Raw genomic sequence first — 57,671 nt, forward strand, 5'->3', positions numbered from 1 at the left:
CAGAAGCATAAAAATAAGAGGGACTTTCCCCTCTTATTACTTACATTGTTCTAAAATATTTTGTAATGTATAATGAATCGCTTGATGCGTTTCAAAAAAACGTTTTCCATTCATTTTCCTCGCAAAGCACTGTAAAGAATTATTTTGTAAATTTGTACATACTTGTTCTATTTGCTGTACATGTATGTATTTAGGCTTTGTACGCTGCAACCACTCCAAAACGAATTGTTTCCATTCTTCTAAGTTTTGATCCACTAAAGATACGAATGGCTTTATATCATGATAAAAATCAAATTCACATTCTTCACTTTCTCTTTTTTTTATAATTGTTTCATCATTATACTCAATTAGTTTTTTTGTTAACTCAATCAATGTTGTATATTCCACTATTCTCACCTATATACTAACGGCTACTATTTGAAATGTTTGTACCCAGTTACCTTTCTCTTCATGATTTAATAATTTCGTTTCCATATGCTTCATATGCATTTCCATAATCTCTACTTTATTAACTACAAATTCTTTTTTATCCTTTAGCGCATGATCAACCCTAAGCGACACGTTCATTTCAAGCAAATCAAGAGTATTTAACATCTGATCCATCTTTTTCATTACATCTTCTTTCTGAACCATTTTCATCTTCAACACGCCTCCCTCTTTGCTTTTTCTTTGTCATGTTAATTCGCCAGCTCTATTTTTACTCCTGCATGCTTGACAAAACTAGTTGTAATTCGGCAAAGAAAGTGATTTTTTGTATGAAGTTTATGAAAGTGGCAACAATACGAAAGGGAGGTGTCGACATTGGCTAAAAATAAAAATGAAAACAAGAAAAAACAACCTCAAAGCAAACAAAATAAACCTGAAACAGGAAATCCAAAATTAGACGGTCCAAATTTTCCTGCGACATAAGACATAAAACTTCCATCAGTGAACATTCTTCTCACTGATGGTTAGTTAAACCAATCGGGCTCTTACGGATGGTTTCATTCCCGCTTTCCACAAAGCGGGATTTTTTTATTATATCATGAATAATACAAACTTTACTTGATTAAGATACCGACATTCTATCCCCTCTCTTCTATCTCCTGTTAAAAAAGGCTATGTAATGAAGCAAAGAAATGTAATTGTTTCTGTTTTTGACAAAACCATGCTGTCATTTCAACCTCTTCTTTCGGTTCTTCAAATAAAAACAGCTTTTCTACATCCACCCCTGTCTGAAACCAATCTTCCTCGGTCTTACGGTGATGAGAAACAACCGAAAATACATCACGAAGCTGCGGCGTATTTTGTTCATTAGTTGTAATGAAATATTGTTCATAATCGAATCTTGATCCTGTGTGAACTGTTTGAGAAGAAAATGTATAAAATAACTCCTTATAAGTTGGATGAAACAATAGCCATGCTAATCGCTTTCCGAGTTCAATTCTCTTTGTTAATGTTTCAAATTGATGTACAGAAAAACCGTATAATTCCCCCGCTATTGTCGGAAATATTACTGCACTAAAATGAAATAATTCTTGAAATTTAAACATGAATGTTTGAAAAATATGTTTTTGATAAAATGGATGCTCAATGATCGGTTCTTGAATGATAGATTGTTCATTAATAATAAGAGCTGTCATAAGTCGTTCCTCGTTTCTTTGCTGCCAAAAATGAGACCATTCCCCTTCCATAAATACCGAAACGGAAAACTTTTGTAATAAATGAAACAATGGCTTTTTCATTCGTTTGCTATATTCGTACAACAGCAACTGTGGATACGCATCTAAAAAAATAAGCCAATTCGCACGTTCATATGTAAGAAATAATTGTTTCCGTATCTCCTTAGATAAAACTTTCGGATAATATTTTCCTTCTAAATCTGTCATATTCCAGCCTGCATTGCGAGACACCATGCTAGCTAAAAACGACCAACGAATTTCTTTATTACGCTCATAATATTCCTTATAAGCATGCGTTCGTGAAATGTTATCCACATTTGCAAGAATCGTTTGTTGCTGAATATCATTTACAAGATATTTTTCTTCATTCGTATAAGAAGATATTTTTCTTTCTTGTCTTATTTTTTCATAGTTGTTTTGTGCAAACATAATGCTCTCACCTCATATCTATCTAAAAAAATAGCCCATTTTTTATTTTTTTTGATATAATCACCTTTGTAAGTAATTCTATGCAATTTGGAGTGGACAAATTATGACCATTCGTTACCCAAACGGAAGAAAGTATACTCAGACTCAACCAACTCATAGCCTGTCACCTATAAGAAAAGATACTTATAGTAACAGAGGAATGTCTCTTGAAGAGGAGCTGAACGAAACAAATCAATACTATTTAACTCACAATATTGCTTGTGTGCATAAAAAGCCGACCCCTCTTCAAATCGTAAAGGTCGATTACCCAAAACGAAGCGCTGCCGTAATTAAAGAAGCGTACTTTAAGCAACCTTCTACAACTGATTACAACGGTGTGTACAAAGGCAAGTACATTGATTTTGAAGCGAAAGAAACGAGAAATAAAACGAGTTTTCCTTTACAAAACTTCCATCTTCATCAAATCAATCATATGAAAGAAGTATTAGCTCATAGCGGAATTGCATTCGTTATTATTAAATTTACTCTTTACGATGAATTTTATTTATTGGATGCAAAACATATCGTGACATTTTGGAATCGCCAAGAAGCTGGTGGACGTAAATCCATTACGAAAGAAGAAGTGGAAGAATGTGGATACTTATTACAATGTGGTTATCATCCCCGCATTGATTATATCCACACACTAGACACACTTTATTTTTCATGATAGAGTCAACAATAAGGCTCATTTTTCGACTTTTGGGGAGAAAATGAAAGGTAGGAGAAAGTATAATGTCAGAAAATTATCGTTCTCGTGAAGAACGAAAACAAGTTCAAAAACAGAAGCAAGAACATCCTAAACAAGAGAAACCAAAGAAAAAAGGTTCTTTTCTACGTAAATTTCTAATCGCTTGCTTATTGATCGGCATTGTGACACTAGTAGCTGGAGTTTCTGCTTTCTTTGTTATGGTAAAAGATGCTCCAAAACTAGATAAAGCAAAACTTGTAAATCCATTATCAACAAAGTTTTATGATAAAGACGGAAAGTTCATATATGAATACGGCGCTGAGAAGCGAACGAATGTCACATATGACCAAGTTCCAAAAGTAGTTGAAAGTGCCTTCCTAGCTACAGAGGATTCACGCTTTTACGAGCACAATGGGATTGATTTTAAGCGAACTACAAAAGCAATCTTCGAAAACGTGACAGGTGATTTTGGTTCTCAAGGCGGTAGTACTATTACACAACAAGTTATTAAAAACTATTTCTTGACGAGGAAAAAAACAGCAGAACGTAAAGTACAAGAATGGTATTTATCTTACAAGCTAGAGCAGCAATATTCAAAACATGAAATTCTAGAAATGTACTTAAACAAAATTAACTTAGGTAACCGTTCTTACGGAATTGCAACTGCTGCGCAAAATTATTACGGAAAAGATTTAAAAGATTTAAAATTACACGAAGCAGCGATGCTTGCAGGATTACCACAAGGTCCTAATAATTATGATCCTACGAAGCCGCAAAATGTGAAGGCTGCGACAGAGCGACGCGACACAGTATTATATTTAATGAACAGACATGGCTATATTACAAAGCAAGAGATGGACGATGCTAAGAAAATCCCGGTAACAGAAGGTCTTCAACCATCTCAAGAAGCAACACAAATGCCGTATCAAGCATATTTTGATGCTGCTGTAAAAGAAATCGAGTCAGAAATTAAAGATGTGAACATTGGTTCTGATGGTCTTAATATCTATTTAGCATTAGATACAAAAGCTCAAGATTTTGCGGATAAAATGTTGAACACTGAAGAGATCATTAACTATCCTGATGAAAAATTCCAAGGTGCATTCGCATTTATGGATACTGAAACAGGCGCAGTACGTGCACTCGGTAGCGGACGCGGTGAAAATAAAGCAACATTTAAAGGACATAATATAGCTGTTGATACGACAACGCGCCAAGTTGGTTCAACAATGAAGCCGATTTTTGACTACGGCCCTGCTGTTGAATACAAACAATGGTCTACGTATCACCAAGTTGATGACTCAACATACTATTATGAAACAGACCGAAAACGAGAAGTACGAAATTTTGACAACGGTCATAAAGGTACAATGTCTATGCGTGAAGCATTAGCGCAATCACGAAACGTTCCAGCTGTAAAAATCGCGAATGAAGTCGGACGAGATAAAGCACAAGCTTTCGCTGAAGGACTTGGTTTTACTTTTGGAAAAGATGGCGCTGTAGAATCATCAGCAATTGGTAGTAATGGAGCTTCTCCACTCACAGTTGCAGGAGCATATGCAGCTTACGGAAGTGGCGGTATATATCATAAACCACATTTCGTCACAAAAGTTGTCTATCCAGATGGGAAAGAAGTAAACTTTACTCCAAAAGGAAAACGAGTGATGAAGGATTCTACAGCATACATGGTTACTGATATGATGCGTAGTGTTGTAAAATCTAGTACTGGTACTGGTAAAGCGGCAAATATTCCTTCATTAGACGTTGCTGGTAAAACAGGAACAACAAACTATTCTACAGAAGACCTTAGGAAATACGATTTCCCTGATTCCGCAAGTCCTGATAGTTGGTTTGCAGGTTTTACACCACAATATACGATGGCTGTATGGACAGGGTATGACAAACCAAGTGAAGGCTATATTGACAAAAATACATCACCTATCGCACAGCGTATATTTAAAGCGATGATGAGTGAATTTGGAAGTGATACATCTCGCTTTGAAATGCCAAGTAGTGTAGAACGCATCGGTAACGAACTTTATGTTAAAGGTGCAAAAAAAGATGATATTCCAAAAATCAATGTAGATGCACCATCTTTAAATGCCTCATATGATGCTGCATCGCAATCCATTGCTTTAAGTTGGTCAGCTTCAGACGATTCAGACGTATCTTATTCTGTAAGCTATAAAGGTAGTGACGGGTCTGGCGGCAGTCCACAAATAAGTGGTACAAGTGCAACAATTAGCGGTGTCAAACCTGGCGCTACTTATACGATCTCACTTGTTGCGAAAAAGACTGGTGGTACTAGTACCCCAGCAACTAAAACCGTAGTCGTACCTGGCGGTGATGATACTAAGAAAAAAGCTGATGATGACGCAGCTAAGAAAAAGGCTGATGATGACGCTAAGCAAAAAGCCGATGATGATGCAAGAAAGAAAGCTGAAGAAGAGGCTAAGAAAAAAGCTGATGATGACGCTAAGAAAAAAGCAGAAGAAGAAGCTAAGAGAAAAGCTGAAGAAGAGGCTAAAAAGAAAGCTGAAGAAGAAAAAAAACCACCAGTTGATAAGCCTCTAGTTCCACCAGCAAATACTCAGTAATTATGATAGTAAAAAAAGAAGCCATCTCCCTAACGGGAAGATGGCTTCTTTTGCATAATAAGTGCTTTTACATATAACTTTTCCATTTCTTCATATAACTGTGTGAGCTGAATGAAGGAATGGTAATGATTTGGCTTATTCATAATGAATGAAAATCGTTCTAAAAAGTTAACTGGCTTTTTCTCAAGTCTGGCGATTTGTTCACTCATATTTTGTAAACTTGTAACAGATGTTCCATTCATCCAGTGTAAAATGGATAAAAGATGTCCTGCAAATTGTACCATCGGATCTTTCGCTTCTTTTTTGTTTCGATTTCGAAATAACATAGAAATCTCTTCTTTTTGTTCTTTCCATAAACCTAATACAGTAGGAATGCTCATTTCTATCTCATTCCATGGCTTATATCCCTGCTCAATATCAAAGAAAAAGCACGTCTCCTCTAAAAGCTCTCCAAATGATTTCTCTGCATTGTATTCGATGACATTCATGTCTTCAAAGAAAGGGTTGCACCGAAAGTCATTCGGTATTTCAAGTACTTGCTTCATTTCTTTTCCTTCTCCTTCATGCGCTTCTTTCCTTCGCGACATAACTCTAATAGCTGGCATTCTTCACACTGCGGACGCTGTGCCTTACAGTGATAACGCCCAAAGAATATCATGCGGTGATGTGTTACGCCCCACTCTTCTATCGGTACTTTCTTCATTAACGTCTTTTCTACTTCTAACACAGAATCTTTCCATTTACATAAGGCAAGTCGCTTACTTACGCGCTCTACGTGCGTATCAACTGCAATTGCTGGAACACCAAATGCAACAGAGACAACAACGTTTGCTGTTTTTCGTCCTACACCTGGTAACTTCGTTAATTCATCTCGGTCTTGCGGCACCTCTCCGCCATATTCATCAATAAGCATATGACATAGCTTTTGAATATTTTTCGCCTTATTTCTGTATAAACCAATCGAGCGAATATCTTGCTGCAATTCTTCTAAAGACACCTTTAAATAATCTTCTGGTGTTTTATATTTCTGAAATAAACTTTTTGTTACTTTATTTACTAAAACATCTGTACACTGTGCAGATAGCGCAACCGCAATAACAAGTTCAAATGCGTTGTCATGATTCAGTTCACAATGTGCTTCCGGATACATCTCTCCCATTACATCGAGACAGTGTCTAATTTGTGTTTTATTTAGCATTATTTCCTCCTACCATTACTGCTCTAACCAATTATAAAATGGTACTTTTCCAGTATACTTCGTTTCTTGGCGTGATACTTGCTGATTCCGCTGTTGACTTTCTCTAAATTTCCGGCCTTGATTTTGTGCTTGATCGACTGTCTTAATACCGTTCTTCTTCCATTCAAACAGGATACGATCAATATAACGGAAGTTCAGTTTTCCACTCATAACGGCTTCGCGAAGGGCTGCTTGAATTAAAAGAGGATCGTGATGATCTTGATCTTGCCACATCGCTAACGTCTCACACTCAAATGGAGATAAAGGTCTGCCAAATTCATGCTCAAATACTGTATATAAATTTATTTGTAATTGTTTTTGTTCTCGCTCTTCCTCTTCAATGTTTTCACTCATTAAAAAATGTAATATTTTTTCCCAAAGAGGCTGGAGTGAATAACTTTCACAAATCATTGCCGCAGGTTTCCGGCCTCCTTCTAAAGCTAAAAAACCTTTCTGAATTAACGCCTGAATAATCTCCATACACTTTGTTTGTGTAATCGTCATTCGCTCTGCAATTTCTCCTGGTGTCGGAAAAGAGTTTCCTGATTCTAAAAATGTGTGTACATGCAAAAGTACCATAAACTCAATTTCGTTTAAACCAAGTTTTTTGTAATGCATCATTAATAATTTTGGAATCGCAATACTACCTTGTTCAAACCATTCTAACATGATTTTCTTCTTCATATTCAAACACCTCGCTTTCTAGTATAACACACCTTTTCGTATTTCTTTTTGGCACAATTCGTCAAAAAAACCTCCCTTTCATATAGGGAGGTATCATTTGAACTGTCGAATAAAAAAACAGTTTGTAGAAGTCAGAATGAAAGAACTGTGCTTAGCCTTCCATTTTGTTCTTCATAAATCTATGAATACGTTCTAACGCTTTCTCTAGCTGTTCTAGTGAAGTCGCATACGATAAACGAACATTGTTCGGTGCTCCGAATCCTGTTCCTGGAACAAGAGCAACTTTTTCTTCTTCTAACAACGCTTTTGCCCATTCATCAACCGTTTCATAACCAGCTAATGCGACTGCTTCTTTTACATTGGGGAACAAATAGAATGCTCCTTGTGGTTTAATACAAGTGAACCCAGGAATTTGAATTAGCTTATCATACACGATATTTAGTCGTTCTTCAAATGCTCTGCGCATGATTTCTACAGGCTGTTGATCACCAGCATAAGCAGCAATCGTTCCGTACTGTGCAATTGAAGTAGGGTTTGACGTGCTGTGACTCGCTAAGTTTGTCATTGCCTTAATGAGTTCTTTATTACCTGCTGCATAGCCAATACGCCATCCTGTCATCGAATGCGATTTTGATACACCGTTAATAATAAGCGTTTGTTCTTGTAATTCGTTAGAAAGCTGAGCAATTGATGTATACTCGGCATCGCCATAAATTAACTTCTCATAAATTTCATCAGAAACGATTAAAATGTCATGCTCTAAACATACTTGTCCAAGCTGTTGTAGCTCTTCTTTACTATAAATCATCCCTGTTGGGTTGCTAGGTGAGTTAATAATTACAGCTTTCGTTTTCTCTGTAATTACTTGACGTAATTGCTCCGGTGTTATTTTGTAATGATTTTCTTCCAAACCATCTACATATACTGGCTCTCCGCCTGCAAGCTTCACTTGTTCTGGATAGCTTACCCAATACGGAGTTGGAATAATAACTTCATCACCTTCATCAAGTAACACTTGAAACAACGTATATAAAGCGTGTTTTGCACCGTTACATACAATAATTTGAGATGGTTCATAAGATATGCCTTGGTCACGCTCAAATTTTTTGATAATTTCTTGTTTTAGCGCAGCTAATCCACCAGTTGGTGTATATTTTGTATAACCTTCTAACATCGCTTTATAAGCAGCCTCTATAATATGCTCTGGCGTATTAAAGTCAGGCTCTCCTGCTCCTAAGCCAATCACATCATGTCCTTCCGCTTTTAACGCTTGTGCCTTTGCTGTAATTTCTAACGTTGAAGATGGTGTTAGAGCAGCTACTCGCTTTGCTAATTTCATCCTGAGTTCCCCCTGCACTTATTTTTCAATACTATATCGTTTCAAAAACTTACCATCTTGAAAAGCAAGATAATAGTAAGTATAACGATTTTCATCATCAATATATGTAACTTCCCATAATGGAACATTGTTTTCGGCGCCTAATTTTGCTTTGACAAATTGCTTTGGTTTTCGTTCCTTTGCAACAATTTGCAATGCTTCTTTTTCAGAGATACCTTTGCTTGCTTTTTGCACCAAAATTTCTCCTTTTTTCTCAGGCACCCAAACGATATATTGTTCTCCTTTTTCATTCACACCTTGTACAACTTCATATGGAGTTTTGCCGTTATAATAATCGATTTTTGTTACGTTTGTGAGTTTTGCTTTTTCCTTTGCAATCTCAACTGTTTTCGATTCTTTCGGAACTTTTTTCTCCATAGACGTATTATAAATGTGACCCCCGTATAAAACAATTGCAACGATTACAATCAAAATTGTCAAAATCCACTTTTTCATTGTATCACTACGTTCTGTAAATCGTAAAAATTGCTGTCTCTTTTTCATTTTCGTCTAATGCTAATCCGAACATCAGATCTTTTTCTTTTAATGTTCGATTTAAACTATCAACAACCTTATATAAATCCGACGAGTACGTCAGACGCGTCGTTGATAATACTTCAATTTTCTTCTCCATGCAAACTCCTCCGTTACACAAAATTTCTAATTATAAAAGAACGCATTGCGGTTACAATAAGGGTACATTCTTTCCAACCCCTGCTTCATCACCCATCTATTATAGCAGGACATGTTCTTCAAAAAAAGGTTTGAAGTCGAAAACCGTTGTATTTCTATATTTAATGTATGAAAAAATAAAAATTCCTCCTACCCACATGTTACGCCTGAAGCAAATGTGCTTCAGGCGTTAACTTTTATAAAGTGAAATTTTCATTAGTTTTGAGTCTTATTCCCCCCAAAAAAGTGGGATAAATTTATCTCAAGTTCCTCTACTGATGAAATTTCTACTCTTACTCCATTTTTTTGATTAAATCGTCTAATGGTCCTTCATACAGTGGAATACTTGGAATCGATTGAAGAAATCGTTTTCCGTAAAAAGATGCAGTAAGACGACGATCTAACACAAACACTGTTCCTGTATCCGTTGTTGTACGAATAAGACGGCCGAACCCTTGTTTAAAACGAAGAATTGCTTGCGGCAGAGCTAGTTGTGTAAATGGATCTTCTCCCTTTTCTTTTAATCGTTCACCTTTCGCTTGCATCATCGGCTGATGTGGTGATGTGAATGGAAGACGCACGATAACAAGACAACTTAACGCTTCTCCTGGTATGTCAATTCCTTCCCAAAAACTGCTTGTCCCTAATAAAACGGCCTTTTCAAACTCTTGAAACTTTCGAATCATTCTAGTGCGACTACGGTTATGAACACTTTGTGTTAATAAAAGGAATTCTTCTAGCTCATCGATCTTCTTTAATACCTCATATACTTCTTTTAACATTTCGTATGATGTAAATAAAACGAGCATTCGACCATTTGTAGCTTTCGCAATTTTTGTAATATGGTTCGAAACCGCTTTTACATACTCATCTTCCCTTACATGTTTAATATGCGGAACATCTGTTGAAACCATTAACTTTACTTTCTCTTCATAATGAAACGGTGATGGGATCGTTACTGTATTTGGTGTAAAATCCTCTAAACCAAGCTCCGCTTCTATATAATCAAACGTATCATTTACCGTTAAAGTGGCTGAGGTAAATATAACACTTCGTTTTCGCGCCAAAAATTGATCAGCAAATAAATCACTAATATTAACGGGCTGCGCGTATAAAATCGTTGCATGGATAGTTCCTTTCGTTTCAGCTTCCATCCATGTCACATGGCTCGTTTCTTCTAAAATAAGTATCCGTAACGATTGGGTCATTTTAGAAAGAACTTCAGTAAGATGCACAAACTCTCCGGTAACCATATGTAGTTCCCATTCACTTTGCTTTTGCAATATTTCACATTGTTTTTCTAATAGCGTAAGTACTCGCCCTAATTGGTGAACAAAACGATCTGTTAATTCCACAATACTGCGCCAAAGCTTACCTCTTTCCTTCTTTACATCATAACGATAAATAAGCGGGATATTTCCAGATACATGTTCCTGCTTTGTTTTTTGAAATATAAACGTGCGCATCATTTGAAATAATTCATCTGCATCAAACTTTATTTCTTTCAACATATAGCTAATCGTTTGAAACGTAGAACGTGAAGCAGTTTGTGATTGCTTCATCATATCATACGCTTTAGCTAATACATTAGATGTTTCTAGCGTACCAAATCGTGATAACACGATTTGAAAATACATACAAGAAAATTGCTCTCCTAACGCTTTACTTGCCGTTTCCTCAAGATGATGAGCTTCATCAAAGATAATATGTTCACATGAAGCAAGCAATGGTTCTCTACTTGCAAAATCCTGAAATAACAACGTATGATTTGTGACAACAACATCTGCAAATAACGCTTTGTTTTTAGCACGTTGGTAAAAGCAGCGGCTAAACCAGGCGCTTTGCATCCGACTCGGACTATGAGCATCACTGCAAATTCGTTCCCACAATAGCTTCCCGCCAGCTGGAATATTCAGCTCATCTCGATCTCCTGATTCTGTATCAAGGAGCCAAACTAAAATTTTCGCTTTCGTTAATGCATTATCATAATTGTTTTCAATTTCTCCCAATGCATGCTCAAATTTATGCAAACACAAATAATGCTTTCTTCCTTTTAACATTGCTACTTCAAATGGAAACGGAAGTATCGTTTTCAGCAGCGGGATTTCTTTTGCTAAAATTTGTTGCTGCAGCTGCACCGTTTGTGTGCTTATGACTACTGGTTGTTCTGTTTCTTTCGCATAAAAAATACTAGGGAGTAAATATGCTAACGTTTTTCCTGTACCTGTTCCTGCTTCAATTAACGAAAAACGAGCGTCTCGAAGCGCTTCGTAAACCTCATTTATCATCATTTGCTGCCCTTCTCTTTTTTCAAAAGACGGCATTACTTCCCTTAATCGGTGCATCGTTTCTGTTAAAAAAGAAGAAAAGTCAGTAGGAGAATCATCTCCAATCTGCAATGTATAATTACGTTTACCTAAAGCAATATTCCGATAGATGTCATATTGCTTCTCATCATCTGTTCCATGCATCATTTTATTTAAAATACATGCAGACATAATATCTCCAATGTTACTTTGAAACATATCACTTAGCTCATATAGCGATTGCAACGTAACGAGTGGCAAACTTTCCATTTTAGAAAGTAATTGTAAAAATATCTCTGCTGTTGCCATTGCATCACTATCAGCACGATGAGGCTGGTCATGATCAAAACCATACCTTTTGGCTAAATCGCGTAATTTATAACTATCAGCTGTTGGCAATAAAATATGCGCCAGCTCAACTGTATCAATTTTCGAACATGTTATTTCTGAGAATCCAGCTAGCCGTAATTCTTCTTTCAAAAAATTCCAATCAAAATGAACGTTATGCGCAACGAAGTACGCACCTTGTAATAGTTCAATAATCATCGGCGCCACATCTCGGAATAACGGAGCTTGTTTCACAAGTGTTTCATCAATCCCCGTCAATTCTGTAATAAATGGTGGAATGTCCCGTTCGGGGTTTACAAAAGAAGAGAAAATTTCAAGAATTTCTCCATCCTCTACAACAACTGCTGCAATTTGAGTAATTCTATCTTTTCCATCTTTCCAGGCATTCCCTGTCGTTTCTAAATCGACTACGACATAACGCTTACTCATCAATGACACCTCAATTTCTTACCTTTGCCCAACAAAATTTCTATAGTGTTACTATACCACGTTTTCCATCATCTTAATGAAAAGATACGAAAAATGAAATGATTTTGCTTTCCCATAAGAAAAGCTATCTCTTTTTTTCAGAGATAGCTTTTCTTATCCATTATAAAACCGTGCCTGCTTTTTCCGCTCCAAGCATTTCCACAATTTGATTATTATCATCTAAAACAGCAATTTTCGGAATATGTGTTAATACTTTGTCTTCTGAAACGAGTCCGTAGCAAATTATAATCACTTTATCCCCTGGTTGAACAAGACGAGCAGCTGCACCATTTAAACAAATGACCCCCGTACCTCGTTCTCCTTTTATTACATATGTTTCTAGACGTGCACCATTATTATTGTTCACAATTTGTACTTTCTCATTTTCCACAATCCCGACTGCATCCATTAGATCTTCATCGATTGTAATACTTCCTACATAATTTAAGTTTGCTTCTGTTACTGTACCGCGATGTAACTTCGCTCTCATCATTGTGCGAAACATAGTTGCTCCCCCTTATTGAACCGTAAATGTAATATTATCTATTAGTCGTGCATTTTCAAACTTTACAGCAATTGCAATAATCATACGTCCGTTTATTTGCTGGGCCTCAGTTAAATTCGGATACGCATATATATCAGCATAATCGACCATACCATGTGTATTTATTTCAATATATTCTTTAATGAAGTTCGTAATCTGTTCTGGACTACGTTCTCCTTTAACGATTTTCTCTTTTGCCATACATAAGCTTTTATATAAATGCGGTGCCTCTTGGCGTTCCCTTTCTGATAAGTAAACGTTGCGAGAACTGCGTGCTAATCCATCTTCTTCCCTTACAATGTCAACTGGCACAATTGTAACAGGAAAATTATAGTCACCAACAAATCCTTCAATAACCGCTACTTGTTGTGCATCTTTCATCCCAAAATACGCACGATTTGGCATTGTAATATTGAAAAGCTTCATCAATACTGTTACAACGCCTTCAAAATGACCAGGTCGCTGCTTTCCGCATAAAACATTCGTGCGCTTTATCACTTCAATATTCGTTGTTCGCTCTTCTGGATACATTTCTTCAACACTTGGATAAAATAAATAATCCACTTCTACTTCACGTGCTAAGCGCTCATCGCGCTCAATATCACGCGGATAACGGTCTAAATCTTCATTCGGACCAAATTGCAACGGATTTACAAATATACTTAATATAACAATATCATTTTCTTTTTTCGCTTGTCTCAGTAACGTCAAATGCCCTTCATGTAAAAACCCCATCGTTGGAACGAATCCAACTTTCTTTCCACTTGCACGAAGTTCACTTGCGATTTGCTGCATCTCTTGCACTGTTGTAATAATATTCATTACTGCTTTCCTCCGTATAGCGCTAAACATTCTTCTTCTTTCATCGTAAACGAATGTACTTTCTCTGGAAATTGTCTTAGCTTTACTTCATGAACATATTGTCCAATTCCTCTTACAATTTCTTCTTGTACAGACGTATATTGCTTCACAAATTTCGGAACACGATTAACACCATACGTAATCAAATCATGATAAACAAGAACTTGACCATCTGTTTGATTCCCAGCGCCAATTCCAATAGTCGGAATCATTAATTGCTTTGTTACAAGTTCCGCTAATTGCATCGGTACACATTCTAATACAAGTGCAATTGCTCCTGCCTCTTCACACCTTTTCGCATCTTCAAGCAATTTTTTCGCACTTTCTGCATCTTTCCCTTGCACTTTGTAGCCACCTAGCACACCGACAGATTGCGGAGTTAATCCTAAATGAGCTACAACTGGAATACCTGCATTTGTAAGGAAACGAATGATTGATACAACTTCATCTGCTCCTTCAACTTTTACAGCATGCGCACCGCTTTCTTGAATAATGCGGCGTGCGTTATTCATCGTTTCTGGCAGTGAAACGTGATAAGACATAAATGGCATATCCGTTACAACAAATGTATTTTTCGCACCGCGGCGCACTGCTTTTGTATGATGAATCATATCATCAACTGTTACTGGAATTGTTGAATCATATCCGAGCACAACCATTCCAAGAGAGTCTCCAACTAAAATCATATCAACTTCTGCTTCTTCAGCAAACTTTGCCGATGGATAATCATACGCAGTTACCATCGCAATCGGCTCATTTTGTTCTTTCATTTTCAAAAAATCCGTCACAGTTTTCACGAATTTCTCCTCCTTTATCTGGAGAGAGGAGATGGCCGGATGAAAAAACATATAAAAAAACCCTTCTGACCGTAAAAAGGCAGAAGGGTAGTATCATTCGGCAATATTCATCCCTCTGTCCTAGTCCTATTTTGGATCAAGGCAGAACCACATGTTTATTTTGATTTTCCCACATAGCGGTGCAGTTCCTATTGATACTGCCCATATTCGCCCTTATTATAACAAATAGCAAAACATAATTGCTATACTTTTCTAAAAAAGAAAATCATTTTCACATATAATAGCCCTTTGCTTTTTTTAGCAAAGGGCTCTATATAAATACAAATCTAATGAACAATAAATATGAAAGAAATGAAAAATAGCTTCTAAACGTTTCACTTTACTTCAATATCTGCGGAATGAATATGATGTACAATCCCGTCATGATCTTCAAGTACAAGGACACCGTCAGCTGTAATTCCTTTTGCAATTCCCGTAATTGTATTTGTCATCGTCCGCGCTGTAATTTCTTTTCCGATACTCACAGCGTAACTTTCCCAAAGAAGCTTAATCACTGAAAAACCACGTTCTAAATATTCTTTATATAGCTTTTCCATCTGCAAAAAGATTTGCTGCATCAGTTCAGCTCGTACAATCATTTTTCCGGATTCAATTGCTAATGAGGTAGCTATGTGCTGGATATCTTCAGCAAAATGCTCTTGCTTTTGATTCACATTAATGCCAATTCCAATAATAACAGCATTAATTTTATCAGGATCTGCTTGCATTTCTGTTAAAATGCCAACTACTTTCTTCCCATTAATTAAAATATCGTTCGGCCATTTAATGCCAACAGAAAGATTTGTGCATTTTTCAATAGCCTGCGCTACGCTCACGGCGGCTAACAATGTTAATTGCGGTGCTTGATGAATCGGAATTGCCGGGCGCAAAATAATGCTCATCCAAATTCCTGTCCCTTTTGGTGAGTACCACTTTCTGCTCAATCGGCCACGACCTGCTGTTTGCTCCTCTGCAACAACAATGGTTCCTTCAGCCGCTCCTTCATAAGCAAGACGAGCTGCGATTTGCTGTGTAGATGTTACTGACTCTTCAAAGTATACCGTTCGGCCTAGAAACTCTGTTTGTAAGCCAAGCTGAATTTCATTTGCCGTTACTTTGTCTGGTTTACTTGCAATCCGGTACCCTAAGCGTCTTACAGCTTCTAGCTCATATCCTTCTTCTCTAAGGACCTCCATGTGCTTCCACACAGCTGTTCTTGAGCATCCAAGCTTCTCACTAATCGTTTGACCTGATAGAAACTCATCATTAGCTTCAGAGAGGATTTGCAATAACTGTTTTCTTATAGCAGATTGCATCTATGCAGCCACTCCTTTATATACTCTTTCTCATTTTTTAATCGTCCGGATACAACTTCTTCTTCAATTTTTTGCAATGCATCAGCAACCCACGGTCCGGCTTGTTCCGTTGACCATGCTAATAAATCATTGCCACTAACTTGCAACTCTTGACGATTTGAAATTGGTAAGTCTTCATATACCTTTTCGACACGCTCAACATTCGAATGTAAATATGTATTCATTACGCCTTCGTATACGCGCTCCGCCATAACAGCAACATCTTTCCCTGCTTTATATAATAAAAATGCATCCCACTCTTGTTTTTCTCGTGCTTTTACATATAATATAACGGATACAATCTCTTTAATTTTTTTATTTGAGAATTTCCATTGTCGTAAAAAAACAGATGGATGTTCTTCTCTAACACAATATAAAAAGAACGCCCACGCTTCAATATCATTTTTAAAAAAGCTCCAATTATGCTCGGCCGCTTTTGAAATGAAGTCTCCGCACATTTGTAAATAAGGTAAATGCTCATATAATTTCGTTTCTACTAATAGCTGAAGTCCTTTTGCACAATGTGTACCGACAAGTAACTTTTCAAATTCAACTGCAATTCTTTCGATTGCGATATGTTCTAGTAAATGTCCATATTCTATAATGGCTTGTTTTGTTCTTTCTTCTAATGTAAAACCTAGTGAACTAACAAAGCGAATACCGCGCATCATTCGAAGAGCATCTTCTTGAAAACGGTCAACTGAATTTCCAACAGTTGCGATTTCCTTCTTGGCAATCGCTTCTTGTCCGCCAAATAAATCAACGATTTCTCCCGTTTCTTTCATTGCAATTGCATTCATTGTAAAATCACGGCGCTGCAAATCTTCATCTAACGAACGAACAAACTGCACACTGCTAGGACGCCTGAAATCTTCATAATCGCCTTCTGTTCGAAATGTCGTCACTTCATATGGAATGTCTTCTTGTAAAACAATAACCGTCCCGTGTTCAATTCCAACAGGAACGTGACGCGGAAATAGACGCATTACATCTTCCGGCAGAGCCGATGTCGCAATATCGATATCACCAATTGATCTACCAATAATATAATCGCGGACACTCCCACCTACAAAATAAGCTTCAAAGCCGTTCTCTGTTAACGTCTTAATAATTGAAGCTGCTCGTTTAAATCGTTGCATGTTTGTCATCCCTTAGTATGTCATAGTATATTGCTTCATATTGTGAAACAATCATTTCTGAGCCAAATTGTTCATACGCCACTTGGATAGAACGCTCGGCCATTTTAGCATGTAATGTATCATCTTGAAGAAGCTGCACAGCTTGCTGCGAAACGCATTCTATATCTCCTACTTCACATATGTATCCCGTTTCTCCGTGTTGAATGACTTCTGGAATCCCGCCAGTACGTGTAGCAATACAAGGGACACCGCACGCCATTGCCTCAAGTAATACGAGTCCAAAACTTTCCTTTTCAGACAACAGAAGCATGAGATCACTCATCGCCAAAAGCTCTGCCACATTATCTTGTTTCCCTAAAAATAAAACCTGATTCTCGATATCTAAATGCTTTACAAGCTGTACAATGGTACAAAACTCAGGACCATCACCAACGAGTAATAGTTTTGCTTTTACTTGTTTTACAATGAGAGCAAATGATTTCACAACATCCTGAACACGCTTTACTTTACGAAAGTTCGAAATATGAATTAATACTTTTTCGTCTTCTTGTATACCATATTCTTTTATTAATTGTGACATATCACGCTGAAAATACACACGCTCATCAATAAAATTATAAACTGTTTGAATTTCTTTTTTTGTTTTTATTAATTCATACGTTTCTTCAATAAGTGAATGTGAGACAGCTGTCACAACATCAGATTGCTCAATTCCAAAACGAATTAAATTATTTAAAGAAGGATCAGACCCGAGTACTGTGATGTCTGTTCCGTGCAATGTCGTGACAATTTTAATATTCTCTCCAATCATTTGCTTTGCCAAATATGCGCAAACCGCATGCGGAATTGCATAATGTACATGCAATATATCTAACTTTTCTCTCTGTGCTACTTCTGCCATTTTACTTGCTAACGCTAAGTCATACGGAGGGTATTGGAAAACAGAATATTGATTCACTGTTACTTCATGAAAATAAATATTCGGATATACTTTATTTAAACGAAATGGCAATCCTGATGTAATAAAGTGAATTTCATGTCCACGCTCTGCTAACAACTTTCCTAATTCCGTTCCAACCACTCCAGAACCGCCAACAGAAGGATAACAAGTAATCCCTATTTTTAATTTCATTTTACTCCCCCTATTAAATCTTGATCTAATAGAATTGGTCTTTTGCTCATAAACCCTTCTGCATACATCACGCCAACTTCTTTTCCAAACATTTTTTCCCGTGCTACAACTGTCTCAACATATCCTTCCGTCAATGGCGTCATAACACCGCCTGGCCCTTTAGTAAATTGACTTTCATATGCCTCTAACGCAGCGATCTTGTCAGAAATAGAAGAACTAATATCAATGCAAAAATCTGGTTTATGAAAACCATTAATCATATAAAAATTGAGTGATTGCACACGATGCGGCGGAAATTCCGGCATATATTTACGAATTCCCGCTGAGAAAATGGCTTCTTCTACAAGTTTGGCGCAATTCGCATGATCTGGGTGACGATCTTCATAAAATGGTACGAATACAATTTGTGGTTTATATGTACGGATGATTTTCACGATTTCTTGAATATACTCTTCCTTCATATAGAGGCCTCGGTCTGGCATCGCTAAGTTCATACGTTTTTTGACACCAAGTGTGTGAGCAGCTTTCATTGCTTCCTGTTTTCGCAGCTCTACCGTTCCATTAGAAGAAAGATTTGCCTCAGTTAAATCACAAATCCCTACTTCATATCCTTGTTTTGTATATTTTGCTATCGTGCCTGCCATGCCAATTTCAACGTCATCGGCATGGGCACCAAAAGCTAATATATGTAATCCGTTCATGTTATTCCCCTCGTTTTCGTAACTTTCGATAATCTAAATCGCCACGCTCTAATGCATGCATTAAAAGCTCCGCACTTGCCATATTCGTTGCAAGCGGAATGGAATATACATCACATAAACGAAGAAGTGCATTCACGTCAGGTTCATGTGGCTGTGATGTCAACGGATCACGGAAGAAGATCACCATGTCTAAATCATTTTTTGCAATCATTGCACCAATTTCCTGATCTCCACCAAGCGGACCAGATTGGTATCTTGTCACAGACATACCTGTCGCCTCCATAATTCGAAGACCAGTCGTTCCTGTTGCAAACAACATATGCTTTTCTAAAATAGGTTGGTATGCATATGCAAACGAGACCATATCATTTTTCTTTTTATCATGGGCAATTAAGGCAATCTTCATCTTCATTTTTCCCCTTTAGTCAATAATATTTTCTAAACCATATACAAGATGATCTAAGTTCATCACTGTTTCAATAGAAAGTTTTACTCCTGACATAAATGATGCACGGTTAAAAGAATCATGACGAATTGTTAACATTTGTCCATCTCCGCCAAATAGTACTTCTTGATGTGCAATTAATCCTGGTAAACGTACGCTATGAATATGAATACCATCAACATTTGCACCGCGTGCACCTTCTAATTGTTCTGTTTCATTTGGATGTCCTTGTTGTTTTGACTCACGATTTTGACGAATTAAATCCGCTGTTTTCACAGCTGTACCAGACGGAGCATCTAATTTTTGGTCGTGATGTAATTCAATAATCTCAACATCTTGGAAATATTTCGCTGCCATTTGCGAAAACTTCATCATTAAAACAGCTCCAACTGCAAAGTTTGGTGCAATGATTGTACCAACTTGTTTTTCTTTTGCCGTTTCTGTTAATTGTTGTAATTCATCTTCTGTAAAGCCTGTTGTTCCGATGACAGAACGAATTCCTCGCTCTACTGCAAGTGTTACATGTTTTTTTCCGATTTCTGGTGTTGTTAAATCTAGCAAAACATCCGCTTCTACTTCATCTAAACAAGTATGTAAATCTGTATAAATTGGAGCATCTATGTTAGGCAATCCAGCAATGTCAGAAATTTTCTTGCCACCATGTTTATAATCAACAGCAGCAACTAAATTGAAATGCGGTGTTCTTTCCATAAGAAGTACCGCCTCATGCCCCATACGGCCTCTCGGTCCTGCAATAATTACTTTAATTTCTTTCATTATTCTTTCTCTCCCTCTTCTTTACGTGTCCAGCGATCCTTATCACGCGTATTAAACTTTTCCATAACTATATTATGAGCTGTTTCTAAATCGATGTTTAAGCTATTTGCCATACAAATCATCACAAATAATACATCTCCAAGCTCTTCTTCAATTGTACGCTCTTTTTCTGTGCTTTTCTTTGGTTTTTCACCATAATAATGATTAATTTCCCTCGCAAGCTCCCCCATCTCTTCTGTCAAACGAGCTAGCATTGCAAGCGGACTAAAGTATCCTTCTTTAAATTGACCAATATATGCATCTACTTCCTTTTGCAGATCTTTCATTGTTTTTTGTTCCATGATGTTCACCTCTAATCCTTCCATTATCATGTTAGCCAATTCATAACGATTTGACAAATGTTATCGCTTATTTATCACGTTTTTGAGGATACAAATCCCTTTCTAATCTTGAATGAACAGTTCCCTCTATCTCCATGATTAATATGTGTGAAGTTTTCTTGCCAATTTTTCTATATATTACGTATACTATCCATAAGAACAAGCTGTGATTATCACTACATACTAGGGGGATTCGCATGAAATTAAATTTAAAAATTCGAAACATTCTTTTCATCCTAATTGGTTCTGCTATTTTCTCATTTGGTATCGTTAATTTTAATATTGAAAACCATTTAGCAGAAGGCGGCTTTACTGGGATTACATTGCTGCTTTACTTTCAATTTTCACTGGATCCTTCCTATACAAACTTACTCTTAAATATACCAATCTTTTTTATCGGTTGGAAAATGCTCGGTCGTACAACATTTTTGTACACATTAATCGGGACATTTAGTGTTTCATTATTTCTTTGGGTGTTCCAGCGCTATGATGCGTTTAATTTACATTTAAACCTCCAAAATGATATGACACTCGCCGCTTTATTTGCTGGTTTATTTATCGGGGTTGGATTAGGAATCATTTTCAAGTATGGTGGTACAACAGGTGGTGTTGATATTATTGCACGACTTGCTCATAAATATATCGGCTGGAGTATGGGGAAAACGATGTTTATGTTTGATGCCGTAGTCATTATCATCTCAATCCTTACATATTTATCATACCGAGAAGGAATGTATACATTAGTTGCTGTCTTTATCGGAGCAAAAGTCATTGATTTTATGCAAGAAGGTGCGTACGCTGCAAAAGGAGCAACAATTATATCTGAGAAAAATGATGAAATAGCCGAAAAAATATTATCAGAGATGGACCGCGGAGCAACTTTCTTAAAAGGAATTGGTACATACACAAAAATAGAACGACATGTTTTATATTGCGTTGTTGCGAAAAATGAAATCGTAAAACTGAAAAGTATTATTACATCTGTTGATCCTCATGCTTTCGTTGCTGTAAGTGATGTGCATGATGTTGTTGGGGAAGGGTTTACATTAGATGAGAATAAAAACCCGTTACATAATTAATTATGTAGATTCTTCGCAATCACTCATTTTCTTTCTAAACAAAAGACAAGAAAAGATTTCGAACACGAGAACCTTTCTTGTCTTTTTGAATTTTAAAAGAAAAATTTTGTTTTTTATTGTCCTAAAAAGCCTTCATTGGGTCACTTTACCCGTCGTACTTTTTAGAATTTTCATGATTTAAAGAACTAATTATTACTAGATTAAACCAGTTTTTTTATTGTATTATATTTCCTAGAGATTATATATTACATTAGGGAGTGGAGCTATTTGACTACTGAAACTCTTATGTTATCAAGTAAAGAAGTATATGTATTAATCAGTCTGTTTCATCATGAAACAATGATTAAAATTGAAAGTTCACTCGATAATTGGTTGGATGTTAGGTAAAAATGCATACAAATAATAAAATAAAATCTTTTTATTTTTCATGAGGTGCATAATGGACAAATATAACGGCAACAACATAGAAGATTGTATACAAATATTAATACCATACGATATAAGAAATATTGTCGGGGCCTTCGTATGGTTTTTTATGAATTTTTTTCTACTCATCATTCTATTCATATTTCCACCGCACGCTATATATTCTTACGCGGCTCTTCCGTTTTATGTGATATGTAATCTATGGAGTATTTGGATTTTGATTTATAAGCCTCGGCAGCCTCAATTGCAGCATTTACTATATTCCGGATTTGTCGCATTCAGTATTTTATTTTGCAGCTTTATAGCTGTTCAAAAGTTAGCTTACGAATTCGTAGAACTAGAGTCACCTTTATTTTTTATCCTATCGCTGATTGCATATGGCTTAATTGTTTATAAATCCGAGTTATTCTGGATTGAATATTTTACAGCCCGCTTAAGAGGGATAACTGATCCAGATGTAAAAATTCCTAAAATCGTACTTTTTTCAGGCTTAGGCTATATGATTGGGCAAGTTAGTATTGGGATTTTGAGCCAAAAATCTATAGCGATTGTGTTGATCATTATCTTATCATTTGTTTCAATTGTTTTCCTGGCTCTAAGTACCCATTTGTATTTTTACTTTGATTTCAAAAAACAATTCATTATTTCAGGACATTCAAACATATTACATTCTCAAAAGAAGCCTAAACTTACAAGAAAGGAAAGAAGACAACACTATTAGATTATGAAACGAAAGCATAACGATAAAGAGACAGCTTAACATATAAATACCACTATACCCCCTCTTTTAGGCGGAGAGCGCAACTGGCCGTGCATAGAAGCGGTCATTCGGTATTTAAAACGAAGGGAGAAAATGAATGCAAGTCATGTTGTATTCTACATAACGGTGACTTATAAAGAAAAGTGGAGCCGACTGTTTAGGCAGAACTAGACAAAGATGTCGAAAAATGAAAATAGATTTATAAAGAGACAATATAATCAGTCATAGGCTCTGCACTAGAAAAACGAGTTGAATTTTATGGGGAGATTTATATGGAAAAATATCATGGAAAAAGCACAGAACAAATTATGCAAACATTGATGCCCTTTAGTGTTAGATCAAGTGTCATTATGGTATGGGTTGTTATTAACTTTATGGTCTTAACACCATTTTTATTTCCTCCGACCTTTACCATATATTTATATATAATTTTACCTTTTCTTTTGATATCTAATATATGGGGTATTTGGGTATTTTTTCATAAACCACATGAGTTAAGATTGGTACACATATTATATAATGGATTCATGGGAGCAACTTTTTCTTTCGGAAGCTTCATAGTGATTCAAAAATTTGCTTATACTTTTATTAAGATTGAAACACCGCTGTTTTTTATTGTTACTTTTTCTCTTTACATTTTTACAATTTACAAACTAATTTCCCTTGGAATAAAAAGTTTTTTAAGACGATTAAACAATGAGGAAAAAGACAACATAAAAATTTCTCCAATTGTGTATGTTTCAGGGCTGGGATATATTATTGGGCAGATATGTATAGGTTCATTATCGCAAAATGGTTTAGCAATCCTCTTAATTTTAATCTTTTCTTTACTGGCTGTTGTGTTTGGTATATATGGTATACATCTTTATTTTTATTTTGATCTAAAAAAGCAAAAAACAAGTTAGATTCCTTTAATTCTCAACATAAAACAAATACTAAACTTACAAGAAAAGAAAGAAGACAATAATATCGGATTATAAAACAATAGCATAACGATAAAGAAGGTAGCTTAACATATAAATGTTAATTAAAAAACCAACACAAACCCTCTCTTTTTAGAGGAAGAGAGCAACTGGCCGTACATAGAAGCGGCCAGATCCTTTTCCTGCCACAGCCATGTTTAAGGAAAAAATGAGTGCAAATTCTGTTGTATTCTACATAGCAGCGACTTATAAAGAAAAGCGGAGCCGACTGTTTAGGCCCGTTGGCTAAGGGTCTTTCACACAGAAGATGTTTTTTACCTTCTCGTGTGGAAGGTTCTTAGACATGAGGGCTTAGGAGGCAGAGCTAGACAAAGATGTCGAAGCATGAAACTAAATATGCTCCCTCAACTTTTCTAAATCCTCATGAATCAAATCCAATAAACTACGATTATAAAAGATTGAAGCGGGGTGGAATGTCGGGAAAATTGTATAGGTTTTCTCTGTCCAAGTATAGGTTGTGCTATTAGGATTTTCTAGTCGCCGAACAGGTTGCGTAAACAATTGACCGTGCATCTCTGACACCTTTTTATCTGAACCAACTAAACGTTTGAGGGCAATGTTTCCGAGTGTAACAATAATAGGTGCATGAATATGCTCAATTTCGTAATCTAAAATTGAAGCGTGAGCAAGTATTTCCTGCTGATTTGGCGTACGGTTGTACTTACGCTTCACAATTTCTCCATTCCTTTCTCGTTTCTCGCCCCATTTATACGGACGACTACGTACTGCACTCGTAATGTATACTTCTTCCCTTGTTATACCAATTCTCTCAAGAAAGTCCATAAGCTGTTTACCAGCTCTTCCGCTAAAAGGGATCCCGTTATGAAATTCTGTTTCACCCGGCGCTTCTCCTACAAGCATCAATTTTGGATTTTGTGGTCCTTGTCCATATACAAAGCCTTCAACAGGATAGGAAGACATTCGCTCTCTTGCTTGCTTCACTAATTGCTCTGGATATTTCATGTTTATCACCTCTTGCATGTTATACTTTTATTAAAGTACAATTTGAAACGTCCTTGAACATGGAACCTACCGCCTAAAACTCAAATTACACAAGCGATACCCTGTCTTTGAAAGTAACATGATAACTGCCCGTTTCCTTACATTTCTCCGCTAATTGTAGTCTTCCTTCAGTACTTAATAGGCTCGGCGTATATTTTCTAAGTAAATAAACTAAACAGTCGGCTCCGCTTTTCTTTATAATTCGCTGCTACGCAAAATATAATATACTCACTACTAGCTTGCTCCTTTTGTTTTAAACATTGCATGTGACAAACAAAGAACTAACTGTTTCTATGCACAGCCAGATGCTCTCATCCCCGCCTAAAAAGAAAGTTTTTATACCTTTTTATATAATCATAAAAACAAAAATCCAAAAGAAAAAGACTATCAAAATCGATAGCCTTTAATCATCATTACGTTGCATTCCTGTATAAATTAATACGAGACGAAGCAGTTCAAATACTGCTACGGCCGCTGCCGCAACATACGTAAGAGCTGCTGCATTTAATACTTTACGAGCTTGACCATATTCATCCGTTGTTACAATACCAAGCGCTTCAATTTGCTTCATTGCCCGTTTTGATGCATCAAATTCAACTGGTAATGTAACAAGCTGGAATAACACTCCGCCTGCTATCAAAATAATTCCTAATAACAACAAATTTGCCATATGTGCAAACAAACCAATCATAATAAAAACCCACGACATGTTTGAACCAAAATTTGCGATAGGAACAAGCGAATGACGGACTCTCATAAAACTATAATCTTTTGCGTCTTGAATCGCATGTCCAACTTCGTGTGCAGCTACTGCCGTACCAGCAACAGAATGACTATAATAGTTACCTGTCGATAAACGAACTGTTTTCGATCTTGGATCATAGTGATCAGATAAATGCCCTGGCGTTTCCTCTACCGCTACATTATACAAACCATTCTCATCTAAAATCTTACGAGCCACTTCTGCTCCTGTCATACCAGAAGTTGAATACACTTGTGAGTATTTACTATATGCGCTGCGTACTCTAGACTGTGCATACATCGGTATGATCATGATGATAGCAAAGTAAATTAAGTAGAAACCCATCATGAACCTCCCATTGAATTTTATTATATAGTAATAACCATTCTATTTTTTTCCCATAACATTGTCAACAAAGAAACCTTACAACATAGCTTTTATCTTTCACTTCGTTTGAAAAAAACTATCTATTTTTGGAATGAAGCGTACTTTTTTGTTTTTCTTTTTCTCCTTTATATTTTCTCCAGCCCACATAAGTTAATGTAAAAATAATAATTCCACCCGTTACAGTCATAAACCATATAAGTGAAGAATCTACCTCATCCTTTTTCGCTGTACGAAAAATTTTTGTCAAATCATCTTTTATTATTTTCACTTGCGTTTGTCCGTTCTTATTTTGGATCATCATATAACGAAATTCATCTAAGTATGACAAATGAGAATTCACACGTTGCAACTCTTCTTCAGACAAATCAACCATTAAACTTGGATAAATAATATCAAACTCATGCAAAAATACGTTTAATGCCTCTTGAAAATGATCATGCTCTTCCTTTTGCATTGCATTTTCAATTTTCCCAAATGTACTCATCACATTTTCTTCTCGTTCCACCCAAAGCGGCTGATATTTCGACACTTCTGCATCCATCACAAGACGAAGCGCGAGCACATCATCTATTTTTATTTGTTTATTAATCCCTTGTCGTTCTAATGATTGTAGTGCTTTATCATAAGCAAGAGAAATTACACGAATATGCTCCGGTGCTATTTTCTTTTTTTGATCAATCGTTAAAAATTGTTTTGAAAAATATGTTAACAGTTGCGTCGCTTTGTCATACTCTTCTTGTTTCACCAATTGCAACGAGTCATCTAATAACTCAGTTATCTCATTCCAACTAGCTGCATATATCCGAACAGGAAACAATATAAACATAAACGCTATGATTCCAGCTAATACTTTTTTCATTCTTGTCCCCCCTATAGCTTCTAGTTCAATATATGAACAAGTGGACAAGAATAGACCTTGAACCTATTACAATGAAAGTAAGAGGTTAATTTTCTGATGAGGCATTACAATTTTCTATATGTAATCCTCTCTTTTTTATAAAAAAACGATATAGAAAATAACAACAAGCACTTCCAAGCAAAATCAGTAACAAAATGATACAGGCTGCATGCATAAAGAATTGTTCTGGTAACATACGAATAATCGGATCAGTATCTGGATCAAACAACCAATAATCGTTTTGAAAAAGAAGTTCATGAAAAAATACAAAACTCTTTTCAAAATTGATTGCGATTGGGAGTATGAGTGCGATCGGAAAAATAATTGTAAAAATCGCTGCATGGAGCAAAACCTTTTCCTTTTGTTTTCGTATAAGATAAACTCCTCCGATAAAAGATATACAAATACCTATGTACATAGCATATTGAATGGCAACAAGAATATTTTTCACATCAACAAAATGAATCCTTCCCTTCTCAGACATTTCTAAAGTTGGGAAATGTAATGGTTTATGATAAAAAGGAGAAAGATAAGTAATAAGCGCATCATAATTTTGAATAATTGCTTCTTTTGTCATACTTGCCATTTGCGGTATATTTAACATATCAATCTCTACGTAATAAATTCCTTTCCCATATACAACACACATAACTGCAATTGAGAAAATACTAAAAGCAATACAAAAAGGAACAACACATAATAAGACTCCGTTCCAAATTTTCGAATATACGCTGTGTGAATTCATTCCTCTGCTCCATTCCCTATTTTTTATTTATCCCGCTATTAAGATAGTTTTGGGGATAACTGCCCGTAAAAGCCCGATTGGTGAGAACTTTCCATCAGTGGGGATAACCCGCCCCACTGATGGAAGTTTCACTTTACAAAGAAAGCGTTAATCTTTTTTCTCTTAGACAAAAATAATATGTAGTAGCCAATACAACGATACTAAGCCAAAATGTAAAATAGCCAATTTGGCGGTCATACATATACATAACACTATATTTCGGCATTTGTCCCCATACATAATCGATAACATCATTATGTAATGTCCAAATAACTGTAATGATAAAATGCCAATATTTTATTCGATAAAATGGTGCGTATAAAAGTCCTTGTACAGCCATTGCCATATGAAAAACAATGAGTATATATCCTCCTATCCCAATATATCCAGTTACAATAAGAGTTAATACATTTACTACAACAGCCCAAATTCCATATTTGATTAATGTTACCACCGCTAAAGCTTCCATTAGTCCCCAATTTTTCTTTTGTATAAACGCAATTAATACAAACACAAAAAACAAACTTGCTGTTGGACTATCTGGAACAAACGGCCAAAAAATAGCCGGCGTTTCTATTAGTTGATTTTTATACCAAATATACCCATAAATTGTTCCTAATATATTAATAATGAGCAAAATCCATAGAAAAGAACGTTGTCTTAATAACAAATAAATATATGCCAAAATAGAACTACCTCAACTTTCCAAAATGAACATCACTGTGATGCATAAACTGTAGCATGAATGCATTTGGTTACAACCCTACTGCTATTGACGAGGAATAACCCCCACTAATAAGAGTCTTACTTTATTATAGCAAATTCTCTTCCTAAAATAGAAAAACTGACTACAAAATTGTAGTCAGCTCTTATTTATCCCGCTATTCGCGGACATTAAGACCTCCACTGATGGAAGTTTCACTTTATTTTTTGTTATATTTTCCAATAAATTCCGACATTTTTTTCAACTCTTCATCTGTTCCTTTAAAAACCCCTTTTGGCATTGCGCCTTTTCCATCTTTTGCAATTTTTGCAATTTCTTCTGGCTTTAATGTCAAATTTTGCAATGCTGGAGCTGCTGCTCCCCCTTGTAAGTTTTCACCGTGACAAGTTAAACATGTATTTTTTTGCATAAGTTTATAACCGTCATCATTTTTATCAACTTGTACCGTTTTTACAATCGCACCTTGTTTTTTTGCAGCTGCCCAGTCATGCGTAGCAACAGATTCCCACGTTAGGAAAACGATAGATGCCAATGCTAAAAGCATAAATCCTGTTGCAACTGGACGCTTAAATGGTCTGCGTTCTGGCCCCCGATCAAGAAATGGAGCAAGTAATAATGCGCCAAATGCGATACCCGGCATAATAAATGCACCAATGACCGTATACGGACCAGATGCGTAAGAATATTTTAACAATTGGTATAGAAATAAGAAATACCAGTCTGGAAGTGGTATATAACCTGTATCTGTAGGATCTGCAATTCTTTCCAATGGCGATGGATGCGCCACCGTCAAACAAAGATAGCCAATTAAAAAGACTGCACCAACCATCCACTCTTTTAATAAAAAGTTTGGCCAAAATGCTTCCGTTTTCCCTGGATACTCCGAGTAATCTTTTGGAATATTCGGTTTTCTAACAGCAGGTACTCGCGAGTCTCCGACAAACTTCATTCCTTTGCCGCGATGCATAGTCTCCCTCCTTTAATTATATTCTCCCTTTAAATCTAATATCATCTTATAGCGGACCAGAAATACCTTGTTTGCGAATCATAAGGAAGTGAACTGCCATTAATCCGAGAAGTGCAGCTGGCAAGAAGAATACGTGAATAGCAAAGAAGCGAGTTAATGTTTGAGCACCGACAATTTCGGAGTGGCCGGCAAGCAACGTTTTTACATAAGGTCCAATAAGTGGTGTTTGTTCTGCAATTTGAATCCCTACTTTAGTTGCGAATAATGCCTTCATATCCCATGGTAATAAATATCCTGTAAAACCTAATCCTAACATAACAAAGAAAATAAGAACTCCAACAATCCAGTTTAATTCACGAGGCTTTTTATAAGCACCTTGAAAGAAAACTCGAAGTGTATGTAAAAACATCATCACGATAACGAGACTAGCTCCCCAGTGATGCATACCGCGAACAATTTGTCCATATGCCACTTCATTTTGTAAGTAATAGACAGATTCCCACGCATTTTTTATATCTGGTACATAATACATTGTCAAAAACATTCCTGATAAAATTTGAATAACAGTTACAAAAAATGTAAGACCACCAAAGCAGTAAACAAAGGCAGAAAAGTGATGCGCTGGGTTCACATGTTCCGGCACTTCATGGTCTGCAATATCGCGCCACAAAGGCGTAATATCAAGCCGTTCATCTACCCAATCATAAATTTTATTTAACATCTACTTTGCCCCCCCTTGTGGCTTCGCTTTCCCTAAATAAAGCGTTCCATCTTTCACCTTTGACTCATACACATCAAGCGGCGCAAGCGGAGGTGTTCCCTTTATGTTCTTTCCATCTTTCGAATAACGCCCCCCGTGACACGGGCAATAAAATTGATTTGGATGTGACTTGTCCGAATTCCAGTTTACTGTACATCCTAAATGCTTACAAATTGGAGAAAATGCCACAATGTCTCCGCTTTCATCTTTGTGTACCCAAGCTGACTTTGGTTCTTCTGATTTATACCAACCGTCAACTTGTTTCACCTTAAAATCGAAGCGTTTCGGTTCAGTCGTAATATCTTTCACCTGCGCGACTGGAACCATCTCTCCCCCTGCTTCTTTCCTTAGAACTGGGTCAAGCGCAAAACGCGTCATTGGCATTAAAATCCCTGCCGCCATAAATCCTCCTACACCTGTAAGAGTGTAGTTCAAAAACTGCCTTCTTGACACCCTGTGTTCTCTCTCACTCACGAAAATTTCCCCCCTCTATCAGAAATTGTCCCCCGTGAAAAATTGAAATAAAAGATAAAAACTAGGACACTATCATGATATAATACCCTACTACATTGGTCAATATTATACTAATTCAAATAATCAAAACCTTCTATTAATTATTTATTTTCCCATTTTTCAGTCAATATTTCCATAATATTTTTTATTTGTGCATGAACTATTTCTCTTTTTGCTTGATCACTAAGCTGGTTTAATGGTAGTGCTGGTAAACAAAATAATTGTTCTGATAAATCGTGCTCCATTTCTTTCCAAGAAAAATCACTTGTAATTAGCGCAATATGCTTCAAGTCTTTCTCTTTTAAATAGTTCGTCCATTCACATAGACGTTGGCGCTCACTTACATACGCTCCTTCTACATACGTAAATGGTGGTAATAAGAATACTCTACCTTTATACTCTCTCTCTAGCTCTCTAGTTAAAGTAGAAATAAATTCTCCTTCTACAGCAGCTGTCTTCATTCCCTTTTCAAACGAAACTGAAAGAAGCGGTATAATTCCTGTATCAATATATTCTCTCGATTTTTCATATTGTTCTACATCTGCTACAGCCCATTTCAACGTAATACCCTCCTTTTCCCTTTATTTCTCCTCTAACAATGTAATTCAACTGATTACAAAAAATTCACTTTATTTCTATTAAACCATACAGATAAAGGTAAAAAAAGAAAAACCATCTATAAAAGACGGTTTTTCTTTGGAATAGTCTAAAAATTGTCAAAATTGATTTTTCATAAAGAAATTTATAAGCGTTTTAACTCGTCTGTTAACTTGCGAAATGCTTCTTCATCTTGAGTATCAAGTGCTTCATCAATTAATTTCAAAAGTCGTTCTTTCCGAAATGAATATACGCTTTCCTCTAAAAATCGCTCTGCTAATAAACGATCTTTTTCATTTATTTCGATATTCTTCGGTAAATATGGGTTTTCTTCTAACACCGCAACATAGTTCGTATTTTGGAAAGATGACTTAAAGTTAAGTTGAATATAAATATCTTCATCTCTGTTTAGGCGAATATCATGAAAGGATTTTTCTGCATCAGTCGTCATTACATTTTGTTTATAAAAATGAAACGGTAAATCTTTCACACAATTTGCTGACATCACTAGCCCACGCGGACAATATTTCGCATGCTCTACAAAATGCACCTTATCCATTAATTGATCGTGACTCATTAAATAATTTAAAATCCAAACACATTCTCGCTGTTTCAGTTGATAATTATTTAAAAACCATTTTACGAAATCTTTCTTTTCGTTCACAGAAACAGGGGTATTCATCGCACTTAATCCCTCCTCTGCCCTTCTTTATTTACTTATTTACATTCAAGAAGTAGCATTAAGTTTCCTTCTGACTTAAGAAAAATCTTCTAAATTATATAATAATTCTTCGATATGTGTTTGCGTTGGATCTAGTTGTAATAAGCATATAAATACTTCTTTCGCCTCTTTTCGCAATCCCTCTTCTAACAAGAAGTAGCCGTACTCCTCTAAGAAGTCTGGATGATTCTTAAAAGAAGTATATGCACTTTGGTAATGTTTTAATGCATCTGAATACAATTCTAATTGTTTTTTCGCATAAGCAATATCCCAAAGTAATTGTGTGTCCATTTCTCCGTTATCAATGGCTTTTTCTACAACAGTTATAATCTCTTCGTATCTTTCTTCTTCCTTTAAGATGTATGAATATTTTAATATAGCCCCTAAATGTGAAGGATCGAGCTCTAACGCTTTTTTAAGCGCATCTTCCGCTTCATTTCTTCTCCCTAGTTTCGCTGCAATGTTAGCAAACTCTACATAAAACGGTACCGATAATTCATCAATTTTTATTCCTTCTTGAAGCGTTTCATAACTCTCCTGAAGCATCCCTTCTTTTTCATAGCATTTTGCCAAATACATATATAAAGAAGCATACTCTGGATCTAACTCTTTTAATTCTTCCCATACACTGATTGCTCTTTGATACTGTTCTCCTTGATAAAGCGTAAACGCAAATCCAAATAAGGAATGAATGTCCTTCTGCTCTTCTAAACCTTCCTCATAATAAGAAATCGCTTCAGCCCATTGCCCAAGTGCACTTAAATTTTCAGCCAAGCGAAGTGCAACAATAACACCGCCCATTACTTTATGTTCTGGAAGTAATGATTCATAATATGAAATCGCCTTACTATCTTCACCTTTACTGCTATATAATTCCCCTAGTCCAAAAGCAACCACTGGCTCGTCTGGCATCATTGCTTTCGCTTTTAATAGTTTTTGTTCTGCTACTTCGTCAAAACCTTGCATTTGATATAAATCAGATGCAAGCAGTAGAGATTGCACATATAATTCATCATCCTCAGGAATATCGTGAAGTACTTCAATGGCTTCATCTTCTTTATCTAAATCAATATATAACTCTGCTAAAAATAGCGTGAATTCACTTTCTTCTGGATATAGCAAACGTAGGTCTTCAGCTATTTCTAGCGCTTGATCTATAAACCCTAGCGTATAGTAATAACGAGCAATATCGTACTTTTCTTCATCCGTACTTTGTTTTACTTGTTCTGCTAATAGTTGTAACCCTTTCTCTACTTCTCCGTTTTCAATATATGAAACAGCTTTTTCAAACTTTTGCATAACTCGCTCCTTCTGTATAAATACTTATGTAAACTTCATAATAAACAACTGTTTCTATGTAATCAACCATCATGATGAGGAAAAGATTCTTCTAGCTTTGCAACATGTGTAACTGTTGAAAGAAATTTGGATACGACACAGCTACAGCATCACTATTTTCAATGATAACTTCTCCATCTGCTATGCACGCTGCAATTCCTAACATCATACCAATGCGATGATCTCCATAACTATTTACCACATTTCCATGTAATTGCACTTTACCACGCACAATCATACCATCTTCTGTCGCTTCAATATTTGCACCCAATTTTTTTAATTCATTCACAACTGTATCAATACGATTCGTTTCTTTTACTTTTAATTCTTCTGCATCCTTAATTACAGTTATCCCTTCAGCTTGCGTTGCTAACAATGCTATAATGGGAATTTCATCAATGAGTCTTGGGATGAGCGCACCACCAATCTCTATCCCTCTTAGCTGTGAAGCTTCAACTGTAATATCACCGCACGGTTCAAATTCTTCATTTCTTATATTATCTATGGATAAATTGGCACCCATTTGGGATAGTACATCAAGAATTCCAGTTCTTGTTGGATTTAATCCTACATTTTTCAGTACAATTTTACTATTTGATACAATTGCACCTGCTGCTAAGAAAAAGGCCGCTGAAGAGATATCTCCTGGCACCTCAATATTCGTGCTAGAGAGCTTTTGTCCCCCCTGTAATGATGCAGTTAATCCGTCAACCGTAACACCGCAACCAAATGCACGTAGCATACGCTCTGTATGATCACGAGATTGTAATGGTTCTGTCACAGTTGTCACGCTTTCCCCTTGTAATCCTGCTAGGAGTACAGCTGATTTCACCTGTGCGCTTGCTACAGGTGAAGAATAATGGATACCTTTTATATTCCCTCCCCGAATCGACAGGGGAGTATACTGTCCATCTTCTCTTCCATCAATTTTCGCACCCATTTGACGAAGGGGTTCTACAACACGTTTCATCGGGCGTTTTCCAATTGAAGCATCTCCAATAATTGTACAATGGAATGGTACATTTGCGAGTATACCAAGCATTAACCGAATTGTCGTCCCTGAATTCCCAACATCTAGTACTTCCGTTGGTTCTGTTAATCCTTGCAATCCTTTTCCATATACAGTGACATCGGTACCATTTTGCTCAATCGTAATGCCTAACTTTTGAAAACAAGCAATCGTATTTAAGCAATCTTCACCTTGAAGAAAATTTGTAATCTTCGTTACTCCTTCTGCAATCGCACCAAACATGACAGCACGATGAGAAATGGATTTATCTCCAGGAATAAAAATCGTCCCGTTTAATCCATTCTTAATCTTTGTTAATCGTTTCACCTCTATCACCTCGTTACTATTCACCTATGTATTCTCTCTTTATTGTACTTCTTTTTTTCTTCTTTTCGCAAATAAGATGAAAGAAACGACTCCAATTCATGGAGCCGTTTCTTTTCTTATGAATATGTTTCTTCTTTTCTCACATTTTTTTCCATAAGCTCAGTAAGCACTGCAATAATTTCAGCATTCTCTTCTTTCGTTCCAACCGTAATACGGATACCATTTGGTAGGCCAAGTGGACCACCAGAACGAACGATGTATCCTTTTTGCAATAATCCTTCAAAGACCTCATCACCTGGAAGTCCAAGACCTAAAAAGATAAAATTCGCTTGCGATGGATAATAGAACACCTGATACTTCTCACAAAAGTCGTAATATTGCTGCAATCCTTCATTATTCACTTTTACACACTCTTGTAAAAACGCTTGGTCTTCAACAGCTGCTTGCGCAACTACTTGTGCAATTGATGACGTATTAAATGGTAATCTAGCGATTTCTAATGAACGCATTAACTTTTCATTTCCCACTGCATAACCAATGCGGAATGACGCTAATCCATATGCTTTTGAAAATGTGCGCAATACCATAAGATTTTCATACTTCTCTAGAAGTGGTAATGTTTGCGGATAATCATTCGCCACAGCATATTCATAGTACGCTTCATCCATAATAACAAGTGTTTTTTTCGGAACTGCCTCTAAGAATGAAAGTAATTGTGTTTCTGCTACATATGTTCCAGTCGGATTATTCGGGTTACAAACCCATACAATTCGTGTATGCTCATCAATTTTTGCAAGCATTGCCTCTAAATCATGTGTACCATCTTTTAAAGGTACTTCGCGCACTTCCGCTTTTTCAATAACGGCATGATGACGATATTGCGAAAATGTCGGCTTTGCCATGACAACATTTGTTCCTTCTTGTAAAAGAGCACGGCTAATCATTTGAATGACTTCATCTAAACCGCTGCCAAATAAAATTTGTTCTCCTTTCACACGAAGATGCGCTGCTAATGTTTCACGAAGAGCATACGCCCCGCCGTCCGGATAGAGCGCATATTGCCCAGCTAACGATGCCAACACTTCATCTACTCGTTTTGAGCATCCAAATGGATTTTCATTTGACGCTAGTTTCACAATTTTAGATAGTCCATATTGTCTCTTTACTTCCTCAATATTTCTTCCTGGCACATACGCTTTGAGCGACAATAACTGCTCTTTTACTTTCATTCGAATTCCTCCTGTCATTTTTGTAAATCGGGCCTTAGTTGTACCGCTTTCTCCAAATAGACATGTTGAATTTCATGCTGCTGTTTATTTGTCATAACCGTCATCATAACGCGAATACATTTCTCAAGAGCATCTGGTACTTCTATTTCTTGCATGCACATAACCGGTACATATGACCAGCCTTCCATACGTCTTAGTGCTGCCGCTGGGAAACATGCATTTACATCTGCTGTTGTTGAAATGAGTACAGATACAATATCAACAGGAAAAACGCTATTATCGCTTGCCATTTCTTTCACTAAACGCTCCGTTGCAGTCAATATTTGTTCTGTTTCATTACAATTGACTGTAGTTGCGCCGCGAATCGCGCGGATCAAATAGATTCCCCCTCTCTTTGAAATGCTTCTAAAGCCGCTTTGACGGTTTCATCTGAAATAGATACGACATCTACTACCCCAATCTCCTGCATAACAACCATACGAATTGTTCCACCGTTCGCTTTTTTATCTTGCTTCATTACTTGAATAAGACGATTCACATCAAGTGTATTCGGCATACTTGGATAGCCATATGCCGTAAACCAACGTTTGATTTCTTTATATTGAAGGTCTTTTTCATAGATTTGTTCACTTAAAAAGATAGCAAATAACATGCCAATTGCAACGCCATCACCATGTGTTATGTTGCCATACCCCATCTCTTTTTCAAGCGCATGTCCAAGTGTGTGCCCAAAGTTTAAGTGAGCACGAATACCTTTTTCAGTTTCATCTTCTGCAACAATTTTTGCTTTTACTGGAATCGCACGTTGTAGTGTATAAATTAACTTATCATCTCGTAATTCAGTCAGCTGTTTCACTTCTTTACGAAGCCAATGATATAATTCTACATCCCCAATAAGTGAATGTTTAATTGCCTCCGCAAAACCAGAGCGCCATTCTTTTTCTGAAAGCGAATTTAAAAACGGAGTATGATAAATCACCGCTTCTGGCTGATGAAATGCGCCAATCATATTTTTTCCAAGCGGATGATTAATTGCCACTTTCCCTCCAACTGCACTATCATGCGCAAGTAAAGTTGTCGGTATTTGGACAAATCGAATCCCTCTCATAAACGTTGCTGCAACAAATCCTGCTAAATCCCCAATCATTCCGCCGCCAAGCGCCAGAATAAGCGAATGACGATCTAAACCTTTCTCAAGTGCAAACGTTTGGGCAGCATAATAATTTTCAAACGATTTTTCTTTCTCGCCACTTGGAACCACGAACGAAAATACGTCTTGTTTTACCTGCAAAGTATTGATCACTTCGTCTAAATGAAATGATGCTACCGTTTCATCAGAAATCAGCAAAATATTTGAAACAGCTGGTTTCATATTTTCTATAAGCGTTGATAGTTGTAATAGCGCATCATTTCCGACATACACATTGTATTGTTTAGAACTAGTTTGAATTTGTATTGTCTCCATTAAAACTCCCTCGCATATTCGTTATGTTTCTTTATATTTTCACGAATTAAATCGATGCGATCCGTTCCAAATTGTTCAATGACAGCTGCTGCAAGTTCCCAAGCTACAACAGCTTCTGCTACAACACTCGCTGCTGGCACTGCACAGCTATCAGACCGTTCAATACTTGCTTGAAACACTTCTTTCGTATCAATATCTATACTTTGCAGTGGTTTATATAAAGTTGGAATTGGTTTCATAACCCCGCGAACAATAACTGGCATCCCAGTCGTCATACCGCCTTCTAATCCACCAGCGTTATTTGTACGTCTTGTATATCCATTGTCCTCGTCCCATAAAATCTCGTCATGAACAAGGCTTCCAGGCTTATGAGCTGCTTCAAAGCCAATTCCAATCTCCACACCTTTGAATGCATTAATACTCATGATCGCCGCTGCAAGTTTTGCATCCAATTTACGATCGTAATGCACATAACTTCCAACACCAGTCGGCATCCCTTCAACAACAACTTCAACGATTCCTCCGATAGAATCTCCGTTTGTTTTCGCATCATCAATTGCCTGCATCATTTTCTTTCCTGCTTCTTCGTCTAAACAACGAACAGGAGAGGCCTCTGTAATCGTTTGTAGCTCTTCAATAGAGGTATACGATTGCTTTTCTGCTTTTACTCCCCCAATTTCAATAACATGTCCCGCTACTTTTATCCCCAATTCTTCTAAAATACGCTTTGCAACAGCCCCAGCAGCAACACGAACCGTCGTTTCCCTAGCAGAAGAACGCTCTAATACATTTCGCATATCACGATGGCCATATTTAATTGCTCCGTTTAAATCTGCATGTCCTGGGCGAGGTCTTGTAATTTGCCGTTTTACTTCCTTAGATTCTTCATCTGTTAACGGCTCTGCCCCCATAACTTTTGTCCAATGTGTAAAATCACGATTTTCGACAACTAGTGTAATTGGTGCACCAATTGTATATCCATGACGAACACCGCTTAAAATTTGAACTTGATCTTTTTCAATTTGCATGCGGCGTCCACGACCGTAGCCTTTTTGTCTTCTTTCTAACTCTGTATTAATATCATCTGCTACTAAAGATAAACCTGCCGGAATCCCCTCTAATATTGTCGTTAGTTGCGGTCCGTGAGATTCACCAGCTGTAATATATCTCATCGGTTACTCCCCTTTACTTCAGTATTTATGTAACACTATATCATAACCTTTATTGTTTCGTAAGTATATAAGTACAAATTGAAAGCACGACATAAAATCCCCCTTTTTCAGGAGGGCAAGAGCATCTGGCCGCGTATAGAAGCGGTCAAATCCTATTCCTGCCACATGCATTGTGTAAAACAGAAGGAGAAAACAAGTTTCTTTTTGCTATGCATAACAGTGACCTATAAAGAAAAGCGGAGGCGGCTTGATCAGAATGGGAGGGGGATGGAGCTCCTAACAGAGAGGCGTATTATGCCTCGGAGGAAGGCGCGAAGCCACCGACCATTCTAGCCGCAGGAGCTGGACATAAAGTAAAACTTTAATCAGTGGGGGTTTTCTTCATCCCCCACTGATTATCAGCCCTCACCAATCGGGCTTTTACGGGCAGTTTATCTCCCGCCTAACTTCTTAAGAAAAGCGGAGCCGACTGTTTTGGCCCATTGGCTAAGGTTCTTTCGCACGGAAGGTATTTTTTACCTTCTCGTGTGGAAGGTCTTAGACATGAGGGCCTAGGAGGCAGAACTAGACAAAGATGTCGAAACAGCAAAATGAATTTATATATTTTAAAACAAAAAAATGCGCAAGAAGGAATGTTACCATCCTTTCTTGCGCATTTTTCATTATATCTACTTTTTAAAGCGGTTACAAATTATTTCGAAATAATTAGTAAATCCACTGATTCATTACTCTAGAATACTCAACTAGCTCTTCCTTTTTGAAGAAAATACCAATTTCACGTTCTGCACTTTCAAGAGAATCTGAACCGTGAATAATATTTTTGCCAACTGTTAATCCAAAGTCGCCACGAATTGTACCAAGTGCAGCTTCGCTTGGCTTTGTTTTTCCCATCATATTACGAGCTGTTTCAACAACACCTTCACCTTGCCATACCATTGCAAAAACAGGTCCAGATGTAATGAAATCTACTAACTCACCAAAGAATGGTCTTTCTTTATGTTCAGCATAGTGCTCTCCAGCAATCTCTGGTGTGATTTGCATAAGCTTAGCGCCAACTAATTGAAAGCCCTTTCTTTCAAATCTAGAAACAATCTCTCCAATGATTGCACGCTGTACACCATCAGGTTTTACCATTAAGAACGTTTTTTCCATAATAAATCTCTCCACTTCTCATTATGTATATAATTGTATATCCCCAAACACATAGTATCACCCTTATCAGAATTGTGCAATAGTTTTAAAATGGAGAGATTATTATTTTTCTCAAAAAACATTTAAAATTTACGCTTCCCAATATATTTCGCAACATTTTGCAACGCCATTTTTGCCTGTCCACGAGGCAACGGCTTAATCACTTCTAATGCCTTATGTAAATATCTTTCGCTAAATGCAAAAGCTCGATCAATTGCATCACTATTTTTAACTGCTTCAATAATACCCTTCATTTCATCCGAAGACGTATTTTCATTAACTTGAACAATTCTCTCACGAAGTGCCGGATCTTCCATTGCATATAAAACAGGAAGTGTAATATTACCTTGCAATAAATCTCCACCCGCCGGTTTTCCAAGCTTTTCTTCGGTTGATACAAAATCTAAAATATCGTCAATTATTTGATATGACATACCAACAAAGTACCCATACCAAAATAATCGATTTACTGTATCTCGACTGGCCCCAGATGCAATTGCACCTAATTGACAGCTAGCTGCAATTAACAATGCCGTTTTTCGCTTTATACGGCGTAAATATGTCCGTAAATTTTGTCCAAAATCATATTTATCTTTAATTTGCTCAATTTCACCTTTACAAACTTCAAGAATTGTATTTGATAACGCTTTATGAACTTCTGGATTTTCTAAATTTGTAATGCATTCCAAAGATTTGGCAAATAAATAGTCACCTGTATACATTGCAATGCGATCACCCCAATTGGCATTTACAGTCGCACTTCCCCTTCTTAACAGAGCGGCATCAATTACATCATCATGTACAAGAGAAGCCATATGAATAAGCTCTAATGCAACCGCAACATGTTTAATCACATCAAGCTTATAATCGCCAAATTTCCCTGCAAGCAGAACGAAAACAGGTCGGATTCGTTTTCCACCGGCCTCAATTAGTTGCAACGCCGCTTCTTCTAGCAATTGTTGCTCAGAAGCAACAACTATTTTTAGTTCTTTCTCAATTTTATCAATATCCGATCGTAAAAAAGAATACATAAGTTGTAACTTCATATCGTTCACCTTAACCTAAAACTTCTTTTCTATTTTATCCCGCTCTAATGAATAACAAGACTCCTACCTTACAGTTATCAGAAAATAAAAAAGGGAGGTAGGAGATAACTTCTGAGATGTTCCCGATTGCAGAAAGCTTTCCATCAACAAAGAATACATTTCCTCATTTACTTCGGTTTATATCCTAAATGCATTGCTGCTACTCCAAAAGTAAACGGCTTTACTTGTACTTTTTCTAATCCAGCTTCTTTAAACATACGAGCCAATTCTTTCATCCCTGGAAATGTACTTGCAGATTCTTGTAACCAAGAATATTCTTTGTAACTTTTTGCAAATAACTTTCCAAACAACGGCATGATATATTTAAAATATATCAAGTAGCCTTGGCGGATTCCAATCATTGTCGGCTGAGATGTTTCTAAACAAATAACCTTTCCACCCGGCTTTACAACACGCGTCATTTCCTTTAATACCTGCATATAATCCGGTACATTCCGGAGCCCAAAGCCAATTGTAACATAATCAAACATGTTATCTTCAAACGGCAGTTCCATTGCATTGCCGTGAAGTAACTCTACTTGATTTAATTGTAAAGCAGCCACTTTCTCTTTTCCAACAGAAAGCATATTTTTACTAAAGTCTAATCCATATGCCTTCCCGTTTGGACCGACTGCATCAGCAAGCGCAATCGTCCAGTCAGCCGTTCCACAACATACATCAAGCGCTACACTGCCCGGTTGAACGTCCATAATTCGCATTGTTTCTTTGCGCCATGCTTTATGTTTTTGAAAGCTTATAACTGAATTCATTACATCATATTTATCATATATCTTCTCAAATACGTCATGTACTCTTTCTTCTTTTGATTGTTGCATGCTATACCCTTCTTCCAACTGTAAATTCAAAATGTTCAAGTAGCCTCTTTCAATGTCGAAAGAAATGTTTCAATTCCAGTATTATTTTGCATCAAAGTATTGACCTGACTTCGCATTTTTCTTATCAATTCGTTATATACATTTTCTACCTTCATTTCACCATCATAAGATAAAATCTTTTGAATTGCAGCAAATACGGGTGACGATTCTTTCTTCATGTATATTTGATACTCGGTTTGCAAGCGATCTATTGCTAACATATTCATAATTGCAGACTTTACATGCGGCACCTGAAAATGGTCACATGTTTTCTGTAAGAGAGCCGATTCAATCATTCCGACACTTTTTAACATTTCTTCAATCGTTTCATACGTTTGCTGATATAGCATAATTTTTTGTTCATTGATCTCTTTAATTCCGTCTGCTAGGGCGCGAATCAATGTGATATCATGATTCATTGAAAGTAAATAATAATATAACCCACTGTAATAATCACCCGCTAATACCGTTAATTGGCGTCGCTTATGAAATTCATCGGTCTCTTCTTTATTTGATACTTTCTCATGCGTATCCAAAGCAATTTGTACAAGCATAATCGTTACTGCGTAATGTTCAATTTGTTCTTTATGTAAGTTTGCACTTTTTAAAACGGAATATAAGAACGCTATTTTTTTTTCATCAACAACTGGTTCTTCAATATATTTTATAAAATAAGGATGGCGTAGTTTTTTATATAGCTGCTCCTTTATATCCGCAAACCCTCTGTACATTTCACCCACTCAAATCACCCTTGTTTTCTAATTCATAAAACCTATTATAACACATTCATTCTAGATAAAAAAAGAAAAGCAGTTTCCTGCTTTCCTACTAATTCGTCTTAATAAAAGATAAAATTTCCGCACGTGCTGCTGCGTCTGCTTCAAGAGTACCACGCACTGCAGTTGTTACAGTTTTTGCACCAGGTTTTTTCACACCGCGCATCGTCATACACATATGCTCCGCTTCTACAACAACCATCACACCATGCGGCTCTAACACTTCCATAATAGAATCGGCTACTGTTGATGTAATTCGTTCTTGTAGTTGCGGCCTGCGCGCTACTGTATCTACCGTACGGGCCAATTTACTTAACCCAGTTACTTTTCCACCACGTGGAATATATGCAACATGAGCAACGCCATAAAACGGAACAAGGTGATGCTCACACATAGAAAAGAACGGAATGTCCTTTACCAATACAAGTTCTTCATGATCCTCACCAAACACTTTATGTAAATGTTCTTTTGGGTCTTCATGCATACCAGAAAATACTTCTGCATACATCTTCGCAACACGTTTTGGTGTATCTAATACACCCTCACGTTTTGGATCATCCCCAATTGCTTCTAAAATAAGGCGTACCGCATGTTCGATTTGCTCTAAGTTTACATTTGCCATCCACTAACCCTCCCCAATAAAACCTAAAAATGCTACGAACACATTCTAGCATATATATGTTTTTAAAAGCAAAAAGAAGAGTTTCCAATAAGGAAACTCTTCTTCCCCGTAATATGTAAGGATTATTTAACCGCATCTTTTAGCGCTTTACCAGGTTTGAATGCAGGTACTTTGCTTGCCGCGATCTCAATTTCCTCACCAGTTTGTGGGTTACGTCCTTTACGAGCCGCACGTTCACGAACTTCGAAGTTACCAAATCCGATAAGTTGTACTTTATCACCTTGCTTTAAAGCTTCTAAGATGGAATCAAAAACAGCGTCAACTGCTTTTGTTGCGTCCTTTTTAGAAAGGGAACTTGCTTCTGCAACAGCATTGATTAAATCTGTTTTGTTCATGCCATTCACCTCCTCCCAAAGATACGACTGTATAATGATCATAAAATGAGTCTTACCTTCATTTGTAGGCAATTTTTACAAATTCTATACTACAATGATGTAGATAAATCATTATCAAGGCCTATATTATACGATTCTCCTTTATAATTCAATATTTTTAGAGAAAATGTTGCCATGAAATTACGAAAAACTGATAAAGCTTGACAATCAACTATAAAGTATTAGATAATGGCATTTTGTTTTTCTATGAAAAATTAAAAAAGACCCCCAAAATAAGGAGTCTTTCGATTATAAAATAATTGCTATTAAGCCACCTGATCCTTCATTTATGATTCGTTCTAACGTTTCTTTTAGTTTATACCGAGCATTTTCTGGCATTAATGATAATTTCGCCTGAATTCCTTCGCGAACGATCGAGCTAAGTGACCGCCCAAAAATATCAGAATTCCATATAGAAAGTGGATCATCTTCAAAATCTTGCATTAAATAGCGAACAAGCTCTTCACTTTGTTTTTCCGTTCCAATAATCGGTTCAAAAGTTGATTCTACATCAACTTTAATCATATGAATTGACGGGGCGACAGCTTTCAATTTCACACCAAAGCGTGATCCATGACGAATAATTTCCGGTTCATCCAAACTCATATCTGCTAGAGCTGGCGCTGCAACACCGTACCCTGTTTGTTTTACCATTTTTAGTGCATCCGCAACTTGGTCATATTCTGTTTTTGCATGAGCGAAGTCGAGCATTAATTTTAACAAATGATCTCGTCCTCGAATTTCAACACCAACCACTTCTTTTAAAATTTGATCGTATAATTCATCCGGTGCATATAAATCAATCTCAGCAACACCTTGCCCCATATCAATTCCTGCCAAACTTGCCCGGTCTATGAATTCATATTGACTAAATTGCCATACAACGCGATCAACATCACGAAGACGTTTAATATCTTTCACTGTTTCTTGGACAGCCTCTTGATAGCTTTGACGAAGCCAATGGTTATCATGTAACACCATTACCCAGCTCGGAAGATTAACATTCACTTCAAGAACTGGGAATTCATATAACGCCTCACGTAATACGTTATATACATCACCTTCTCTTAGTCCTTCTACACTCATCGCCAACACTGGAATATCATATTCTTCTACTAAACTTTGACGAAGTTGTTCTGTATCAGGATGATACGGTTGTACTGTATTAATAATCATAATAAATGGTTTTCCTACTTCTTTTAATTCATTTACAACCCGTCCCTCTGCTTCAATATAATCACGGCGCGGGATTTCTCCAATTGTTCCATCGGTTGTAATAACAACCCCAATTGTAGAATGCTCTTGAATTACTTTGCGCGTTCCAATTTCCGCGGCTTCATGAAACGGGATCGGTTCTTCATACCACGGTGTATTGATCATGCGGGGGCCATTTTCATCTTCATACCCTTTCGCCCCTGGGACAGTATAGCCCACACAATCTACTAAGCGAATATTTACATCAAGCCCTTCATCAACATGGATAGAAACCGCCTGGTTTGGAACAAATTTCGGTTCTGTCGTCATAATTGTACGCCCCGCTGCGCTTTGCGGCAGTTCGTCTTGTGCGCGCTGACGATCCGAATCATTTTCAATGTTCGGAATGACAACTAGCTCCATAAATTTCTTAATAAAAGTAGATTTCCCTGTTCGGACAGCCCCTACAACCCCGAGATAAATATCACCGCCTGTGCGCTCAGCAATATCTTTAAAAATATCAACCTTTTCCAAGTGATTCCCTCCCTCAAAATTTTTGGGATTAAATCATGATTATTCTTGTAGTTTGGACAATACAACATATGATTTTGTCCCAATTTCATATCACTATTTAAAAAAACCTTTATTAGCGATGCAAAAATTTCAAGAAGTAAAAAACCCTTCTTCTAGAACTTATTCGCTAAAAGAAAGGTTCATGACTTATCACTTAAAAAAAATTGGTTCTTTATCCTTCACTGTATACGGCAAAGAATATGCTGGTACAAATGGGGCATGTTTCACAAGCAACTGACGAATATCTTCTCCTTCTTTCACTTCATCACCATACTTTTGTAACATGTCATATAAATCAATACGATAATCAATATATACTTCACCTTTTTCATCCACAACAAAAGGTAAGTTTTTACCTGAATAAGGGCTTTCCACTTGAGGAATTTCTTTATACCCCATTTTATTATAATCAAGCTCATACACACCGTCTGTTATTACTTTTTTAAATGGCGGATATTGATGCTCATCACGATAGATTTGTAGTTTTAGCTTTAACTCTTGAACTCGCTCTGCTGTTCGAACATCAATTAATTTCACAGTTGGATTTGTTTCTACATCAACTAATACATACTGATACATACCGCCGCTTTCATAAGCATTTCCAGGAGGTTCTTGCATAAGTCTAGGTGTAATCTTTTGAAAATCAATTGGATATTTTTGGTATATTGGTGTATTCATGTCACGTGTTTTAATAGGCAATATATGTCCATTCTGTTCTCTATATGTATTAACTGCTGTTTGTACCGCTTGTAGTTGGTCTTCATATGGTACGGCATGTTGTTGCACTTTTTCTTTCGGATATAGGCATCCAGATAATATACTTGTACAACATAATATGAAAATTAGTAGTATTTTCTTCATTAGAAATCCGTCCTTTAATTTCTATTGTTCAATTGGCCCGCTAAATACGACAAGAAAAATAATAAACCCTGATACAGCCATACACGCATACGCAAACAAAGCTGTAAATCCTTTCAGAAATGTGTTCTTTATTTTATGACGACTTAACAAAATAAAAACAACAGAAATAAACATGAGAGCCATTGCCCCTAAAGCAAACCACATCTTTATAAGTCCAACAGACATATATACCCCCCCTTCTCTTTTCTATTTTTCTATTATTTTAACAAATTATAACTTTTAAACAAATATAAATATTTCGTTTTTATAAGTTAAAAACCCGTTTTCCTTTTAGGAGGGACGAGAGCATCCAGCCGCGCATTGAAACGGTCAGGGCCTTCTCCTACCACATAACATAGTTGAAACAATAAATAACGGTCGTGTTGTATTCTGCAGAGCTAGACAAAGATGTCGAATAATGAAAATGGATATATACTTAACAATAAGACGATACTTCACCTCAAAAAGCTGAGCGACACATACATTCACATATATGAAAACGAATAAAAAACCGAAGCAAACGAGACTCCTTCGCTTCGGTTGACCAAATACTCCCACAAACAGCTCATATTCATTCCTTCATAGTATTGTATGCAATGTATATAACAACGGTTTCTTATCCTTTATTTTTTAAACATCTTACTCAATGAACTAAAATCAGCTGGCATATTATTATTAATAATCGCATTTATAATTTGATCTTCTTTTTCTTTTGATACTTCTCTTCCCGCCATTATTGCAACTTGGTGAATTAACTGACGCAACACTTTCTCATCTCGTAAATTTGAATTTTGAACCGAAGAGGCTAATTTAAAAATATCCTCTTTATTTACTTTCGATTCCTTTTCAATATTATTAAATAAATTGTTATCCACTTTGTTCACCCTCTCATGTAATTTACACTTCATCGTATGCAAAAAATAAAAAATGGTGAAAAGACCCAAAAGAAAAAGCTGTACAAATGTTTTTTACATTTGTACAGCTTTTTTTACAGCAAGTCTGGAATCGCTTCTACTTCGTGTTTACGCACACGTCCCATCAACATTCCAACAGCATCTTTTACATCTTTTTCATTAAATAACACGTCATATAAAACAGTTGTAATCGGCATTTCTACTTCCATTTTCTTCGCCATCTCATATGCCGCTTTCGTTGTCCGCACGCCTTCTACAACCATTCCCATATTATCTAATACTTCTTGTAACGAGCAGCCTTTACCGAGCATGTTACCAGCTCGCCAATTTCGACTATGAACGCTTGTACACGTAACAATGAGGTCACCCATACCTGTTAGGCCAGCAAACGTCAATGGGTTCCCACCCATTTTACGTCCTAAACGAGCAATTTCTGTTAATCCTCGCGTCATAAGTGCCGCCTTTGCATTATCTCCTAAACCAATTCCATCAGTAATACCCGCCGCAAGAGCAATAATATTTTTTAATGCTCCTCCAAGTTCAACTCCAATAATATCTGGGTTTGTATATACACGGAAATAGCTATTCATAAATAAGTCTTGAACCTCTTCAGCTGCTTCCATACGCTTTGCAGCTGATGTAACTGTTGTAGCTTGGCGCAAACCAACTTCTTCTGCATGACTCGGCCCTGATAAGACAACGACATCTCGAATGAGATGCGCCGGAATTTCTTCTTCTATCACTTCCGAAATACGTTTTGAAGTTCCTGGTTCAATTCCTTTACTCGCATGAATCCATGTAATTGGCTGCGAAACAATTTTTTTCATATTTTGCAATACTTCTCGATATGCTTTTGTAGGTACAACGAGAAGTACTGTATCTACTCCTACTAATGCCTCTTCTAAGGAAGAGTAAGCAACGATACCGGTTGGCAGTGTAATTCCCGGAAGATAACGACTATTCTCATGTTTTTCATTTATTTCATCCATAAGTTCTGCTCGGTTACCCCAAAGACGTACATCATGGCCGTTGTCAGCTAATACCATCGCTAACGCCGTTCCCCAGCTACCTGCTCCTACTACTGTGATTTTTTTCATAAAATCACACCCTCTCCATTAGTCTCGTGCTCTTGCAATAACTTTAATCGGTGTTCCTACGAAACCAAACGAATCGCGCAGACGATTTTTCAAGAAACGCTCATAAGAGAAGTGCAGTAATTCTGGATCGTTTACGAACACAACAAATGTCGGTGGTTTCACCGCGACTTGTGTTGCATAGAAAATTTTCAAACGTTGTCCATTATGCGTTGGTGTTGGATTCATTGCAACAGCATCCATAATTACATCGTTTAATACATTTGTTTGTACACGAATACTATGACTTGCATTTACCTCATTAATAACAGGAATCAGTGTGTGTGTACGTTTTCTCGTTTTTGCAGATAAGAATACGATTGGTGCGTAATCCAAAAATTGGAAATGAGCACGAATATTCTCTTCGAATTCCTTCATCGTTTTCTCATCTTTCTCAACCGCATCCCATTTATTCACAACAATAATAACCGCACGCCCTGAATCATGGGCATATCCAGCGATTTTTTTATCTTGTTCAATGATTCCTTCTTCACCATCTAAAACAACTAAAACAACATCAGAGCGTTCAATTGCTCGAAGTGCACGAAGTACGCTATACTTTTCTGTACTCTCATATACTTTTCCTTTTTTACGCATTCCTGCTGTATCAATAATAACGTAGTCTTGTCCATCTTTACTATATGGCGTATCAACTGCATCACGTGTAGTACCCGCTACATTACTAACAATTACGCGTTCTTGACCAAGCAATGCATTCACCATTGATGATTTCCCAACATTCGGACGACCAATTAAACAGAATTTAATTGTTTCATCATCGTATGGCTCTTCTTCAATTTGCGGAAAATGGTTTGCTACTTCATCTAATAAGTCCCCTAAACCTAAACCGTGTGTTCCAGATATAGGAAAAGGTTCCCCAAAGCCTAACGCATAAAAATCGTAAATTTCGCTGCGCATCTCTGGATTATCTACTTTATTCACAGCTAATACAACTGGCTTTTTAGAACGATATAAAATCTTTGCAACTTCTTCATCAGCAGCTGTTACACCGTCGCGACCGTTTGTCATAAAAATGATAACATCAGCCTCATCAATCGCAACTTCTGCTTGTTGACGAATTTGTGTCAGGAATGGCTCGTCTCCAATATCAATTCCACCCGTATCAATAATGTTAAAATCATGATTTAACCATTCTCCTGCACTATAAATACGATCTCTTGTTACACCAGGAATATCCTCAACAATTGACACTCTTTCTCCAACAATTCTATTGAAAATAGTAGATTTCCCTACATTCGGGCGTCCTACTATTGCCACTACTGGTTTAGGCATATACTTTCATCCTTTCTATTTGCTTCTGTTATTATGTAAAAAACCCTTCTTTGTGCAAGAAGGGATTTGCATTCCAGAATATTTCTCTCATATCAAAACATCTCATATTATAACACATTTCAAGAATGTTTCACAATAATATATAAATTCTCTTGCAAGCGGTGGGCAATTCCATCTAAAATCGCTTCTAAATTACTAGCAACAAACTCCGCTTCCTCTACTGTCTCACATACAAATAACGGTGCCCCGCCAGCGAACTTTTCCGGAATTGTTGTAATAACAGCAAGAATACATTTTTCTAATATCATCCTTTTTCTCCCCTTCCGTTTGGGGCCTCAGAAGACATATGAATAGCACTTTCTAGCGTTGGAACATTTCCAATGACCTGAATCGCTTTATTTACATCTTGATCTTGCGGCAAAACAAATATGCCTATTCTTCCATCATTCAAATCACGTTTTGCAAGCGGTACAAGTGCAGGTGTTCCAGAATCTCGATATACACCAAGCGCAACAGATATATCATGCAAAATCGCTTGTCTTTGCCCAAGGTTTGCTAATGTTACCCGAGCGTCAATAGATTTTGGTTTTAAAATAAAACCCATACCATATTTCATAATTTCCTTTTGCCTTGCTGGTAAACCGATATTCATAATATAAATATTATCAACATAAAGACCTGCTCCTTCAAAATGCAATGGAGCATGCTCAACTTCAACAAGGTCGCGCAACCGTTTACCAGACATCAACTTTTTCGCGAAAAAGAAAGCTATGATTCCAGCTAAAATACCGGCATACCACGATTTAAATCCTAAATAAGCAAAAGTAGCTATAAAAGAAGTTAACATCGCTAAATAATTACGGCTCTCAAACACAATGGCAATTCCCTCAATATATGTATTGCCCCTAGGTACAAGTTCGTATCCGTCTAATTGCTGCAATGTATTCCGCTCCATATTCCGCACATCACGAAACTGCGATGCTGCCAATGTCAAAAATGTAATCGCAGAGAAATCCTTTTTCAATATAGCTGGAATGGCAACCGCCCCAAGAGCAGCCGCAATAATTCCCATGGCAATATGAATAATCTTGCCATGTAAACGAGTTGGATACTGCCTTGTATCCGTTTGAAGCATTAAAATTCGCGTGACAGTTCCAACGGTTACTCCAAGCAACATAGCTGATGTATACGAGTTCATAAATTAACCTTGTCCCTCCTTTACTTGCTTTTGCTTAAATTGTTCTGTATATGTCATTATTTTTCCAATTCCGTATAAAAGACTACAGAACATCGTGGACACAGCAATCATATTAAAAAATTGTAAACTCCCTAATTGATACGGAAAATTGAATGTCTTTAAAATAAATGCTATAAACAACTCACCTTGCAACGCCCCTGCATATAATCCCCATATACGTAATAGACGGTCCCTATGCAATAAAACAGATGTATAAACGAGAATACTACTTAACATCCATGTACGATCTACAACAATCCAAATCGGGTCATAGAGTTCGATTAAAGAAAAACTTGCATATAGCATCGCGATTATAAGTGCACATAATAAAGTGTAGACCTTTTTCCATAATGAATATACCGCAATTCCAATAAATGAAATTCCCGCTAACAATAGAGCATTTACCGATATTGTAATAAAAGCAAATGAAATCACTGTTTGCGAACAAATAATAAATAATAAAATGACCGCACTAACCTTAAGTCTAACCGTATCTTTTTTCAAAAAAAACGTCGTAACAATCCAACCCATCCACGCTAAAAAATAAAAATATCCACCTTCCAATTGAACACCTCCTATTATTTCCATTATGGGAATTGTTTATGAAAAATAATCATCGTCTATCGCTGCATATTTTAAAAAATAACAGCAACACTTTGTACTAAGGAGGTGGGAACACCATGGGTAAAGATCGTCAAGAAAAGAAATTGAAACAATCACGACGCGTAGAATCTGACCGCAGCCAATCATTACAATATCCAGGTGCTACAGGACTCGACACACCGGAGCAAGCACGAAAACAAAATCAACATTAAAACAAAGGAACAGCCAACATATTGTTGGCTGTTCCTTTGTTTATATATAAATTCATTTTGATTTTTCAATATGTAAATTGCTGCTATGCATGGCTAGATACTCTCGTCCGCCCAAAAAGAAGGGATTAGTGTTCGTTATATTCACACATATAAATACATACTGTATAAACCCTTTTTCAACGGCTTTCTTTATTGCTTCAACGCGATTAAATACATGGATCTTTGAATAAAAAATGCATCGTTTAGGACTTTGCATGAACTTTATCCCGCTATTCGTGGGCAGTAATACTCCCACCTCAAAATTCAGCGAAAGCATTGTCCAGCTCTAGCGGCTAGAATCTCCGGCCGTTTCGCCCCCTCGGACGAGGCAAAAAGCGCCTCTCTGTCAGGGGCGTGGGCGTCCTGCGATTCTGAACGAGCCGCTTCCGCTTTTCTTAAGAAGTTAGGTGGGAGATAAACTACCCGTAAAACCCGATTGGTGAGGGCTGATAATCAGTGGGGGATGAAGAAAACCCCCCACTGATTAAAGTTTCACTTTATCAAAAGGTCTCCTAAGATGCATTTTATTTAACGCCTACTATATGTTGTTGTATCAATCCCGCGCTCGTTAAGCCAATGGTATGTATCACCTTTAACAACAACTGGTACTTGCCTAAGTTCAGCGATTGTTCGTACTCCAAGCGCTGTCATGATAAACTGCAAATCTGTATGTAGTAATTCAATTTCTTCAATTAGTTTCTCTATACCTTCTTGCATCAAAATTCGTAAAAAATGACCAGCAAATGCAGTTGCTGACGCTCCTAATGCTAATGCTTTCGCAACATCAAGTGCTGTTTGAATACCACCTGATGCAATAATAGACAGAGGTTTTTTTGTAGAGGATACTTCAATTAAAGAGGAAGCAGTCGAAATGCCCCATTCATTGAAAAAGGAAAGTACTCGCTGTCTTCTTTCATTTTCAACCGCTGCAAAGTTTGTACCGCCATATCCACCAATATCTATAATAGAAACTCCAACACTGGCTAACTCTTCCGCGGCCTCTTTACTCATACCAAAACCAACTTCTTTTACTATAACAGGAACAGAAGAATGTTTGACAATTTGTTCGATTCTTTTTAATGAACCCGTAAAATCACGATCGCCTTCTGGCATTGTCAATTCTTGAATGACATTCAAATGAATTTGTAATGCACTTGCTTCAATCATATCAACAGCTCGTTTCGCTTGTTCTACTGTTGCTTCATTGCCTAAGTTTGCAATAACAATTCCATTCGGATTCACTTTTCTCACGATTTTAAAAGACGCTGCTTCATTAGCATCTTTTAACGCCGCCATTTGTGAACCGACAGCCATTGCAAGCTGATACTGCTGTGCAGCTTTTGCTAGTTGTTCATTAATATGTAATGTGTGCTCTCCGCCACCACCAGTCATCGCATTGATAAAAATCGGCGAACTTAAAGCAAGTTCGCCGATTTCTGTTTGAAATGATATACTTTCATAACTTATATTCGGTAAGCTTTGATGAACAAAAGCAACGTCACAAAAGCCATGCGTACGAGACTGTCCAGTAGAAAGAGCATACTCAATATGTTCTAATTTACGCTTTGCTCTTACCACACAAACCCCTCATTATTTCTTTAAATTTTTTAGCTTCTCTCCAATAATATCACCTAATTGGAATGTTGCAGAATCAGAAGTTGGTTCATATTTACTATAATCTTCTGTTACATTATTTTCCTCAAGCGCTTCTTTTATACTTAAAGAAATACGTTTTTCTTCTGAATGAATTTCTAATACTTTCACTTTCACATCTTGTCCAATGCTTAATACCTCATTCGGATTTTTCACATGACGGTTTGCGATTTGTGAAACGTGAACAAGTCCTTCTACGCCAGGAAAAATCTCAACGAATGCTCCGAAAGTAACAAGACGTTTTACTTTCCCATCTAGTAGATCACCTACTTTTACTTGGTTTGAAACATTCGACCATGGACCTGGTTGTACCGCTTTCATAGATAAAGAAATACGCTGCGTATCAGCATCAACAGATAGCACTTTTACTTTTACAGTTTGCCCCTCTGTTAATACATCAGATGGTTGTTCTACACGATCATGAGAAATTTGAGAAATATGAACTAAGCCGTCTACACCGCCAACATTTACAAATGCCCCGAAGTCAGTTAAACGTTGAACCTTTCCCTCTACAACATCGCCTGCTTGTAACGAAGAAACCGCTTCTTTTTTCTTCATGTCTAGCTCTTTCTCTACAACTGCCTTATGAGAAAGAATCACACGATTTTTCTCGCGATCTAATTCTACAATTTTTACTGCCAATGTTTTTCCTTTATAATCAGTAAAATCTTCTACATAATGCATCTCTACAAGTGAAGCTGGAATAAAGCCACGAACACCAAGGTCAACAACTAGGCCTCCGTTAACGATATCTTTAATTGTTACATCAAAGACTTCACCCGATGTAAATTGTCCTTGCAATACTTCCCATGCTTTTTCTGCATCTACTGCACGTTTAGACAACACTAAATCATCATCTTCTAATTTAATTACTTTCAATTCAAGAGTTTGTTCTACTTCTACAACATCGCTTGCTTTTTCAATATGAACATTCGCCAATTCACTAATTGGAATAACACCATCAGTTTTGTACCCAACATTTACAAATACTTGCTTATCTTCAACCTTTGTTACTGTACCTGTAACAATATCACCTACTTGTAATGCCTTTGTGTTTACAACTTCTTCATTCATTTTTTCTACCATGGAAATACCTCCCTACTGAAATGGCAAAGCATCTTTATGTATATACGAAATGGAAACAATGGCTTCCATTTGCATGTATGTAAAATATTTAGAAAATACCCTCTTTTACTAACTTCTAACAAATCGATGAATTTGTCAAGGAAATTGTCTCCTTATTACTAGACAGAAACAAAAATAAAGGAAGAGAGTTTAACCCCTTCCTTTATTTTACGAACGTTGCTGATACAATATCCATAATCTTTTGGACTACTTCTTCAATAGCTAAAGACGTTGTATCTAACTCAATTGCATCCTCAGCTTTCTTTAATGGAGACACTTCACGTTCAGAATCTAATTTATCACGAAGCGCAATTTCTTCTTTTAGTTGCTCTAAATTAGAAGGGAATCCTTTTTGTGCGTTTTCTAAATGTCTTCTTTCTGCTCGCTCTTCAACAGAAGCTAACATAAAGATCTTCACTTCCGCATTCGGTAATACATGCGTCCCAATATCACGACCATCCATAACAACGCCGCCTTTTTCCGATAAAGCCTGCTGACGACGGACCATTTCTTCTCGCACGAGGCGATGTCTTGCCACAATCGATACGCGATTTGTTACTTCTGGTGTGCGAATCACTTCTGATACATCTTTTCCGTTCAAAAAGACAAGTTGTGCATTGTCTCCATGCTGAAACGAAATGTCTATACCCTTAACGATTCCCATTAATTTTTCTTCACTTTCAATATCAATACCTTGCTCTAATGCCGCATATGTTACAGTACGATACATCGCACCCGTATCAATATAAACATAAGACAATTTTTTAGCAATAATTTTAGCAACCGTACTTTTCCCTGCAGCTGCCGGGCCATCAATTGCAATTGAAATTCGTTTCTCCATTGTAACACCCCATTTTTCACTTATAAGAACAGAAGGAAAAGCAGGTATTCCCTGCTTCTCTCATCATTGTTTCATTTCACATTAACAGGAAGTAAAAATCCGATTGGTTCCATTAACGATCATCTTTTTCTTCAAATAACCGTTTCACTTTACCCCGTTTCAAGTCCTAAACCATTGTAGCACACTCTTTCTTAGAAGCAAATGATAAAAACTACTGATTTACCTCTAAAATATTTGTTATAACCCCTTTTGTAACTCCTTCATAATAGACAACTTTTGATATATTTTTCGCTATATGTTCTTGTGTTAACAACAATTGAACAATACATAAACAAACACATTGTCCAATAAGTAGCCAAATTAAAATTTTCTCCATTGTTTTCAAAAAACGACATCACCTTTCTCTTATGATTCCGTTCTAACAAGCTGTAAAACTCTCGCCTTAAAGTTTTATTGCGGATAACCCTTGCGGGCAGGATGAAGCCCCACTGATTAAAGTTTCACTTTATTTTCATTGTGATTATCACTTAGAAATTTTATACTTTTCCCATTGTCGAATCCGATCAAATCGTGTTATGGTTTTTATGTATTTGCATTGATTGGAGAGGGGTAAAGGCATTGAAAAAAATTCTTGTTTTACACACAGGTGGGACAATTGCGATGGAGGAAGATAAAGAAACTGGAGTTGTTCAACCAGGCGCACAAAATCCACTTTTAAAATTCATTCCAAATTTAGAAGAAGATATCGATTTAATTGTTGAAGATGTCTTTCATCTTCCATCTCCTCACATGACACCAAATGAAATGCTGCAATTGCAAGTCATGATTGACGAGAAGGTTAAAAACGATAACATACAAGGTGTTGTTATTACACATGGAACAGACACACTAGAAGAAACAGCTTATTTTCTAGATTTAACTGTACAAGCCGATGTTCCAATTGTCGTTACAGGAGCAATGCGCTCAAGTAATGAGCTAGGAGCAGATGGTTTATATAACTTTTTGTCAGCAGTAAAAGTTGCGAGTAGTGAAGAGGCAAAAGGAAAAGGCGTTCTTGTCGTATTAAATGATGAAATTCACTGTGCAACGAATGTGACAAAAACACATACAAGTAATGTAGCGACATTCCAAAGTCCACAGTATGGACCAATTGGAATGGTAACAAAGCGCGGTGTTGTCTTCCATCACGCATTAGTGCATTATGAAAAATATGCTGTTACACAAATTACAAAAAATGTTGTCATCTTAAAAGCATATGCTGGTATGGATGAGACATTATTGGCTGCAATCGAGCAATTGCCAGTTGACGGAATCATTATCGAAGCACTTGGACAAGGAAATTTACCACCACGTACACTTGCTGCTCTGCAACGTTTGATAGATAAAGATATTCCGGTTGTTCTTGTTTCTCGCTGTTTTAACGGGATTGTCCAAGATGTATATTCTTACGAGGGCGGCGGCAAACAATTGAAAAATATGGGCGTTATCTTCACATACGGTCTAAATGCTCAAAAGGCTCGTATTAAGCTACTCGTTGCACAAGAAGTAACAAAAGAACAAACAGAAATTCAAGCCATGTTTAAACATTAAAATTTAATTGTAACAAAAACACCTTCGTCTAATTCGTAAGTTAAAGAATTAGACGAAGGTGTTTTTCACTTCTTACCGTTCCATTATCAACTTTTCTGTTCTCGATTTGCAATGAGTTGCGCAATTGCAACCCCATGAAACCGGCCATTTTCTATAAAAATTTCATTTGCGTTATTACCAGCGGCAATTACACCTGCAATATAAATTCCTTCCACATTCGTTTCCATCGTTTCTTCGTTATACAGCGGTCTTCCTGTTTCAGAGTCAATTTCCACACCCATTTTTGTTAAGAAACTATGGTCCGGATGATAACCTGTCATAGCAAAGACAAAATCATTTGAAACCGTACATTCTTCGGTTCCTACTGTATATGTAACTGTATGTTCTGTAATTTCTTTTACATGCGCACCGAATTCCATTTTTATCGTTCCTTGCCGTACTAACGCTTCGAATTCTGGTAAAATCCACGGTTTAATACTTGGAGAATATACGTGACCACGATATAAAACTGTCACACGTGCTCCGCACTTTACAAGTTCTAACGCCGCGTCTACGCTTGAATTCTTTCCTCCAATGACGATAACGTCACGATTAAAATAAGGATGCCCTTCTTTGAAATAATGCATTACTTTTTCTAACTCTTCTCCAGGAACATTCATATAATTTGGGTTATCATAATATCCAGTTGCGATAACAACATATTTTGCCTTATACTTCTCTTGCTTGCCGTCACTCTTTAACGTTTGAACAAGGAAAGCATCTTCTTCTTTTCGCACTTCTTCTACGCGTTCAAACGCGTTCACACGCACTTGTTTCCG

At 36.8% G+C, this 57,671-nt stretch carries 63 protein-coding genes and 1 pseudogene (2 of these 64 cut by a window edge); 8 read left to right on the forward strand and 56 right to left on the reverse strand.

Features of this window, described 5'->3' with window-relative positions; all coding sequences use genetic code 11:
* Positions 1-11, forward strand: the 3' end of a protein-coding gene (locus BR72_RS17525; RefSeq protein WP_035434991.1) for a YppF family protein. The gene continues 199 nt to the left of window position 1, outside the view; only the last 11 of its 210 coding nucleotides appear in the window; its start codon lies beyond the left edge, outside the window; the stop codon is at positions 9-11.
* Positions 12-36: 25 nt separating this feature from the next.
* Here BR72_RS17525 and BR72_RS17530 read toward each other — a convergent pair whose 3' ends face one another.
* The 3 genes from BR72_RS17530 to BR72_RS17540 all read right to left on the reverse strand — a co-directional run bounded on the left by BR72_RS17530 (position 37) and on the right by BR72_RS17540 (position 2,090).
* On the reverse strand, positions 37-387 hold the full coding sequence (locus BR72_RS17530; RefSeq protein WP_035434993.1) for a YppE family protein: 351 nt from the start codon (positions 385-387) through the stop codon (positions 37-39).
* A gap of 9 nt (positions 388-396) precedes the next feature.
* Positions 397-639 (reverse strand): hypothetical protein, encoded by a 243-nt coding sequence (locus BR72_RS17535; protein WP_035434994.1) that lies wholly within the window; start codon positions 637-639, stop codon positions 397-399.
* A 449-nt stretch (positions 640-1,088) separates the two neighbouring features.
* Positions 1,089-2,090 (reverse strand): DUF2515 domain-containing protein, encoded by a 1,002-nt coding sequence (locus tag BR72_RS17540; protein ID WP_035434996.1) that lies wholly within the window; start codon positions 2,088-2,090, stop codon positions 1,089-1,091.
* A gap of 103 nt (positions 2,091-2,193) precedes the next feature.
* Here BR72_RS17540 and recU point away from each other — a divergent pair, with 103 nt between their 5' ends.
* Both recU and BR72_RS17550 read left to right on the forward strand, forming a co-directional pair.
* Positions 2,194-2,799, forward strand: a complete 606-nt coding sequence (recU, locus tag BR72_RS17545; RefSeq protein ID WP_035434997.1) for a Holliday junction resolvase RecU — start codon at positions 2,194-2,196, stop codon at positions 2,797-2,799.
* Between the two features lie 65 nt (positions 2,800-2,864).
* On the forward strand, positions 2,865-5,417 hold the full coding sequence (locus BR72_RS17550) for a penicillin-binding protein 1A (RefSeq protein WP_035434998.1): 2,553 nt from the start codon (positions 2,865-2,867) through the stop codon (positions 5,415-5,417).
* A 29-nt stretch (positions 5,418-5,446) separates the two neighbouring features.
* Here BR72_RS17550 and BR72_RS17555 read toward each other — a convergent pair whose 3' ends face one another.
* The 17 genes from BR72_RS17555 to BR72_RS17630 all read right to left on the reverse strand — a co-directional run bounded on the left by BR72_RS17555 (position 5,447) and on the right by BR72_RS17630 (position 20,641).
* A complete protein-coding gene (locus BR72_RS17555; protein WP_035435000.1) occupies positions 5,447-5,962 on the reverse strand; it encodes a YpoC family protein in 516 nt (171 codons plus the stop codon).
* Complete coding sequence (gene nth, locus BR72_RS17560; protein ID WP_035435002.1) at positions 5,959-6,615, reverse strand: endonuclease III; 657 nt, start codon at positions 6,613-6,615, stop codon at positions 5,959-5,961. The genes BR72_RS17555 and nth overlap by 4 nt, the downstream gene beginning before the upstream one ends.
* 15 nt (positions 6,616-6,630) lie before the next feature.
* Positions 6,631-7,338: a DNA replication protein DnaD gene (gene dnaD, locus BR72_RS17565; RefSeq protein ID WP_035435004.1), complete on the reverse strand. Its 708-nt coding sequence runs from the start codon at positions 7,336-7,338 to the stop codon at positions 6,631-6,633.
* Positions 7,339-7,489: 151 nt separating this feature from the next.
* Positions 7,490-8,677 (reverse strand): pyridoxal phosphate-dependent aminotransferase, encoded by a 1,188-nt coding sequence (locus BR72_RS17570; protein WP_035435005.1) that lies wholly within the window; start codon positions 8,675-8,677, stop codon positions 7,490-7,492.
* A gap of 18 nt (positions 8,678-8,695) precedes the next feature.
* A complete protein-coding gene (locus BR72_RS17575) occupies positions 8,696-9,172 on the reverse strand; it encodes a cell wall elongation regulator TseB-like domain-containing protein (RefSeq protein ID WP_035435006.1) in 477 nt (158 codons plus the stop codon).
* Between the two features lie 7 nt (positions 9,173-9,179).
* A complete protein-coding gene (locus BR72_RS25835; RefSeq protein WP_081904925.1) occupies positions 9,180-9,350 on the reverse strand; it encodes a YpmA family protein in 171 nt (56 codons plus the stop codon).
* A gap of 331 nt (positions 9,351-9,681) precedes the next feature.
* Entirely contained in the window at positions 9,682-12,471 is a 2,790-nt protein-coding gene (dinG, locus tag BR72_RS17580) for an ATP-dependent DNA helicase DinG (RefSeq protein WP_035435009.1), read from the reverse strand.
* A 160-nt stretch (positions 12,472-12,631) separates the two neighbouring features.
* Positions 12,632-13,015, reverse strand: a complete 384-nt coding sequence (panD, locus tag BR72_RS17585; RefSeq protein ID WP_035435011.1) for an aspartate 1-decarboxylase — start codon at positions 13,013-13,015, stop codon at positions 12,632-12,634.
* 12 nt (positions 13,016-13,027) lie between these two features.
* Complete coding sequence (panC, locus tag BR72_RS17590; RefSeq protein ID WP_035435014.1) at positions 13,028-13,876, reverse strand: pantoate--beta-alanine ligase; 849 nt, start codon at positions 13,874-13,876, stop codon at positions 13,028-13,030.
* Positions 13,876-14,712 carry a 3-methyl-2-oxobutanoate hydroxymethyltransferase gene (gene panB, locus BR72_RS17595; RefSeq protein ID WP_035435016.1) on the reverse strand — a complete coding sequence of 279 codons (837 nt, stop codon included), beginning with the start codon at positions 14,710-14,712 and terminating at the stop codon, positions 13,876-13,878. Before panB ends, panC begins: the two co-directional genes overlap by 1 nt.
* A 374-nt stretch (positions 14,713-15,086) precedes the next feature.
* Positions 15,087-16,067, reverse strand: coding sequence for a biotin--[acetyl-CoA-carboxylase] ligase (locus BR72_RS17600; RefSeq protein ID WP_035435018.1), 981 nt, complete (start codon positions 16,065-16,067; stop codon positions 15,087-15,089).
* The gene (locus BR72_RS17605) at positions 16,052-17,245 is read right to left on the reverse strand and encodes a CCA tRNA nucleotidyltransferase (protein WP_035435021.1); all 1,194 of its coding nucleotides are present in this window, start codon (positions 17,243-17,245) and stop codon (positions 16,052-16,054) included. The genes BR72_RS17600 and BR72_RS17605 overlap by 16 nt, the downstream gene beginning before the upstream one ends.
* Positions 17,232-18,377 (reverse strand): N-acetyl-alpha-D-glucosaminyl L-malate synthase BshA, encoded by a 1,146-nt coding sequence (bshA, locus tag BR72_RS17610; RefSeq protein ID WP_035435023.1) that lies wholly within the window; start codon positions 18,375-18,377, stop codon positions 17,232-17,234. The genes BR72_RS17605 and bshA overlap by 14 nt, the downstream gene beginning before the upstream one ends.
* Positions 18,374-19,078: a bacillithiol biosynthesis deacetylase BshB1 gene (gene bshB1 / locus BR72_RS17615; protein WP_035435025.1), complete on the reverse strand. Its 705-nt coding sequence runs from the start codon at positions 19,076-19,078 to the stop codon at positions 18,374-18,376. Before bshB1 ends, bshA begins: the two co-directional genes overlap by 4 nt.
* 1 nt (position 19,079) lies before the next feature.
* Entirely contained in the window at positions 19,080-19,484 is a 405-nt protein-coding gene (gene mgsA, locus BR72_RS17620) for a methylglyoxal synthase (protein ID WP_020059582.1), read from the reverse strand.
* Positions 19,485-19,499: 15 nt separating this feature from the next.
* Positions 19,500-20,300, reverse strand: coding sequence for a 4-hydroxy-tetrahydrodipicolinate reductase (gene dapB, locus BR72_RS17625; RefSeq protein ID WP_035435028.1), 801 nt, complete (start codon positions 20,298-20,300; stop codon positions 19,500-19,502).
* Positions 20,300-20,641 (reverse strand): nucleotide pyrophosphohydrolase, encoded by a 342-nt coding sequence (locus BR72_RS17630; protein WP_035435029.1) that lies wholly within the window; start codon positions 20,639-20,641, stop codon positions 20,300-20,302. The genes dapB and BR72_RS17630 overlap by 1 nt, the downstream gene beginning before the upstream one ends.
* Before the next feature lie 236 nt (positions 20,642-20,877).
* Here BR72_RS17630 and BR72_RS17640 point away from each other — a divergent pair, with 236 nt between their 5' ends.
* The 3 genes and pseudogenes from BR72_RS17640 to BR72_RS17650 all read left to right on the forward strand — a co-directional run bounded on the left by BR72_RS17640 (position 20,878) and on the right by BR72_RS17650 (position 23,850).
* Positions 20,878-21,759, forward strand: a complete 882-nt coding sequence (locus BR72_RS17640) for a YitT family protein (protein ID WP_035435033.1) — start codon at positions 20,878-20,880, stop codon at positions 21,757-21,759.
* A 427-nt stretch (positions 21,760-22,186) separates the two neighbouring features.
* Positions 22,187-22,897 (forward strand): annotated as a pseudogene (locus BR72_RS17645) (hypothetical protein); the annotation flags it as partial.
* 320 nt (positions 22,898-23,217) lie between these two features.
* Positions 23,218-23,850 (forward strand): hypothetical protein, encoded by a 633-nt coding sequence (locus BR72_RS17650; protein ID WP_035435037.1) that lies wholly within the window; start codon positions 23,218-23,220, stop codon positions 23,848-23,850.
* Positions 23,851-24,258: 408 nt separating this feature from the next.
* Here BR72_RS17650 and BR72_RS17655 read toward each other — a convergent pair whose 3' ends face one another.
* The 31 genes from BR72_RS17655 to BR72_RS17805 all read right to left on the reverse strand — a co-directional run bounded on the left by BR72_RS17655 (position 24,259) and on the right by BR72_RS17805 (position 51,354).
* Positions 24,259-24,900, reverse strand: coding sequence for a uracil-DNA glycosylase (locus tag BR72_RS17655; protein WP_035435631.1), 642 nt, complete (start codon positions 24,898-24,900; stop codon positions 24,259-24,261).
* A gap of 433 nt (positions 24,901-25,333) precedes the next feature.
* On the reverse strand, positions 25,334-26,017 hold the full coding sequence (locus BR72_RS17660; protein WP_035435039.1) for a zinc metallopeptidase: 684 nt from the start codon (positions 26,015-26,017) through the stop codon (positions 25,334-25,336).
* Between the two features lie 118 nt (positions 26,018-26,135).
* Positions 26,136-26,918 carry a sporulation protein YpjB gene (gene ypjB, locus BR72_RS17665; RefSeq protein ID WP_035435040.1) on the reverse strand — a complete coding sequence of 261 codons (783 nt, stop codon included), beginning with the start codon at positions 26,916-26,918 and terminating at the stop codon, positions 26,136-26,138.
* Between the two features lie 85 nt (positions 26,919-27,003).
* Entirely contained in the window at positions 27,004-27,702 is a 699-nt protein-coding gene (gene lit, locus BR72_RS17670) for a lipoprotein intramolecular transacylase Lit (protein ID WP_035435043.1), read from the reverse strand.
* Positions 27,703-27,835: 133 nt separating this feature from the next.
* A complete protein-coding gene (locus tag BR72_RS17675; protein ID WP_035435044.1) occupies positions 27,836-28,426 on the reverse strand; it encodes a lipoprotein heptaprenylglyceryl N-acetyltransferase LhaT in 591 nt (196 codons plus the stop codon).
* 238 nt (positions 28,427-28,664) lie between these two features.
* Positions 28,665-29,432: a menaquinol-cytochrome c reductase cytochrome b/c subunit gene (locus tag BR72_RS17680; protein WP_035435047.1), complete on the reverse strand. Its 768-nt coding sequence runs from the start codon at positions 29,430-29,432 to the stop codon at positions 28,665-28,667.
* A 46-nt stretch (positions 29,433-29,478) separates the two neighbouring features.
* Entirely contained in the window at positions 29,479-30,153 is a 675-nt protein-coding gene (gene qcrB / locus BR72_RS17685; RefSeq protein ID WP_035435049.1) for a menaquinol-cytochrome c reductase cytochrome b subunit, read from the reverse strand.
* A complete protein-coding gene (qcrA, locus tag BR72_RS17690) occupies positions 30,154-30,666 on the reverse strand; it encodes a menaquinol-cytochrome c reductase iron-sulfur subunit (RefSeq protein WP_035435052.1) in 513 nt (170 codons plus the stop codon).
* A 140-nt stretch (positions 30,667-30,806) separates the two neighbouring features.
* Positions 30,807-31,265 carry a YpiF family protein gene (locus tag BR72_RS17695; protein WP_035435056.1) on the reverse strand — a complete coding sequence of 153 codons (459 nt, stop codon included), beginning with the start codon at positions 31,263-31,265 and terminating at the stop codon, positions 30,807-30,809.
* 182 nt (positions 31,266-31,447) lie between these two features.
* Complete coding sequence (locus BR72_RS17700) at positions 31,448-31,984, reverse strand: ReoY family proteolytic degradation factor (protein ID WP_035435058.1); 537 nt, start codon at positions 31,982-31,984, stop codon at positions 31,448-31,450.
* A gap of 75 nt (positions 31,985-32,059) precedes the next feature.
* A complete protein-coding gene (locus BR72_RS17705) occupies positions 32,060-33,322 on the reverse strand; it encodes a tetratricopeptide repeat protein (protein WP_035435060.1) in 1,263 nt (420 codons plus the stop codon).
* Positions 33,323-33,413: 91 nt separating this feature from the next.
* Positions 33,414-34,703, reverse strand: a complete 1,290-nt coding sequence (aroA, locus tag BR72_RS17710; protein ID WP_035435632.1) for a 3-phosphoshikimate 1-carboxyvinyltransferase — start codon at positions 34,701-34,703, stop codon at positions 33,414-33,416.
* 110 nt (positions 34,704-34,813) lie between these two features.
* Positions 34,814-35,926, reverse strand: coding sequence for a histidinol-phosphate transaminase (hisC, locus tag BR72_RS17715; protein ID WP_035435063.1), 1,113 nt, complete (start codon positions 35,924-35,926; stop codon positions 34,814-34,816).
* 14 nt (positions 35,927-35,940) lie between these two features.
* Positions 35,941-36,303, reverse strand: coding sequence for a chorismate mutase (aroH, locus tag BR72_RS17720; protein ID WP_035435065.1), 363 nt, complete (start codon positions 36,301-36,303; stop codon positions 35,941-35,943).
* Positions 36,300-37,391: a 3-dehydroquinate synthase gene (gene aroB / locus BR72_RS17725; protein WP_035435068.1), complete on the reverse strand. Its 1,092-nt coding sequence runs from the start codon at positions 37,389-37,391 to the stop codon at positions 36,300-36,302. The genes aroH and aroB overlap by 4 nt, the downstream gene beginning before the upstream one ends.
* Positions 37,391-38,563 (reverse strand): chorismate synthase, encoded by a 1,173-nt coding sequence (gene aroC / locus BR72_RS17730; RefSeq protein ID WP_035435070.1) that lies wholly within the window; start codon positions 38,561-38,563, stop codon positions 37,391-37,393. Before aroC ends, aroB begins: the two co-directional genes overlap by 1 nt.
* A 705-nt stretch (positions 38,564-39,268) precedes the next feature.
* The gene (gene ndk, locus BR72_RS17735; RefSeq protein WP_035435072.1) at positions 39,269-39,715 is read right to left on the reverse strand and encodes a nucleoside-diphosphate kinase; all 447 of its coding nucleotides are present in this window, start codon (positions 39,713-39,715) and stop codon (positions 39,269-39,271) included.
* 122 nt (positions 39,716-39,837) lie between these two features.
* A complete protein-coding gene (gene hepT / locus BR72_RS17740; RefSeq protein ID WP_035435074.1) occupies positions 39,838-40,800 on the reverse strand; it encodes a heptaprenyl diphosphate synthase component II in 963 nt (320 codons plus the stop codon).
* 167 nt (positions 40,801-40,967) lie between these two features.
* On the reverse strand, positions 40,968-41,675 hold the full coding sequence (locus BR72_RS17745) for a demethylmenaquinone methyltransferase (RefSeq protein WP_035435633.1): 708 nt from the start codon (positions 41,673-41,675) through the stop codon (positions 40,968-40,970).
* 35 nt (positions 41,676-41,710) lie between these two features.
* Positions 41,711-42,454 carry a heptaprenyl diphosphate synthase component 1 gene (locus tag BR72_RS17750; protein WP_035435077.1) on the reverse strand — a complete coding sequence of 248 codons (744 nt, stop codon included), beginning with the start codon at positions 42,452-42,454 and terminating at the stop codon, positions 41,711-41,713.
* 88 nt (positions 42,455-42,542) lie between these two features.
* On the reverse strand, positions 42,543-43,112 hold the full coding sequence (folE, locus tag BR72_RS17755) for a GTP cyclohydrolase I FolE (protein WP_035435079.1): 570 nt from the start codon (positions 43,110-43,112) through the stop codon (positions 42,543-42,545).
* A 122-nt stretch (positions 43,113-43,234) separates the two neighbouring features.
* On the reverse strand, positions 43,235-43,507 hold the full coding sequence (locus BR72_RS17760) for an HU family DNA-binding protein (protein ID WP_001043860.1): 273 nt from the start codon (positions 43,505-43,507) through the stop codon (positions 43,235-43,237).
* Positions 43,508-43,795: 288 nt separating this feature from the next.
* A complete protein-coding gene (gene spoIVA, locus BR72_RS17765; protein ID WP_035435081.1) occupies positions 43,796-45,274 on the reverse strand; it encodes a stage IV sporulation protein A in 1,479 nt (492 codons plus the stop codon).
* Between the two features lie 189 nt (positions 45,275-45,463).
* Positions 45,464-46,174: a hypothetical protein gene (locus BR72_RS17770; RefSeq protein WP_035435083.1), complete on the reverse strand. Its 711-nt coding sequence runs from the start codon at positions 46,172-46,174 to the stop codon at positions 45,464-45,466.
* A gap of 21 nt (positions 46,175-46,195) precedes the next feature.
* On the reverse strand, positions 46,196-46,399 hold the full coding sequence (locus BR72_RS17775; protein WP_035435085.1) for a DUF2768 domain-containing protein: 204 nt from the start codon (positions 46,397-46,399) through the stop codon (positions 46,196-46,198).
* A 437-nt stretch (positions 46,400-46,836) separates the two neighbouring features.
* Positions 46,837-47,088: a stage VI sporulation protein F gene (locus tag BR72_RS17780; protein WP_035435087.1), complete on the reverse strand. Its 252-nt coding sequence runs from the start codon at positions 47,086-47,088 to the stop codon at positions 46,837-46,839.
* A 113-nt stretch (positions 47,089-47,201) separates the two neighbouring features.
* On the reverse strand, positions 47,202-48,224 hold the full coding sequence (locus BR72_RS17785; protein ID WP_035435089.1) for an NAD(P)H-dependent glycerol-3-phosphate dehydrogenase: 1,023 nt from the start codon (positions 48,222-48,224) through the stop codon (positions 47,202-47,204).
* Positions 48,225-48,242: 18 nt separating this feature from the next.
* Positions 48,243-49,553 carry a ribosome biogenesis GTPase Der gene (gene der, locus BR72_RS17790; protein ID WP_035435092.1) on the reverse strand — a complete coding sequence of 437 codons (1,311 nt, stop codon included), beginning with the start codon at positions 49,551-49,553 and terminating at the stop codon, positions 48,243-48,245.
* Positions 49,554-49,672: 119 nt separating this feature from the next.
* Entirely contained in the window at positions 49,673-49,861 is a 189-nt protein-coding gene (locus BR72_RS17795) for a capping complex subunit for YIEGIA (RefSeq protein ID WP_035435095.1), read from the reverse strand.
* Complete coding sequence (locus tag BR72_RS17800; RefSeq protein ID WP_035435096.1) at positions 49,858-50,751, reverse strand: YIEGIA family protein; 894 nt, start codon at positions 50,749-50,751, stop codon at positions 49,858-49,860. The genes BR72_RS17795 and BR72_RS17800 overlap by 4 nt, the downstream gene beginning before the upstream one ends.
* A gap of 3 nt (positions 50,752-50,754) precedes the next feature.
* Positions 50,755-51,354 carry a YphA family membrane protein gene (locus BR72_RS17805; protein ID WP_035435099.1) on the reverse strand — a complete coding sequence of 200 codons (600 nt, stop codon included), beginning with the start codon at positions 51,352-51,354 and terminating at the stop codon, positions 50,755-50,757.
* Positions 51,355-51,470: 116 nt separating this feature from the next.
* Here BR72_RS17805 and BR72_RS25840 point away from each other — a divergent pair, with 116 nt between their 5' ends.
* Positions 51,471-51,605 (forward strand): YpzI family protein, encoded by a 135-nt coding sequence (locus tag BR72_RS25840; protein WP_020059616.1) that lies wholly within the window; start codon positions 51,471-51,473, stop codon positions 51,603-51,605.
* Between the two features lie 567 nt (positions 51,606-52,172).
* On the opposite strand, the gene fni is transcribed toward BR72_RS25840, so the two are convergent.
* The 4 genes from fni to BR72_RS26790 form a co-directional block, all read right to left on the reverse strand.
* Positions 52,173-53,222 carry a type 2 isopentenyl-diphosphate Delta-isomerase gene (fni, locus tag BR72_RS17815; RefSeq protein ID WP_035435103.1) on the reverse strand — a complete coding sequence of 350 codons (1,050 nt, stop codon included), beginning with the start codon at positions 53,220-53,222 and terminating at the stop codon, positions 52,173-52,175.
* A gap of 12 nt (positions 53,223-53,234) precedes the next feature.
* On the reverse strand, positions 53,235-54,383 hold the full coding sequence (gene rpsA, locus BR72_RS17820) for a 30S ribosomal protein S1 (RefSeq protein WP_035435105.1): 1,149 nt from the start codon (positions 54,381-54,383) through the stop codon (positions 53,235-53,237).
* 202 nt (positions 54,384-54,585) lie between these two features.
* Positions 54,586-55,263, reverse strand: coding sequence for a (d)CMP kinase (gene cmk / locus BR72_RS17825; RefSeq protein ID WP_035435107.1), 678 nt, complete (start codon positions 55,261-55,263; stop codon positions 54,586-54,588).
* Between the two features lie 211 nt (positions 55,264-55,474).
* Positions 55,475-55,648 carry a DUF5359 family protein gene (locus tag BR72_RS26790; protein WP_090995221.1) on the reverse strand — a complete coding sequence of 58 codons (174 nt, stop codon included), beginning with the start codon at positions 55,646-55,648 and terminating at the stop codon, positions 55,475-55,477.
* Between the two features lie 233 nt (positions 55,649-55,881).
* Between BR72_RS26790 and BR72_RS17830 the strand changes: the two genes are divergently transcribed.
* The gene (locus tag BR72_RS17830; protein WP_081904926.1) at positions 55,882-56,853 is read left to right on the forward strand and encodes an asparaginase; all 972 of its coding nucleotides are present in this window, start codon (positions 55,882-55,884) and stop codon (positions 56,851-56,853) included.
* Between the two features lie 86 nt (positions 56,854-56,939).
* Here BR72_RS17830 and BR72_RS17835 read toward each other — a convergent pair whose 3' ends face one another.
* Positions 56,940-57,671, reverse strand: partial view of a YpdA family putative bacillithiol disulfide reductase gene (locus tag BR72_RS17835; RefSeq protein ID WP_035435109.1) — the 3' portion only. 255 nt of this gene lie beyond the right edge of the window; 732 of the gene's 987 nt are visible here — the last part of the coding sequence; its start codon lies off the right edge, out of view; its stop codon occupies positions 56,940-56,942.

Source organism: Bacillus sp. UNC322MFChir4.1 (genome assembly GCF_000746135.1).
Taxonomy (GTDB): Bacteria; Bacillota; Bacilli; order Bacillales; family Bacillaceae_G; genus Bacillus_A.

Excerpts from the sequence above, each read along its gene's own strand:
- dinG (WP_035435009.1), bottom strand. The coding sequence starts at position 12,471 with ATGAGTAAGCGTTATGTCGTAGTCGATTTAGAAACGACAGGGAATGCC.
- cmk (WP_035435107.1), bottom strand. The coding sequence starts at position 55,263 with ATGGAGAAACGAATTTCAATTGCAATTGATGGCCCGGCAGCTGCAGGG.
- BR72_RS17550 (WP_035434998.1), top strand. The coding sequence starts at position 2,865 with ATGTCAGAAAATTATCGTTCTCGTGAAGAACGAAAACAAGTTCAAAAA.
- panD (WP_035435011.1), bottom strand. The coding sequence starts at position 13,015 with ATGTTTCGCACAATGATGAGAGCGAAGTTACATCGCGGTACAGTAACA.
- BR72_RS17600 (WP_035435018.1), bottom strand. The coding sequence starts at position 16,067 with ATGCAATCTGCTATAAGAAAACAGTTATTGCAAATCCTCTCTGAAGCT.
- panC (WP_035435014.1), bottom strand. The coding sequence starts at position 13,876 with ATGAATATTATTACAACAGTGCAAGAGATGCAGCAAATCGCAAGTGAA.
- hepT (WP_035435074.1), bottom strand. The coding sequence starts at position 40,800 with ATGAAGTTACAACTTATGTATTCTTTTTTACGATCGGATATTGATAAA.
- BR72_RS17605 (WP_035435021.1), bottom strand. The coding sequence starts at position 17,245 with ATGCAACGATTTAAACGAGCAGCTTCAATTATTAAGACGTTAACAGAG.
- ndk (WP_035435072.1), bottom strand. The coding sequence starts at position 39,715 with ATGGAAAAAACGTTCTTAATGGTAAAACCTGATGGTGTACAGCGTGCA.
- bshB1 (WP_035435025.1), bottom strand. The coding sequence starts at position 19,078 with ATGAACGGATTACATATATTAGCTTTTGGTGCCCATGCCGATGACGTT.
- BR72_RS17680 (WP_035435047.1), bottom strand. The coding sequence starts at position 29,432 with ATGCATCGCGGCAAAGGAATGAAGTTTGTCGGAGACTCGCGAGTACCT.
- rpsA (WP_035435105.1), bottom strand. The coding sequence starts at position 54,383 with ATGGTAGAAAAAATGAATGAAGAAGTTGTAAACACAAAGGCATTACAA.
- qcrB (WP_035435049.1), bottom strand. The coding sequence starts at position 30,153 with ATGTTAAATAAAATTTATGATTGGGTAGATGAACGGCTTGATATTACG.
- dapB (WP_035435028.1), bottom strand. The coding sequence starts at position 20,300 with ATGAAAGAAATTAAAGTAATTATTGCAGGACCGAGAGGCCGTATGGGG.
- der (WP_035435092.1), bottom strand. The coding sequence starts at position 49,553 with ATGCCTAAACCAGTAGTGGCAATAGTAGGACGCCCGAATGTAGGGAAA.
- BR72_RS17630 (WP_035435029.1), bottom strand. The coding sequence starts at position 20,641 with ATGGAACAAAAAACAATGAAAGATCTGCAAAAGGAAGTAGATGCATAT.
- BR72_RS25840 (WP_020059616.1), top strand. The coding sequence starts at position 51,471 with ATGGGTAAAGATCGTCAAGAAAAGAAATTGAAACAATCACGACGCGTA.
- aroC (WP_035435070.1), bottom strand. The coding sequence starts at position 38,563 with ATGAGATATATTACAGCTGGTGAATCTCACGGACCGCAACTAACGACA.
- lit (WP_035435043.1), bottom strand. The coding sequence starts at position 27,702 with ATGAATTCACACAGCGTATATTCGAAAATTTGGAACGGAGTCTTATTA.
- BR72_RS17700 (WP_035435058.1), bottom strand. The coding sequence starts at position 31,984 with ATGAATACCCCTGTTTCTGTGAACGAAAAGAAAGATTTCGTAAAATGG.
- ypjB (WP_035435040.1), bottom strand. The coding sequence starts at position 26,918 with ATGAAAAAAGTATTAGCTGGAATCATAGCGTTTATGTTTATATTGTTT.
- BR72_RS17570 (WP_035435005.1), bottom strand. The coding sequence starts at position 8,677 with ATGAAATTAGCAAAGCGAGTAGCTGCTCTAACACCATCTTCAACGTTA.
- mgsA (WP_020059582.1), bottom strand. The coding sequence starts at position 19,484 with ATGAAGATTGCCTTAATTGCCCATGATAAAAAGAAAAATGATATGGTC.
- nth (WP_035435002.1), bottom strand. The coding sequence starts at position 6,615 with ATGCTAAATAAAACACAAATTAGACACTGTCTCGATGTAATGGGAGAG.
- BR72_RS17760 (WP_001043860.1), bottom strand. The coding sequence starts at position 43,507 with ATGAACAAAACAGATTTAATCAATGCTGTTGCAGAAGCAAGTTCCCTT.
- BR72_RS17575 (WP_035435006.1), bottom strand. The coding sequence starts at position 9,172 with ATGAAAAAGTGGATTTTGACAATTTTGATTGTAATCGTTGCAATTGTT.
- BR72_RS17800 (WP_035435096.1), bottom strand. The coding sequence starts at position 50,751 with ATGAACTCGTATACATCAGCTATGTTGCTTGGAGTAACCGTTGGAACT.
- folE (WP_035435079.1), bottom strand. The coding sequence starts at position 43,112 with ATGGCAAATGTAAACTTAGAGCAAATCGAACATGCGGTACGCCTTATT.
- BR72_RS17795 (WP_035435095.1), bottom strand. The coding sequence starts at position 49,861 with ATGATATTAGAAAAATGTATTCTTGCTGTTATTACAACAATTCCGGAA.
- aroB (WP_035435068.1), bottom strand. The coding sequence starts at position 37,391 with ATGGAGACAATACAAATTCAAACTAGTTCTAAACAATACAATGTGTAT.
- BR72_RS17660 (WP_035435039.1), bottom strand. The coding sequence starts at position 26,017 with ATGGGTTTCTACTTAATTTACTTTGCTATCATCATGATCATACCGATG.
- BR72_RS17770 (WP_035435083.1), bottom strand. The coding sequence starts at position 46,174 with ATGAAGAAAATACTACTAATTTTCATATTATGTTGTACAAGTATATTA.
- BR72_RS17705 (WP_035435060.1), bottom strand. The coding sequence starts at position 33,322 with ATGCAAAAGTTTGAAAAAGCTGTTTCATATATTGAAAACGGAGAAGTA.
- BR72_RS25835 (WP_081904925.1), bottom strand. The coding sequence starts at position 9,350 with ATGGAGAAGAAAATTGAAGTATTATCAACGACGCGTCTGACGTACTCG.
- BR72_RS17540 (WP_035434996.1), bottom strand. The coding sequence starts at position 2,090 with ATGTTTGCACAAAACAACTATGAAAAAATAAGACAAGAAAGAAAAATA.
- hisC (WP_035435063.1), bottom strand. The coding sequence starts at position 35,926 with ATGAAAGTAAAAGAGCAGTTATTGTCGCTCAAAGCGTATGTGCCAGGA.
- dnaD (WP_035435004.1), bottom strand. The coding sequence starts at position 7,338 with ATGAAGAAGAAAATCATGTTAGAATGGTTTGAACAAGGTAGTATTGCG.
- BR72_RS17745 (WP_035435633.1), bottom strand. The coding sequence starts at position 41,675 with ATGCAACAATCAAAAGAAGAAAGAGTACATGACGTATTTGAGAAGATA.
- BR72_RS17775 (WP_035435085.1), bottom strand. The coding sequence starts at position 46,399 with ATGTCTGTTGGACTTATAAAGATGTGGTTTGCTTTAGGGGCAATGGCT.
- BR72_RS17640 (WP_035435033.1), top strand. The coding sequence starts at position 20,878 with ATGAAATTAAATTTAAAAATTCGAAACATTCTTTTCATCCTAATTGGT.
- BR72_RS17555 (WP_035435000.1), bottom strand. The coding sequence starts at position 5,962 with ATGAAGCAAGTACTTGAAATACCGAATGACTTTCGGTGCAACCCTTTC.
- bshA (WP_035435023.1), bottom strand. The coding sequence starts at position 18,377 with ATGAAATTAAAAATAGGGATTACTTGTTATCCTTCTGTTGGCGGTTCT.
- BR72_RS17650 (WP_035435037.1), top strand. The coding sequence starts at position 23,218 with ATGGAAAAATATCATGGAAAAAGCACAGAACAAATTATGCAAACATTG.
- BR72_RS17785 (WP_035435089.1), bottom strand. The coding sequence starts at position 48,224 with ATGAAAAAAATCACAGTAGTAGGAGCAGGTAGCTGGGGAACGGCGTTA.
- BR72_RS17535 (WP_035434994.1), bottom strand. The coding sequence starts at position 639 with ATGAAAATGGTTCAGAAAGAAGATGTAATGAAAAAGATGGATCAGATG.
- recU (WP_035434997.1), top strand. The coding sequence starts at position 2,194 with ATGACCATTCGTTACCCAAACGGAAGAAAGTATACTCAGACTCAACCA.